The organism is Streptomyces sp. NPDC058008 (assembly GCF_042886395.1).
Lineage (GTDB): Bacteria > Actinomycetota > Actinomycetes > Streptomycetales > Streptomycetaceae > Streptomyces.
Genome location: NZ_JBHVQX010000023.1, coordinates 56556 through 112113 on the forward strand (window position 1 = coordinate 56556; position 55558 = coordinate 112113).

General features: G+C 72.4%; 53 protein-coding genes and 1 pseudogene (2 of these 54 only partly in view). 25 read left to right on the plus strand and 29 right to left on the minus strand.

From position 1 onward, the window contains the following. From ACFVS9_RS23165 to ACFVS9_RS23180, 4 genes are all read right to left on the minus strand, one after another. Positions 1-668: the 5' portion of an electron transfer flavoprotein subunit alpha/FixB family protein gene (locus ACFVS9_RS23165; protein WP_383115025.1), read on the minus strand. Its footprint begins 295 nt before the window's first position; the window shows 668 of its 963 coding nt (coding positions 1-668); its start codon is at positions 666-668; its stop codon lies off the left edge, out of view. Positions 669-726: 58 nt separating this feature from the next. Further along, the gene (locus ACFVS9_RS23170; RefSeq protein WP_383115024.1) at positions 727-1512 is read right to left on the minus strand and encodes an electron transfer flavoprotein subunit beta/FixA family protein; all 786 of its coding nucleotides are present in this window, start codon (positions 1510-1512) and stop codon (positions 727-729) included. A gap of 202 nt (positions 1513-1714) precedes the next feature. Then, positions 1715-2218: a flavin reductase family protein gene (locus ACFVS9_RS23175; protein WP_389935017.1), complete on the minus strand. Its 504-nt coding sequence runs from the start codon at positions 2216-2218 to the stop codon at positions 1715-1717. Positions 2219-2414: 196 nt separating this feature from the next. Then, positions 2415-2741 carry a TlpA family protein disulfide reductase gene (locus ACFVS9_RS23180; RefSeq protein ID WP_389935020.1) on the minus strand — a complete coding sequence of 109 codons (327 nt, stop codon included), beginning with the start codon at positions 2739-2741 and terminating at the stop codon, positions 2415-2417. 217 nt (positions 2742-2958) lie between these two features. Here ACFVS9_RS23180 and ACFVS9_RS23185 point away from each other — a divergent pair, with 217 nt between their 5' ends. Next, positions 2959-3681, plus strand: coding sequence for a lysophospholipid acyltransferase family protein (locus ACFVS9_RS23185; protein WP_383115021.1), 723 nt, complete (start codon positions 2959-2961; stop codon positions 3679-3681). A gap of 32 nt (positions 3682-3713) precedes the next feature. On the opposite strand, the gene ACFVS9_RS23190 is transcribed toward ACFVS9_RS23185, so the two are convergent. The 5 genes from ACFVS9_RS23190 to ACFVS9_RS23210 all read right to left on the minus strand — a co-directional run bounded on the left by ACFVS9_RS23190 (position 3714) and on the right by ACFVS9_RS23210 (position 8393). Further along, a complete protein-coding gene (locus tag ACFVS9_RS23190; RefSeq protein WP_389935023.1) occupies positions 3714-4406 on the minus strand; it encodes a B3/4 domain-containing protein in 693 nt (230 codons plus the stop codon). Between the two features lie 66 nt (positions 4407-4472). After that, complete coding sequence (locus tag ACFVS9_RS23195) at positions 4473-5075, minus strand: transglutaminase family protein (protein WP_383115019.1); 603 nt, start codon at positions 5073-5075, stop codon at positions 4473-4475. Positions 5076-5143: 68 nt separating this feature from the next. Next, complete coding sequence (locus ACFVS9_RS23200) at positions 5144-6226, minus strand: threonine aldolase family protein (protein WP_383115018.1); 1083 nt, start codon at positions 6224-6226, stop codon at positions 5144-5146. Next, positions 6205-6969, minus strand: a complete 765-nt coding sequence (locus ACFVS9_RS23205; protein WP_383115017.1) for an SDR family NAD(P)-dependent oxidoreductase — start codon at positions 6967-6969, stop codon at positions 6205-6207. Before ACFVS9_RS23205 ends, ACFVS9_RS23200 begins: the two co-directional genes overlap by 22 nt. Before the next feature lie 26 nt (positions 6970-6995). Further along, positions 6996-8393, minus strand: coding sequence for a DUF6421 family protein (locus ACFVS9_RS23210; protein WP_389935028.1), 1398 nt, complete (start codon positions 8391-8393; stop codon positions 6996-6998). Between the two features lie 279 nt (positions 8394-8672). Here ACFVS9_RS23210 and ACFVS9_RS23215 point away from each other — a divergent pair, with 279 nt between their 5' ends. Then, positions 8673-9323: a glycerophosphodiester phosphodiesterase gene (locus ACFVS9_RS23215; protein ID WP_383115026.1), complete on the plus strand. Its 651-nt coding sequence runs from the start codon at positions 8673-8675 to the stop codon at positions 9321-9323. A 40-nt stretch (positions 9324-9363) separates the two neighbouring features. Here the strand turns inward: ACFVS9_RS23215 and ACFVS9_RS23220 are convergent, their stop codons facing one another. Next, on the minus strand, positions 9364-9912 hold the full coding sequence (locus ACFVS9_RS23220) for a GNAT family N-acetyltransferase (RefSeq protein WP_389935031.1): 549 nt from the start codon (positions 9910-9912) through the stop codon (positions 9364-9366). Between the two features lie 177 nt (positions 9913-10089). Between ACFVS9_RS23220 and ACFVS9_RS23225 the strand changes: the two genes are divergently transcribed. From ACFVS9_RS23225 to ACFVS9_RS23245, 5 genes are all read left to right on the plus strand, one after another. Further along, positions 10090-10680: a DUF5134 domain-containing protein gene (locus ACFVS9_RS23225; protein WP_383114930.1), complete on the plus strand. Its 591-nt coding sequence runs from the start codon at positions 10090-10092 to the stop codon at positions 10678-10680. A gap of 87 nt (positions 10681-10767) precedes the next feature. Continuing rightward, positions 10768-11703 carry a M56 family metallopeptidase gene (locus ACFVS9_RS23230; RefSeq protein WP_383114929.1) on the plus strand — a complete coding sequence of 312 codons (936 nt, stop codon included), beginning with the start codon at positions 10768-10770 and terminating at the stop codon, positions 11701-11703. 34 nt (positions 11704-11737) lie between these two features. Beyond that, the gene (locus tag ACFVS9_RS23235) at positions 11738-12424 is read left to right on the plus strand and encodes a phosphatase PAP2 family protein (RefSeq protein ID WP_383114928.1); all 687 of its coding nucleotides are present in this window, start codon (positions 11738-11740) and stop codon (positions 12422-12424) included. A gap of 30 nt (positions 12425-12454) precedes the next feature. Continuing rightward, positions 12455-13180, plus strand: coding sequence for an HAD family hydrolase (locus ACFVS9_RS23240; RefSeq protein ID WP_389935034.1), 726 nt, complete (start codon positions 12455-12457; stop codon positions 13178-13180). Between the two features lie 80 nt (positions 13181-13260). Further along, a complete protein-coding gene (locus ACFVS9_RS23245; protein WP_383114926.1) occupies positions 13261-13443 on the plus strand; it encodes a hypothetical protein in 183 nt (60 codons plus the stop codon). A gap of 156 nt (positions 13444-13599) precedes the next feature. Here the strand turns inward: ACFVS9_RS23245 and ACFVS9_RS23250 are convergent, their stop codons facing one another. Continuing rightward, a complete protein-coding gene (locus ACFVS9_RS23250) occupies positions 13600-15090 on the minus strand; it encodes an LVIVD repeat-containing protein (protein WP_383118552.1) in 1491 nt (496 codons plus the stop codon). 181 nt (positions 15091-15271) lie between these two features. Between ACFVS9_RS23250 and ACFVS9_RS23255 the strand changes: the two genes are divergently transcribed. Next, positions 15272-15934, plus strand: coding sequence for a DUF305 domain-containing protein (locus tag ACFVS9_RS23255; RefSeq protein WP_389935037.1), 663 nt, complete (start codon positions 15272-15274; stop codon positions 15932-15934). Positions 15935-16028: 94 nt separating this feature from the next. Here ACFVS9_RS23255 and ACFVS9_RS23260 read toward each other — a convergent pair whose 3' ends face one another. The 8 genes from ACFVS9_RS23260 to ACFVS9_RS23295 all read right to left on the minus strand — a co-directional run bounded on the left by ACFVS9_RS23260 (position 16029) and on the right by ACFVS9_RS23295 (position 24721). Next, a complete protein-coding gene (locus ACFVS9_RS23260; RefSeq protein ID WP_389935040.1) occupies positions 16029-16460 on the minus strand; it encodes an ArsR/SmtB family transcription factor in 432 nt (143 codons plus the stop codon). A 21-nt stretch (positions 16461-16481) separates the two neighbouring features. Continuing rightward, positions 16482-17210 carry a class I SAM-dependent methyltransferase gene (locus ACFVS9_RS23265; RefSeq protein ID WP_389935043.1) on the minus strand — a complete coding sequence of 243 codons (729 nt, stop codon included), beginning with the start codon at positions 17208-17210 and terminating at the stop codon, positions 16482-16484. A gap of 29 nt (positions 17211-17239) precedes the next feature. Next, positions 17240-18340, minus strand: a complete 1101-nt coding sequence (locus ACFVS9_RS23270) for an NADH:flavin oxidoreductase/NADH oxidase (RefSeq protein WP_389935046.1) — start codon at positions 18338-18340, stop codon at positions 17240-17242. Positions 18341-18502: 162 nt separating this feature from the next. Continuing rightward, positions 18503-18907 (minus strand): hypothetical protein, encoded by a 405-nt coding sequence (locus tag ACFVS9_RS23275; protein ID WP_389935049.1) that lies wholly within the window; start codon positions 18905-18907, stop codon positions 18503-18505. A gap of 278 nt (positions 18908-19185) precedes the next feature. Beyond that, positions 19186-21588 (minus strand): glycoside hydrolase family 3 N-terminal domain-containing protein, encoded by a 2403-nt coding sequence (locus tag ACFVS9_RS23280; protein ID WP_383118546.1) that lies wholly within the window; start codon positions 21586-21588, stop codon positions 19186-19188. Positions 21589-21640: 52 nt separating this feature from the next. Next, positions 21641-22540 (minus strand): carbohydrate ABC transporter permease, encoded by a 900-nt coding sequence (locus ACFVS9_RS23285; protein WP_383118545.1) that lies wholly within the window; start codon positions 22538-22540, stop codon positions 21641-21643. Positions 22541-22544: 4 nt separating this feature from the next. Continuing rightward, the gene (locus tag ACFVS9_RS23290) at positions 22545-23474 is read right to left on the minus strand and encodes a carbohydrate ABC transporter permease (RefSeq protein WP_383118544.1); all 930 of its coding nucleotides are present in this window, start codon (positions 23472-23474) and stop codon (positions 22545-22547) included. A gap of 2 nt (positions 23475-23476) precedes the next feature. Next, entirely contained in the window at positions 23477-24721 is a 1245-nt protein-coding gene (locus ACFVS9_RS23295; RefSeq protein ID WP_383118554.1) for an extracellular solute-binding protein, read from the minus strand. Between the two features lie 337 nt (positions 24722-25058). On the opposite strand from ACFVS9_RS23295, the gene ACFVS9_RS23300 reads away from it, so the two are divergent. Further along, on the plus strand, positions 25059-25994 hold the full coding sequence (locus tag ACFVS9_RS23300) for a substrate-binding domain-containing protein (RefSeq protein WP_383118553.1): 936 nt from the start codon (positions 25059-25061) through the stop codon (positions 25992-25994). Positions 25995-26422: 428 nt separating this feature from the next. Here ACFVS9_RS23300 and ACFVS9_RS23305 read toward each other — a convergent pair whose 3' ends face one another. Next, positions 26423-27100, minus strand: a complete 678-nt coding sequence (locus ACFVS9_RS23305) for a uracil-DNA glycosylase (protein WP_383118543.1) — start codon at positions 27098-27100, stop codon at positions 26423-26425. 181 nt (positions 27101-27281) lie between these two features. Between ACFVS9_RS23305 and ACFVS9_RS23310 the strand changes: the two genes are divergently transcribed. Then, a complete protein-coding gene (locus tag ACFVS9_RS23310; RefSeq protein ID WP_383118542.1) occupies positions 27282-28274 on the plus strand; it encodes an N-acetylglucosamine kinase in 993 nt (330 codons plus the stop codon). Positions 28275-28412: 138 nt separating this feature from the next. Beyond that, a pseudogene (locus ACFVS9_RS23315) lies at positions 28413-29330 on the plus strand (sirohydrochlorin chelatase); the annotation flags it as partial. A 14-nt stretch (positions 29331-29344) separates the two neighbouring features. On the opposite strand, the gene ACFVS9_RS23320 reads toward ACFVS9_RS23315, so the two are convergent. From ACFVS9_RS23320 to ACFVS9_RS23335, 4 genes are all read right to left on the minus strand, one after another. Continuing rightward, the gene (locus ACFVS9_RS23320) at positions 29345-30415 is read right to left on the minus strand and encodes a lactonase family protein (RefSeq protein WP_389935101.1); all 1071 of its coding nucleotides are present in this window, start codon (positions 30413-30415) and stop codon (positions 29345-29347) included. A 90-nt stretch (positions 30416-30505) separates the two neighbouring features. Then, positions 30506-32011 carry an FUSC family protein gene (locus ACFVS9_RS23325; protein WP_389935054.1) on the minus strand — a complete coding sequence of 502 codons (1506 nt, stop codon included), beginning with the start codon at positions 32009-32011 and terminating at the stop codon, positions 30506-30508. A gap of 240 nt (positions 32012-32251) precedes the next feature. Further along, positions 32252-32674, minus strand: a complete 423-nt coding sequence (locus ACFVS9_RS23330; protein ID WP_389935057.1) for a hypothetical protein — start codon at positions 32672-32674, stop codon at positions 32252-32254. Positions 32675-32822: 148 nt separating this feature from the next. Then, the gene (locus ACFVS9_RS23335) at positions 32823-33500 is read right to left on the minus strand and encodes a TetR family transcriptional regulator (protein WP_389935060.1); all 678 of its coding nucleotides are present in this window, start codon (positions 33498-33500) and stop codon (positions 32823-32825) included. 148 nt (positions 33501-33648) lie between these two features. Here ACFVS9_RS23335 and ACFVS9_RS23340 point away from each other — a divergent pair, with 148 nt between their 5' ends. The 5 genes from ACFVS9_RS23340 to ACFVS9_RS23360 all read left to right on the plus strand — a co-directional run bounded on the left by ACFVS9_RS23340 (position 33649) and on the right by ACFVS9_RS23360 (position 38346). Next, on the plus strand, positions 33649-34416 hold the full coding sequence (locus tag ACFVS9_RS23340) for an SDR family NAD(P)-dependent oxidoreductase (protein WP_383118963.1): 768 nt from the start codon (positions 33649-33651) through the stop codon (positions 34414-34416). A 555-nt stretch (positions 34417-34971) separates the two neighbouring features. Next, positions 34972-35574, plus strand: coding sequence for a GNAT family N-acetyltransferase (locus tag ACFVS9_RS23345; protein WP_383117152.1), 603 nt, complete (start codon positions 34972-34974; stop codon positions 35572-35574). A gap of 156 nt (positions 35575-35730) precedes the next feature. Further along, on the plus strand, positions 35731-36210 hold the full coding sequence (locus ACFVS9_RS23350; RefSeq protein WP_383117151.1) for an Lrp/AsnC family transcriptional regulator: 480 nt from the start codon (positions 35731-35733) through the stop codon (positions 36208-36210). A 24-nt stretch (positions 36211-36234) separates the two neighbouring features. Continuing rightward, on the plus strand, positions 36235-36924 hold the full coding sequence (locus tag ACFVS9_RS23355) for an HAD family hydrolase (RefSeq protein WP_383117150.1): 690 nt from the start codon (positions 36235-36237) through the stop codon (positions 36922-36924). Between the two features lie 243 nt (positions 36925-37167). After that, positions 37168-38346, plus strand: a complete 1179-nt coding sequence (locus tag ACFVS9_RS23360; protein WP_383117154.1) for a serine/threonine-protein kinase — start codon at positions 37168-37170, stop codon at positions 38344-38346. Positions 38347-38355: 9 nt separating this feature from the next. Here the strand turns inward: ACFVS9_RS23360 and ACFVS9_RS23365 are convergent, their stop codons facing one another. Together ACFVS9_RS23365 and ACFVS9_RS23370 are read right to left on the minus strand one after the other, a co-directional pair. Further along, entirely contained in the window at positions 38356-39348 is a 993-nt protein-coding gene (locus tag ACFVS9_RS23365) for an aldo/keto reductase (RefSeq protein WP_383117149.1), read from the minus strand. A gap of 53 nt (positions 39349-39401) precedes the next feature. Continuing rightward, on the minus strand, positions 39402-40322 hold the full coding sequence (locus tag ACFVS9_RS23370; protein WP_383117148.1) for a family 16 glycosylhydrolase: 921 nt from the start codon (positions 40320-40322) through the stop codon (positions 39402-39404). A gap of 398 nt (positions 40323-40720) precedes the next feature. On the opposite strand from ACFVS9_RS23370, the gene ACFVS9_RS23375 reads away from it, so the two are divergent. Then, complete coding sequence (locus ACFVS9_RS23375; RefSeq protein ID WP_389935105.1) at positions 40721-41326, plus strand: DNA polymerase ligase N-terminal domain-containing protein; 606 nt, start codon at positions 40721-40723, stop codon at positions 41324-41326. Positions 41327-41609: 283 nt separating this feature from the next. On the opposite strand, the gene ACFVS9_RS23380 is transcribed toward ACFVS9_RS23375, so the two are convergent. Continuing rightward, on the minus strand, positions 41610-42293 hold the full coding sequence (locus tag ACFVS9_RS23380) for a class F sortase (protein ID WP_389935067.1): 684 nt from the start codon (positions 42291-42293) through the stop codon (positions 41610-41612). A gap of 123 nt (positions 42294-42416) precedes the next feature. Then, positions 42417-43130, minus strand: coding sequence for a hypothetical protein (locus ACFVS9_RS23385; RefSeq protein ID WP_383117146.1), 714 nt, complete (start codon positions 43128-43130; stop codon positions 42417-42419). Positions 43131-43387: 257 nt separating this feature from the next. Here ACFVS9_RS23385 and ACFVS9_RS23390 point away from each other — a divergent pair, with 257 nt between their 5' ends. From ACFVS9_RS23390 to ACFVS9_RS23425, 8 genes are all read left to right on the plus strand, one after another. Beyond that, complete coding sequence (locus ACFVS9_RS23390) at positions 43388-44362, plus strand: formylglycine-generating enzyme family protein (RefSeq protein ID WP_383117145.1); 975 nt, start codon at positions 43388-43390, stop codon at positions 44360-44362. A gap of 66 nt (positions 44363-44428) precedes the next feature. Continuing rightward, on the plus strand, positions 44429-45643 hold the full coding sequence (locus tag ACFVS9_RS23395) for an ROK family protein (RefSeq protein WP_389935070.1): 1215 nt from the start codon (positions 44429-44431) through the stop codon (positions 45641-45643). Next, the gene (locus ACFVS9_RS23400) at positions 45640-46470 is read left to right on the plus strand and encodes an ABC transporter permease (protein WP_383117143.1); all 831 of its coding nucleotides are present in this window, start codon (positions 45640-45642) and stop codon (positions 46468-46470) included. Before ACFVS9_RS23395 ends, ACFVS9_RS23400 begins: the two co-directional genes overlap by 4 nt. Further along, a complete protein-coding gene (locus ACFVS9_RS23405) occupies positions 46467-47246 on the plus strand; it encodes an ABC transporter ATP-binding protein (RefSeq protein WP_383117142.1) in 780 nt (259 codons plus the stop codon). The genes ACFVS9_RS23400 and ACFVS9_RS23405 overlap by 4 nt, the downstream gene beginning before the upstream one ends. 46 nt (positions 47247-47292) lie before the next feature. Beyond that, a complete protein-coding gene (locus tag ACFVS9_RS23410) occupies positions 47293-48276 on the plus strand; it encodes an aliphatic sulfonate ABC transporter substrate-binding protein (protein ID WP_383117141.1) in 984 nt (327 codons plus the stop codon). Continuing rightward, entirely contained in the window at positions 48273-49784 is a 1512-nt protein-coding gene (locus tag ACFVS9_RS23415; protein ID WP_383117140.1) for a sulfatase-like hydrolase/transferase, read from the plus strand. The genes ACFVS9_RS23410 and ACFVS9_RS23415 overlap by 4 nt, the downstream gene beginning before the upstream one ends. Then, positions 49781-52180, plus strand: coding sequence for a family 43 glycosylhydrolase (locus ACFVS9_RS23420; RefSeq protein WP_389935075.1), 2400 nt, complete (start codon positions 49781-49783; stop codon positions 52178-52180). The genes ACFVS9_RS23415 and ACFVS9_RS23420 overlap by 4 nt, the downstream gene beginning before the upstream one ends. Positions 52181-52422: 242 nt before the next feature. Continuing rightward, entirely contained in the window at positions 52423-54603 is a 2181-nt protein-coding gene (locus tag ACFVS9_RS23425; protein ID WP_389935078.1) for a discoidin domain-containing protein, read from the plus strand. A gap of 90 nt (positions 54604-54693) precedes the next feature. Here ACFVS9_RS23425 and ACFVS9_RS23430 read toward each other — a convergent pair whose 3' ends face one another. Beyond that, positions 54694-55558, minus strand: the end of a protein-coding gene (locus ACFVS9_RS23430) for a cellulose binding domain-containing protein (protein WP_389935081.1). The gene runs 1832 nt beyond the window's last position; the window shows 865 of its 2697 coding nt (coding positions 1833-2697); its start codon lies off the right edge, out of view; the stop codon is at positions 54694-54696.

A 55558-nucleotide genomic window follows, 5' to 3' on the forward strand; every position in this document is an offset into this window, starting at 1 on the left:
GCGAGCGCCTCGATGACCGCGAAGTTCTCCGCGCCGTTGACTCCGCGTCCGCCGGAGACGACGATCGCGGCCTCGGTCAGCTCCGGACGCCCGGTCGACTCGCGCGGGGTGCGCGAGAGGACCTTGGTACCGGTGGCCGTGGCGGAGAAGGAGACCGTGAGGGCCTCGACGGCACCCGCGGCGGGGGCGGCCTCGACGGCGGCCGAGTTCGGCTTGACCGTGATGACCGGAGTGCCCTTGGAGACACGGGACTTGGTGGTGTACGAGGCGGCGAACGCGGACTGCGTGGCGACCGGGCCCTGGTCACCGGCCTCCAGGTCGACGGCGTCGGTGATGATGCCGGAACCGATGCGGAGCGCGAGACGGGCCGCGATCTCCTTGGCCTCGGCCGAGGAGGGCAGCAGCACGGCCGCCGGGGACACGGCGTCGTAGGCGGCCTGCAGGGCGTCCACCTTCGGCACGACGAGGTAGTCGGCGAACTCCGGGGCGTCGGCGGTCAGTACCTTGACCGCGCCGTGCTCGGCGAGCGCGGCGGCGGTGTCCGCGGCCCCGCCGCCGAGGGCGACGGCGACCGGCTCGCCGATGCGGCGGGCGAGCGTCAGCAGCTCCAGGGTGGGCTTGCGGACGGCACCGTCCACGTGGTCGACATAGACGAGAACTTCAGCCATGGGACTTCAATCTCCTGCGTGCGAGGGAGTGCGGGGCGGTGGGAGGGGTGGCCGGGGCTCAGATGAACTTCTGGCCCGCAAGGAACTCGGCCAGCTGCTTGCCGCCCTCGCCCTCGTCCTTGACGATCGTGCCCGCCGTGCGGGCGGGACGCTCGGCCGCGGAGTCGACGGCGGTCCAGGAGCCGCCCAGGCCGACCTCGTCCGCCTCGATCTCCAGGTCCTCGAGGTCCAGGGACTCGACCGGCTTCTTCTTGGCCGCCATGATGCCCTTGAACGACGGGTAGCGGGCCTCGCCCGACTGGTCGGTCACGGAGACCACCGCGGGCAGGGACGCCTCGAGCTGCTCGCTGGCGGTGTCGCCGTCGCGGCGGCCCTTGACGGTGCCGCCCTCGACCGAGACGTCGGAGAGCAGCGTGACCTGCGGGACGCCGAGGCGCTCCGCGAGCAGCGCGGGGAGCACGCCCATGGTGCCGTCCGTCGACGCCATGCCGCAGATGACCAGGTCGTAACCGGTCTTCTCCACGGCCTTGGCCAGAACCAGGGAGGTGCCGATGACGTCGGTGCCGTGGAGGTCGTCGTCCTCGACGTGGACGGCCTTGTCCGCACCCATCGACAGCGCCTTGCGCAGCGCGTCCTTGGCGTCCTCGGGGCCCACCGTGAGAACGGTGATCTCCGCGTCGTCCGCCTCGTCGGCGATCTGCAGCGCCTGCTCGACCGCGTACTCGTCGAGCTCCGACAGCAGACCGTCGACGTCGTCACGGTCCAGGGTCAGGTCATCGGCGAAGTGCCGGTCGCCGGTGGCGTCGGGCACGTACTTCACACAGACAACGATCCTCAAGCTCACGCCGGCTCTCCTACTGCATCGTCATTTCCGGGCTGCCTTGTTGCACGCAGCATAGGCGCCTTATCGGGCGGTTTCCGGTCCGGGGGGACCGGGCTCCCGGGCCGATATTACTCGCCAGTACACCCATTACGTTACCCATGAGCAAGCGCTTGGAACTGTGACGTAGCCAACGGGTCCCGTTCCGTCGCCGCCCTGCTCACCCTCAGTCTCGCAGAGCGGTGAAAGCGCCCTGGTGGTAGACCAGCGGCCGGCCGCCCCGCGTGGGGTCCCCGGCCACGACCTCGGCGATCACGATGCGGTGGTCCCCGGCGGGGATCCGGGCGACCACCCGGCACACCAGCCAGGCCACCACTCCCCCGAGCAGTGGCACCCCCTCGGGCCCGCTGTGCCAGTCGGTGGACGGGCCGAACCGGTCGGCACCGCTGCGGGCGAACGTCGCGGCGAGCTCCTGCTGGTCCTCGCCGAGTATGTGCACGCCGACGTGCTCCGCCTCCGCGACCACGGGCCAGCTGGAGGACGAGGTGCCCACGCCGAAGGAGACGAGGGGCGGCTCGGCGGCGACGGAGTTGAGCGAGGTGGCGGTGAACCCGGCCGGCTGTGCGCCCGCGGCGGTGATCACGGCGACGCCCGCGGCGTGCTGCCGGAAGACGGAGCGCAGGAGTGCGGGGGCTGTCCGTGCCGTGCGGAGATCTGGCGAGGCCGTCATGGGGAGATCCTTCTGCGAGGAGGTGTACGGGGCCGTGGGTTCTTCAGGCACCCGGACAGCGCGCACTCGCGTGGCGCACGAGGTCGACATGGACCCGGCCGAAGAGAAGGAGTTCTGGCGGCATAGCGTCAGACTGACGATGCGTGGCGTACACAGTCAAGTGCGTCCCGTCATGTGGGAGATGTGTCACGGCCCGTCACATCGCCTGCCCCAGGGCGGCGACGACATCCACCGTGCGCGGCTGACCCACCCCCCGCCGCACGATGCGGCCCCGCGCGTCGAGCACGAGGACGGTGGGGGTCCGGCTGATGCCGAGGCCGCGTACGAGCGTGAGATGCGCCTCGGCGTCGATCTCGACGTGCGCGACCCCCTCGACCATCCCGGCCACCTCCGCCAGGGTGCGCCTGGTGGCGCGGCACGGCTGGCAGAAGGCACTCGAGAACTGCACGAGAGTCGCCCGATCCCCCAGTTCCGCGCCGAGTTGGGCCGCGTCCAGTACACCGGCCCGTGTCGGTCCGTCCATCCCCGCCTCCCTCTCAGAGCTCTGCGCAAAGGGTCAGCGTCCGGCGGCCGCATTACATTCCCCGGCGATTCACGTGACGAGAATCTCTCGCCCCGGGCCCTTTGGGGCTGGCCACGGCGTCGCGCATGGGGCACGATCGCCCCAATGCCGAAAACCTACGGCTGCGTAACTTCCGCCGGGAGAACCCCCCAGGCATTGAAGAAGGGTCTTCATCCAGATGGCAGAACTCGTCTATCGGCCGGTCATCGGCGCCGCTCGCACGCTGTTCAAGGCGCTCGACCTGAAGATCGACACCCAGGGTTCGGAGCACATCCCGAAGACCGGTGGCGCGGTTCTGGTCAGCAACCACATCAGCTATCTCGACTTCATCTTCACCGGACTCGGCGCCCTGCCGCAGAAGCGGCTCGTGCGCTTCATGGCGAAGGAGTCGGTGTTCCGGCACAAGGTGTCCGGACCGCTGATGCGCGGAATGAAGCACATTCCCGTCGACCGCAACCAGGGTGAGGACGCCTACGCGCACGCGCTCGCGTCCTTGCGCGCCGGAGAGATCGTCGGTGTCTTCCCCGAAGCGACGATCTCGCAGTCCTTCACCCTGAAGAGCTTCAAGTCGGGCGCCGCCCGGCTGGCCCAGGAAGCCGGTGTCCCGCTGATCCCGATGGCGCTGTGGGGCACCCAGCGGCTGTGGACCAAGGGACGTCCGCGCAACTTCCGGCGCAGCCACACCCCGATCACGATCCGGGTCGGCGAGGCCGTGGAGGCCCCCGCCGACCAGTACGCGGGAGCGATCACCCGCCGCCTGCGTGAGCGCGTGCAGGAACTCCTCGAAGCCGCGCAGCGGGCCTACCCCGTGCGCCCCAAGGACGCGGCCGACACCTGGTGGGTCCCCGCGCACCTCGGGGGTACGGCTCCGACGCCCGCGGAGGTGCGCGAGCGCGGCTGACCCGCCGCGCCGCGCACGAGCGGGGTGAAACGTCACGCCGGTGCGTGGAGGGTGGTCCGCACCCCGGGGCTGAGCTTCTCGAGGGACTCGACGAGCTCGGCGGCCGCCGCGCCGAGCTCCGTGGACGTCAGGGGGGCCAGGCCCTCCAGGAGGAAGACGGCGTTCACCGAGTCCTCGGTGAGCCGGGTGCGCACACCCTGGCGCCAGTTCCAGCGCCGGCAGGTGACGGCCTCGTCGTCGCACCAGACGACCTCACCGGCCGCGGGGTGCTCCACGACGTCCTCGCCGCCCGCGGCGGTGGGGAACGGCTCCCGGCCGGTCGCGCGCACGAGCCGCATCGCGCCCCTGATCCGGTCGGCGTCCTCACCGCCGACCGGGATCAGGTGGGCGACGCTCACGGCGTTGTAGGCGTCGACCAGGCGGTTGACGCGGGGCAGCCCCGCGTCGGTGAGCGCGCGCCTGGCGAGGGCCTCCGCGGAGTTGCGGGTGCGGGAGGGCTTGGCGCCGAAGGCGGCGTACGCCTCACGCCAGGCGGCGACATGCGGGTCCTCGTGCGGAGCCCGTCCGTCGAGCCGCTCCGCCAGCCTGCGGCCGGCGTCGTCCAGCAGGGCCGAACTGGCCTCGTCGCTGGGCCCGTTGACCAGGCCGCGCGCCTCGACCGCCAGGTAGGTGAAGCCGGGCGCCAGGTCGCGGACCTCGTCGGAGATGGTGAGGGTCAGGGTCATCGTCTGCCTTACGTCGGGGTGGTGTCCGCCGCACGGCGGGCCGCCGGCCCGCGAGGAGCCGGGGCGTCAGAGCGCGGTGGGAAGCCGGAGGGAGAGTTCGTCCCGGTCGCCGGAACTCCGGAGGGCATCGAGCACCGCCGCATGCGGTACTTCATACACTACCGGATAGTCCATTTCATTGAACTGCGGTCGCGGCACCCAGGCGAGCCGCTCCCTCCCCGCCGAGAACCGGGCGTCGATGCCGCCCGTGTTGCCGCGCGGATCCTGCCGCACCCAGCGGCCCGACCCGGGAAGCCGCACCGCGACCAGACCGTGGACGATCAGGTTCACGTCACCGTCACTCCCGGTCAGCCGCTGGTAGCAGAGCCCGGCGGGGATGCCGGCGGCCCGCAGCAGGGCGGTCAGCGCGTGCGCCTTGGCATGGCAGATGCCCGTACGGGCGGCGAGGACGTCCGAGGCGCGCCAGGTGACCCGCGGGTCTCCCGCGTCCGCCGAGTGAGGGATGGTGTCGCGCACGAAGGCGAAGGCGGCAGACGCGTATGTATATGCGTCGACGGTCCTGACGCCAAGACGCTCGGAGGTCTCCCTGACGAGCCGGTGCCGATGGTCGATGACCTCATCGGCCCTGAGATAGGCGGAGAGGTCAGGGGTGCGCTGGATCAGCTTCATACCCCTGGAGCGTAAGGATGCGGCCGACCGGAAGCAATACATTTCCGTTCGGCCGCATAGGTATGCCGCTACTGTCGTGCCATCTCCTCCTTGAGCGCCAGCACGAAGGAGTCGACGTCGTCCTCACGGGTGTCGAAGGCGCACATCCAGCGGACGTCGCCGGCCTTCTCGTCCCAGAAGTAGAACCGGAACCGCTCCTGGAGGCGCACGGCCACCTCGTGCGGCAGGCGCGCGAAGACGCCGTTGGCCTGGACGGGGTAAAGGATCTCCACCCCGTCCACCGTCCTGACCCCGTCCGCGAGCCGCTGGGCCATGGCGTTGGCGTGCTGTGCGTTGCGCAGCCAGAGGTCGCCCGCGAGCAGCGCCTCGAGCTGGACGGAGACGAAGCGCATCTTCGACGCGAGCTGCATGGACAGCTTGCGCAGGTGCTTCATCGCCCGGACGGAGTCCGGGTTCAGCACGACGACGGCCTCACCGAAGAGGGCACCGTTCTTGGTGCCGCCGAAGGAGAGGACGTCGACACCGGCCTCGCTGGTGAACGCGCGCATCGGCACGTCCAGCGACGCCGCGGCGTTGGCTATCCGCGCGCCGTCGAGGTGCACCTTCATGCCCCGCTCGTGGGCGTGGTCGCAGATGGCGCGGATCTCGTCCGGCGTGTACAGGGTGCCGAGCTCGGTGTTCTGGGTGATCGAGACGACCTGCGGCATCGCCCGGTGCTCGTCGTCCCAGCCGTACGCCTCACGGTCGATGAGCTCCGGTGTGAGCTTGCCGTCCGGGGTCGGGACGGTGAGCAGCTTCAGGCCGCCCACCCGCTCCGGCGCGCCGCCCTCGTCCACGTTGATGTGGGCGGACTCGGCACAGATCACCGCACCCCAGCGCTCGGTCAGGGCCTGGAGGGCGACCACGTTGGCCCCGGTGCCGTTGAAGACCGGGAAGGCCTCCGCCGTGGGGCCGAAGTGGCCGCGCATGATCTCCTGGAGGTGCCCGGTGTACGCGTCACCGCCGTAGGAGACCTGGTGGCCCCCGTTGGCGAGGGCGAGGGCCGCGAGAACCTCCGGGTGCACACCCGCGTAGTTGTCGCTGGCGAAACCGCGTACCTGCGGGTCGTGATGACGTCGCGCGTCGGTCGTTACGGTTGCGGGGTCAGCCACAGACGTTGTCCGTTCACTTCTCCGGCGGACCTGTCCCAGACTCCGGCGATGGCCTCGGCCAGCTCCGTGACGTCGGTGAAGCCCGCGAACTTCGCATTCGGTCGCTCGGCGCGCATCGCGTCGTGCACCAGTGCCTTGACGACAAGGATCGCAGCAGCGGTTGTCGGCCCCGCGTCGCCCCCCGCCTTGCGGAAGGCGTCGGCCATGGCGAGCGTCCACGCCTCGGCGGCCGCCTTGGAGGCCGCGTAGGCCGCGTTGCCGGCGGTGGGGTTGCTGGCCCCCGCCGCGCTGATCAGCACGTACCGGCCGCGGTCGCTGCGCTGGAGGACCTCGTGGAAGGCGAGCGAGGTGGACTGGACGGTACGGATCAGCAGCTTCTCGAGGAAGTCCCAGTCGGCGAGGCTGGTGTCCGCGAAGCCTGAGCTGCCGCGCCAGCCTCCGACGAGGTGCACCAGACCGTCGACGCGGCCGAACTCCTTCTCCGTCTTCAGGGCCCATTCCCGCGCGGCCGCCGGGTCGAGGAGGTCCACCGTGTCGCCGGTGACCGTCGCGCCGCCGTGCGCGTACCGCGCGGCGTCGACCGCTTCGACCAGCCGCTCGGGGTTGGCGTCGGAGGCGACCACGGTCGCCCCCGCCTCCGCGAGCCTCAGCAGCGTGGCGCGGCCCGCCGGCCCCGCCGCTCCCGCTACCGCGATCACGGCGCCCTCGAGCACGCCGCTGTCGGTCCTGCCTGTTCCGTTCATCGCCACCGCCTCCTCAGAACCCGCGCTCACGCGGCTGCCCGCCCGGCGTCCACCGCTGTGATCCCCTTGGTGGAGGCGATCACATGCTTCAGCTTCTTCGAGAGCGCCTCATAGAACATGCTCAGGGGAAACTCGTCCGGAAGCACGTCGTCGACGAGCCTGCGCGGCGGCTTGTCGAGGTCCAGGGCGTCCGGGCCCTTGGCCCAGCGGGATCCCGGGTGGGGCGCGAGATAGGTCGCGACCAGGTCGTACGCCGCGAACCAGTGCACCAGCTTGGGGCGGTCGATGCCGTCGCGGTAGAGCTTCTCGATCTCTCCGCAGAGCTGGTTGGTGACCTGCGGGGCGCGGGCCCAGTCGATCTTGAGCGTGTTGTCGGTCCAGCGGACCACGTCGTGCTTGTGGAGGTAGGCGAAGAGCAGCTGGCCGCCGAGGCCGTCGTAGTTGCGGACGCGCTCGCCGGTCACGGGGAAGCGGAACATCCGGTCGAAGAGCACGGCGAACTGGACGTCACGGCCCTGGCCGAAGCCGTCGGCCTCCAGCTTCACGGCCTCCTTGAAGGCGGTGAGGTCGCAGCGCAGCTCCTCGAGCCCGTACATCCAGAACGGCTGGCGCTGCTTGATCATGAAGGGGTCGAACGGGAGGTCGCCGTGGCTGTGGGTGCGGTCGTGGACCATGTCCCAGAGCACGAAGGCCTGCTCGCAGCGCTTCTGGTCGCCGATCATCTCCCGGATGTCGTCGGGCAGCTCGACGCCCAGCAGCTCGACGGACGCCTCGGTGACGCGGCGGAACCGGGCGGCCTCCCGGTCGCAGAAGATGCCGCCCCAGCTGAAGCGCTCGGGCGCCTCGCGCACGGCGATGGTCTCGGGGAAGAGCACCGCGGAGTTGGTGTCGTAGCCCGAGGTGAAGTCCTCGAAGGTGATCCCGCAGAACAGCGGGTTGTCGTAGCGCGTGGCCTCCAGGTCGGCGAGCCACTCGGGCCAGACCATGCGCAGCACGACGGCTTCCAGGTTGCGGTCCGGGTTGCCGTTCTGCGTGTACATCGCGAACACGACGAGGTGCTGGAGTCCGTCCGCGCGGTTCCTGGCGGGCTGGAAGGCGAGGAGGGAGTCGAGGAAGTCCGGGACGCCGAAGCCGTCGGCGGCCCAGCGGCGCAGGTCGGCGACGAGCGCGCGGTGGTAGGCGTCGTCGTGCGGGAGCAGCGGGGAGAGCTGCTCGACCGCGGTGACCACGCGTGCGACGACGGACGCGGCGTCGGCGGCGGTGGGGGCGCCTTCGGCCTCGAAGTCGATGGAGCCGTCCTTGGACTGCCAGGGGCGGAGCTCTTCCACGGCACTCTTGAGCGCGGGCCAGCCAGGGTGCTCCACGACCCGCTGGGCAGCAGTTATCGCGCCGGTGGCGTTGGCGTGCTCAAGAATTTCCGTCATGACACTTCCTTCACGGGAGAACCTCGCGTCAAGCAACCGTATCCATGCCCGGTTCCCCGAGACAAGTGGAGGACAGAAAATTATCCTGCCACCCCTCCTCATCACCGTTATTTTTCCTGTCATACATCGGGGGGACAAGTTCTTCCGCCGACCGGCCGGGCGGGGGCCGTCCTGCGGGCGAGAACTGGTTCCCTGGGGGTAGGAGCCGCACGCGGGGCGAACACCACGGACGGAAGCGGGAGTGTCTTGACTTTTCTCACCATCGGGCATCGCGGGGTCATGGGCGTCGAGCCGGAGAACACGCTGCGCTCGTTCGCGCGCGCCGAGCAGGCCGGCATGGACGCGGTCGAACTGGATCTGCATCTGAGCAAGGACGGCGCACTGGCCGTGATGCACGACGCCGCCGTGGACCGCACGACGGACGGGCAGGGGCTGATCGCCGAGAAGACGCTGGCGGAGCTCCGTGAGCTCGACGCGGGGCAGGGTGAGCGGGTGCCCGTCTTCGAGGAGGTGCTGGACGCGATCGGTTCGCCCGTCCAGGCCGAGATCAAGGACGTGGCTGCGGCCCGGGCGCTGGCCGAGGTGATGCTGCGGCGCGATCTCGCCGGCCGCGTCGAGGTGTCCTCGTTCCACGACGAGGCGGTCGCCGAGATCGCACAACTGGTCCCGGGCGTACGGACGGTGCTCATCGCCAGCCGCTGGGAGGGCGATGTGGTCGACCGTGCGAAGGCGGTGGGCGCGGCCACGCTCGCCCTCAACATCCGACGCCTCACTCTGGAGGTGGTGGAGCAGGCGCACGCGGAGGGCCTGAAGGTGATCGGCTGGGTGGTCAACACCCCCGACCACCTGCGGCTCGCGCGGGCACTGGATCTGGACGGCGCGACGACCGACCATCCGGAGATCCGGCGCGCGGGCCGCTTCACCGCCTGAGCGCGGCGCGGTTCCGGGCGGGTGGCCCGCCCGGCGCCGTCTACAGCTCCTTGACCAGCAGCTCGAACGCGAGGTCGGCGCGCTGCGGGATGCCGAAGCGCTCGTCGCCGTACGGGAAGGGCGTGAGCTCTCCCGTACGGCGGTAGCCCCGGCGCTCGTACCAGGCGATGAGCTCCTCGCGGACCGAGATCACCGTCATGTGCATCTCGCTCGCACCCCAGTCCTCGCGGGCCGTGCGCTCGGCCTCGGCGATGATCACCTTGCCCAGGCCCGCGCCCTGCTGGTCCGGGCGGACGGCGAACATGCCGAAGTACGCGGCCTCGCCCCGGTGTTCGAGCTGGCAGCAGGCGACCGGCGCGCCGTCCCGTTCGGCGACGAGGATCCGGCCCGAGGGGGTCGCGAGCACCTCGCGGACCCCGTCGGCGTCGGTGCGCTGCCCCTGGAGGATGTCCGCCTCGGTGGTCCATCCGGCCCGGCTGGCGTCGCCCCGGTAGGCGGACTCGACCAGGCGCACGAGGGCCGGCACGTCGTCCTGCGTCGCGTCGCGGAAGGTCAGCTCGGGCCGTGCCGCGGCCGGTGCGATGTCCATGGGGTCTTCTCCGGTGGTGTGCTGCCGACTGTGCCGTCCCGAGCCTAACCCGCCCCCCGACCGCCCCCGCGGGAGCGGGCGCGCTCCCCCAGTACTCCCATGCGCCCCGGTAGGAGCGACCGCGCCGGGGCATCGATGGGGGGACACCGGCGTGATCCGCCGCAGGGGAGGTGCACCGTGCACGGACCGGCACTGTCCGGCTGGCTGCTCATGGCGTTGTGCGGGGCCGCGGGCGCGTACTGCCTGCTGCGCGCCGGCGACGGCACGGGGCGGGACCGCGCCTCGGCGCGCTCCGAGGCACTGATGGGGTTCGGGATGGCCGCGATGGCGGTGCCCCCGGCCCTGCTCACGCCCCCGGAGTGGCTGTGGGCGGTGTACGCGGTGGTGTTCGGCGCCGCGTCGCTGCACGCGGTCGCGTACGCCAGGGGCGGTGGCCACCACCTGCACCACCTGGTCGGTTCGCTGGCCATGGTCTACATGGCCGTCGCCATGGCGCCGGGGGGCACCCACGCCGCGGCCGGGCACGCGGGCCACGGAGCGGGCGCGGCCGGATCCGCCGGGGGGATCCCCGCGCTGACCGGTGTGCTCCTCCTCTACTACGCGCTGTACGTCCTGCGCGCGGCCGGGCGGCTGATACCGGCGCCCGGGCCCCTCGCCGTGACGGCCGGCGGCGGGACCGGCCCGGCCTGGGGCGCCAGGCCGGAGATCGCCCTGGCGTGCAGGCTGACCATGGGGATGGCCATGTTCGCGATGCTGCTCACATTGTGAGACAGGCGGCCCCGCGCCCCGTGGCGTACGTCACTTGGCGCGCACGGCCGTACCCGTGGATACCGCCGCGCTCATAGGCTGACGCCCATGTTGGTCTCCCTCGCGCTGCTGCTGCTCGGCGCACTGGCCGCCGTCGTGGCCCCGGGTCTGATGGCGAGGGCCCGTTGGCCCGAGCGTGAGCCGGTCGTGGCCCTGTGGGTGTGGCAGTGCGTGGTCGCCGGTGTGCTGCTGTCGTTCGCGCTCTCGATGACCTTCAGCGCGGCTGCCGCCTGGCAGGCCGTGCGCGGCCACGTCTTCGCGCCCGCCCCGCACGGCGTGGTCGAGGCGTACGCCCTCGGGGCGTACGGGCCGTGGTCGGCGGTCATCGCGGTCCTGCTGGCGCTGGGCGGCGTGTGGACGGCCGCCATGCTCGTGCGGGAGATCCACCGGGCCCGGGCCCGCCGCCGGCGGCGGCGTGCCGAACTGCTGGTCCGCGCACCGCTGCTGCCCGGCGAGGAGCCGGGCGGCGGACGCCTCGTGGTGCTGGAGGGCGAGCGGCCCGACGCCTGGTGGCTTCCGGGGTCGGCTCCCCGACTCGTCGTCACCACGGCGGCGCTGGGCAGGCTGAAAGGACGTCAGCTGGACGCCGTGCTGGCCCACGAGCAGGGACACGCGCGGGCCCGGCACGACTGGCTCCTGAACTGTTCCGGCGCGCTCGCGACCGGATTCCCGCAGGTGCCCGTCTTCGCCGCGTTCCGCGACGAGATGCACCGGCTGGTCGAACTGGCCGCCGACGACGTGGCGTCACGCCGCTTCGGACGCCTCACGATCGCCCTCGCCCTGGTCGAACTCAACGAGGACCGCGGCGTGTTCGGTCCGGCGCCCGCCTCCGGCGCTCACATGCCGCTGAGGGTGAACCGCCTGCTGGCGCCGGTGGAACGGCTCACCGCGGGTCGCCGGCTGCGGCTGACCGCCGCCGCGGCGCTGGTGCCCGTCGTCCCGCTGCTGGTGGCCTTCGTGCCGGGACTCAGCGCCCTGGGATAGCCTCACGCCCGGCCGGTGGACGAGGATCATGACCATGCACTCCCCTCCGCCTCCGCGCACCGCCTTCCCGCTCACCGGTCTCGTCTGCGCCGCGCTGTCCCTCGTCCTGCTCGTGCTGGTCGTGGTGCGCTGGTCGCCCCTGATGTCGCTGGACACCACGGTGGCCGAGGACCTGCACCGCGACGCGGTGACCCGACCGGGACCGGTCCACGTCAACCGGGTGTTGACGGACTGGGTCTGGGACCCGTGGACGATGCGCCTGCTGATCGCCGTCGTCGTGATCGCCCTGTGGTGGCGGGGATCACGGCTGCTCGCCGGATGGGTCGCCGCGACCAGTCTGTCCGGGACCCTCGTGCAACAGGGGCTGAAGGCCGCGGTGGGCCGTGAACGCCCGCGGTGGGCCGACCCGGTGGACACGGCGCACTACGCGGCCTTCCCCTCCGGCCACGTCATGACCGCGATGGTGACGTGCGGGCTCCTCGTATGGCTGCTGCGCCTCCACGGCGTGCGGCCGGCCCTGAGGCGGGGGGCGGTGGTGCTCGCCGCGGTCTCGGTGGCCGGCGTCTCCTTCACGCGCGTCTACCTCGGTGTGCACTGGCTGAGCGACGTGGTGGGCGGGGTGCTGCTGGGTGGGACCCTGGTCGCCTTCTCCGTGGCCGGGTACACGGCGTACACCCGGCGCTCTCGGCGGACGGCCGGCGGCGGGGACACGGTCTTGTAGGCGCCCGCCGGGAGCGGCGAGGATCGGCTCATGCGTACCAGGGGTGTACTTTTCGACTTCTCCGGGACCCTCTTCAGGATCGAGCCCGTCGAGGCGTGGCTGCGTGCCGCGCTCGACGCGCGGGGCACGGCCATGGAGCAGGACGACTTCGAGCGCTGCGCACGTGGCCTGACGGCCGCCGGAGCGCTGCCCGGAGGGCCACGGCCCGGGCGGATCCCGCCGGCGCTGGCCACCGCGTGGGCGGGCCGCGACAGCAGCGCGCGGCTGCACCGGGAGGCGTTCACCGGCCTGGCCCGCGAGGTGGCCCTTCCGGACCCGGGCCTGTACGACGCGCTGTACGAGCGCCACATGAGCCCCGACGCCTGGCAGCCGTACCCGGACGCGGCGGAGGTGCTGCGCGGGCTCCGCCGCGACGGCACCGCCGTCGGTGTCGTCAGCAACATCGGCTGGGACCCGCGTCCCGTCTTCCGCGCGCACGGCCTGGACGGCCTGATCGACGTGTACGTCCTGTCCTACCGGCACGGGATCCAGAAGCCCGACCCCCGGCTGTTCCGCGAGGCGTGCGCGCTGCTGGGACGCGATCCCGAGGACGTCGTCATGGTCGGCGACGACCGCCACGCCGACGCGGGCGCGTCCGCCGTGGGGTGCGGGGTCCGGTTCGTGGACCACCTGCCGGTGGACGAGCGGCCGGACGGGCTCCGCTCCCTCGGGCTGCTGGAACCCGCGGGGGAAGGACCGGACGGACACCGCTCGTGAAGGATTCCTGGAGAAGGTGTGAGGGATATCCCTGTCCCTGAAGGGGTCCGACGGGGCGGCGGGGGTTTAGCTTGGTGAACATGTCCCCCTACCCGAACCCGTCGACCGCCGCCGTACGTCCTGCCTCCGTGATCAACGAAGAGATCCGCGCCCTGTGGCAGCGCTCGGGCGGGACGCTGTCGCCGGACGACGAGACGGAGTACCAGCGGCTGCTCGTGGAGTGGGCCGCGGCGGCGGGCACGGGCGCGCGTCCGGCCGCCTGAGCGGTCGGCGGCCACGCGTCCGGTTCCGGCCCCCGCGTCGCCGCCGGGACACAGGCACCTCCCCCGAACGGCCGGGGACCGTGCGACGGAAGTGCCCCGCCGGGCGGAGACCGCCCGGCGGGGCACTCGTTCGTACGGTGCGCCGGTACCGGTGGATCAGTGGTCGAAGTAGTCCGGCTGCGTCTGGACGTTGAGCTCCTTCAGCCGCACCTTCTTCGCCGGGTCGGTGCGCCGGTCGTTGAGCTTCAGGACGTCGAAGCCCTTGGCGATGTCGTTGGAGTAGATGTAGCCGTTGTAGTAGTACGCCGACCAGGGGCCGGCCGTGGTGACCGCGTCCGTGGAGACCGGGCCGCGCTCGAAGTACGCGATCTCCTTCGGCTTCGAGGAGTTGGTGAAGTCCCACACGGAGACCCCGCCCTGGTACCAGGCCTGGACCATCAGGTCCTTGCCCTTGACCGGGATGATCGAGCCGTTGTGCGCGACACAGACCTCGGTGTCCGCCTGCGGGCGGTCGATCTTGAAGTAGCTGCGGAAGACCAGCTTGCGGTGGTCGCCCCGGCCCGTGATGTCGTAGATCCCGTCGGCACCGCGCTTCGGACCGATCTCTTCGTTGCAGGTGGCCGCGCCGCCGCCGCCGAGCTCGTCGGTGAACACCACCTTGTCGGCGTCCTGGTTGAAGGTCGCGGAGTGCCAGAACGCGAAGTTCACGTTGTCCTGGACCCGGTCGATGATCTTCGGGTGCTCCGGGTCCTTGATGGAGAACAGCAGCCCGTCACCCATGCACGCCCCGGCCGCCAGGTCCTTCGACGGCAGCACGGTGATGTCGTGGCATCCGGAGGTCTTCGAGACGCCGGGGTTGGTCGGCGCACCCGGGTTGCCGCCGTCCGGGAAGAGGACGGGGAAGTTCACGACCCGGGAGTCCTCGGGGGCGTTGCGCGGCACCTTGATGACGGAGATCCCGTCGTGCGGCGGCTGGCAGTCCGGGAACGCCTCGCTGGGCGAGTACGAGGAGACGTAGATGTACACGTTCTTGCGCTCGGGGATGATCGTGTGGGTGTGGGAACCGCACGCGGTCTCGACGGCGGCGACGTACTTCGGGTTGCGCTTGTCGCTGATGTCGAAGACCTTCATGCCCTCCCAGGAGGACTTCTCGGTCGCCGGCTGGGTGGTGCTGGAGCACGAGTTGTCGCTGCGCGAGGAGTCGGTCGACAGGAAGAGGAGGTTCCCGGAGACCGAGATGTCGTTCTGCGAGCCGGGGCACAGGACCTGCGCGACGGTCTTCGGCTTCTTGGGGTTGCTGATGTCGAAGATCCGGAAGCCGTCGTAGTTGCCGGCGTACGCGTAGGTGCCCTGGAAGGCCAGGTCGGTGTTGAGCCCCTGGAGCGCGTCCTTGGGGACGTTCGTGAGGTGCTCGATGTTCGCGCTGTGGACGATCTCGTCCACGCCGGGTATCTCGCCGCTCTCGATCGCGGCCCTGGCCTCGGCCTGCTCGCTCACGGAGACACCGCTGCGGGTGGCGGCGGTGTCGCCCGGGTCGGGTGTCGCGGCCGCGGGTCCGGCCGTGAGCAGCGTGGCGATGAGCCCGGCCGCGGCTGCCGCCACGCCCAGACGTCTCCGCCGCACGCTGGTGGTGTGCAACGAGGTCACTGCGTCCTCCCTTGTATCCGTCCTTCGAAGAACGGTTCATGGACCCCGGCAGTATCGTCCCTCTCATGTACACACCAACAGATGGCAACAGAGACGTAATAAAAGTTTTTGATCTTTGGCCTGTGGTAGGTGCTAGGACGGTCTGCAACACATTCATGTGCCAGTGGAGGTAGCCGTGTTGATGCCCCGTCGGACCACGCGCGTACGCACGGCCGCCCTCGCGGCGGCGCTCGCGGCCGCCGTCCTCACCCTGGGCGGCTGCGACGGGGACGGCGACGGCGGCGGGGCGAAGTCCGCGGCGGACCAGGGCCCTTCGGTCGTGGCGCCCGGAAAACCGGGCGAGCCGGCGAGGACCCTGTCGGCCGAGGAGGCGGTGAAGGCCGCCGGGAACGACACTCCCAACTCCGCGGACTTCCGCTACGCGCGCATGATGATCGAGCACCACCGGCAGGCCCTGGTGCTCACCGCCCTCGTTCCCGGCCGGGGGGACTCCTCATCCGTCGAACGGCTCGCGGAGCGCATATCGGCGTCCCAGAAGCCCGAGATCGGGGCCATGGAGGGCTGGCTGAAGAACAACGGCGGGGACGACCGCGAGGAGACGCACGACCACGCCGCGATGCCCGGCATGGCCACGGAGGAGCAGATCGGGCAGTTGCGGGCCGCTCGGGGCAAGGCCTTCGACCGGCTGTTCCTGGAGCTGATGATCACCCACCACCAGGGCGCGGTCACCATGGCGGCCGAGGCGCTCGCCGACGGCAACAACGTGCTGGTGGAGGAGATGGCCAACGACGTCGTCGCCCAGCAGAGCGTGGAGATCGACAGGATGCGCAACCTGATGACCTGACCTGACCTGACCGGCCCCGGCCCTCCGCGGCCGCGCACCTGCTCCGGGCCGCCCGCGTCGGCTCCGGCACGCCCCGGTGACGGGCTCCGGACGGTCAGGTCCGCTCGGCGCCGCCCGGGGCGGCGCCCGACAGCGCGGGCGGGGGCGTCCCGGCTGCGCCGAGGCGTCCGGCCTGGAGACCGGCCCCGCGCAGAACGCTGTCCAGCAGGCCGGGGAAGAGGGCGTCCAGGTCCTCCTTCCGCACGCAGCTCAGCTTGGCCGTGCCCCGGTAGAACTGGGTGATGACGCCGTTCTCGCGGAGCACCCTGAAGTGGTGCGTGGTGGTGGACTTGGACACCGGGAGATCGAAGTGGGAGCAGGCCTGTTCGTCGGCGGCGCCGGCCAGCTGGCACACGATGCGCAGCCTGACGGGGTCGGACAGCGCGTGGAGCACTCCCTCGACGCGGATCTCCTCGCGCGAGGGGTGGGCGAGCACACGAGCGGCGTTCGTCGTCACGGTGGCTCCACTTCGTACAGGGGCCTTCATTGTACGAGAGTCGTCGTAGTTTTATCCACGGGCGGCCGCCACGAGCCGGACCCGCGGGCTGCCGTCCGGCCTGCGGCCGAACTCCTCCAGGGGCAGCAGCCGCACCGTGAAGCCGGTCCGCACGAGGTCGTCCACCACACCGGCGAGCGGGAAGGTGCGGTAGTACATGACGAAGGGCGGGCGCCACAGGGCGTTGCGCGCCCGCATGGCCAGATCGAAGCCGAGCAGGGACCAGTGGGCCGCCGAGCCCACCGCCGGCGGCGCGCCCACCGGGAAGGCGAACAGACCACCGGGCCGCAGCGCCGCGTACACCTGGCCGAACAGTCCGGGGCGTTCCTCCGGCAGGAAGTGCCCGAACGCCCCGAAGCTGAGGGCCAGGTCGAAGGCGTCCGCGAACGGCAGGGCCCTGGCGTCCGCCCGGACCCAGTCCACCGCCGGGCCGCCGGGCCCCCCGGGGTGCGCGGTGCGGGCGACGTCGAGCATGCCGGCGCTGAAGTCGACGCCGGTGACCCGCTCCGTGCACAGTCCGCGCAGCACGCCGGTGCCCGCGCCGGTGCCGCAGCAGACGTCCAGGCCCCGGCCGAACGGCCCCAGGGGCCGCACGGCGTCGGCGACGGCCCCGAGCACCCGGTCCGGGGTCCGGTAGGGCGTCCGGTCGAACTTCGGCGCGAGCAGGTCGTAGCCGCGCATCGTCGAGGAGAGCGCCTGGACGGCCAGTTCGCGGAGCGTGGGTCCCTCAGGAGTGAACATCGCCGCTCAGCGTACCCACGGACGCTGCGTCAGACCGCGTAGCCGTACTGCTCGGGTGCCCTGACGTCACCGCCGAGCGTACGTGCGGCGTTGCGGGCGAAGTAGGGGTCGCGCAGCAGTTCGCGGCCGAGGAGGACGGCGTCGGCGCTGCCGTCGGCGAGGATCTTCTCCGCCTGCACGGGGTCGGTGATCAGCCCCACGGCGGCCACCGGAAGGCCGGTCTCCTTGCGCACCCGCTCGGCGAACGGCACCTGGTAGCCGGGCTCCACGGGGATCCGGGCCCTCGGCGCGAGTCCGCCGGTCGAGACGTCCAGCAGGTCGACACCGTGCGCGAGCAGCTCCCGTGCGAAGCGGACGGTGTCGTCGGCGGTCCAGCCTTCGCGCGGGTCGTCCGCGTTCTCGGTCAGCCAGTCGGTGGCGGAGATGCGGAAGAACAGCGGGAGTTCCTCGGGCCACACGGCGCGCACGGCGTCCACGACCTCCAGCGCGAAGCGCGCGCGGTTCTCGAAGGAGCCGCCGTAGGCGTCGGTGCGGTGGTTGCTGTGCGGGGACAGGAACTCGCCGATCAGATAGCCGTGCGCCCCGTGGATCTCGGCGACCCGGAAGCCCGCGTCGAGTGCCCGGCGGGCGGCCTCGGCGAACTGGCGCACGACCTCCTGGATGTCCTCGACACCGAGCTCGTCGGGCACCGTGTGGGGCTCGTCGTACGCGAGGGGGCTCGGCCCGACCGGCTGCCAGCCCTCGGGGGCGTCCACGCCGACGGGGCCACCGCCGAGCCAGGGGCGGCCGGTCGACGCCTTGCGTCCGGCGTGGGCGAGCTGGATGCCGGGAACGGTGCCCTGGCCGGAGAGGAAGGCGGTGATCGGGCGGAACGCCGCCACCTGGCGGTCGTTCCAGATGCCGAGGTCCGCGGCGCTGATCCGGCCCTCCGGGCTGACGGCGGTGGCCTCGACGAGCACGAGGCCCGTTCCGCCGACCGCGCGGGCGCCGTAGTGGGCGAAGTGCCAGTCGTTGGCCGTACCGGCGTCGGGGCCGGTCGCCTCCGCGCTGTACTGGCACATCGGCGCCATCCAGACGCGGTTGGGAACGGTCACCGAACGCAGGGCGTAGGGCTCGAACAGTGCACTCACAGGGGGCTCCGATTCCTCGGGACGCGACGGGCGGCGCGACGGCCCGGGCGCACCGGGCCGTCACTTCGTACGAGCTTCACCGTACTACGAGATTCACCGTACTACGGCGATCGTCGAAATATGAAGCCCGCCCCGGATCCGGCTCCCCCGCCCTCCGGTTCCTCAGCCGCCCGGCCGCAGCCGGCGCCGGAGCCGGATGTCCGTCCCGGCCCCGTACGTCTGGCTCCAGCTGCGTCCGCCTCCCGATGTCCAGGTCACCTGGACGTTCGCACCGTCGGTCCTGACGGCCTCCACCGTCATCGGCCGGTCCGCGTCCCTCACGTCGCCCCGCAGCAGCTCACACGCCTTGACGGTGACGGGCTCCCCCGTCCGGGCGTCCTCCGCCTCTCCGGCCGCCGCGACGAGGGCCGCGGCCAGTTCCCTGGCGGCGGCCGGGGTGCAGGACCAGGAGGCGTGCGACGCGGGACCCGTGATCCGGATCCCCACCTGGAGGGGTCCCTCCAGGGGCCCCGGGACCACGTCCAGCGCCGCTCCGTGCCCCTCGGTGTCCCGGATCTCGATGCTCATCCCCGCCGCCTCCTCGTCCCGCTCCGGCCGTTGGGCCGGAGGCTCTCCGGCGGTCCCGGCCTCGGGCCGCCGGTGTCCGCCACGAGGTTCCGGAGTACCACGGCCGGGCCCGCCACCCGCAATCCAGGGTCCCGGCACGTCGGCGCCGGGCCGGCCCGGCGCGCCTCGCCCGGTGACGGCACGCGGCCACGGCGCCGCCGGCGGGGCGCGCCGGAGGCCCCCGAAAGTTTCGGCCCCTGCCCGGCGCGCCTCCGGTGCGCACGCCGGGCCCCCGCGCGTCAGTTCCGGGTGACCGGCGGGTCCACCGTGGTGGCGCAGACCAGGTTCCGCCGGTGGTCGACGGTGCGCTCGGGGCCGGTGAGGCGGAGCCGTACGGTGTGCTTCACATCGGCCGCGTCGCTGGAGGTGGCGAGGCGCAGCTCCAGGTCGCCCGGTTCGACGATCCGGTGGCCGCCCGCCCCGGTGAAGGAGACCAGGTCCGGGTGGAAGCGGAAGCTGACCCTGCGGGACTCCCCCGCCGCGAGCGGCACGCGGGCGTAGCCGATCAGCCGGGCGTCGGGGCGCGTGGTCTGCGCGACCGGGTCGTGGACGTAGAGCTGCACCACCTCGGCCCCGTCCCGGTCGCCGGTGTTGCGGACCGTGACCGCGAGGTCGGTCTCCCCGTCGGTGGGCAGCTCGGCCGGCACGCCGGTGGCGGCCTCCCAGGCGAACGAGGTGTACGAGAGCCCGTGGCCGAAGGGGTAGAGCGGTGTCGGGTCCAGGTTGCTGACGCCGTTGGCCCGGCCGAGCGGAGGTTGCAGATACGTCCACGGCTGACCGCCGGGGCCCTTGGGCACGCCCAGGGGCAGGCGCCCGGAGGGGTTGACCCGCCCCGAGAGCACACCCGCGAGCGCCGGTCCGCCCTCCTCGCCGGGGAAGAACGCCTGCACACAGCCGGCCAGCCGCTCCGCCCGCCCGCCGAGCGCGTACGTACGTCCGGTCAGCAGCATCAGGACGACCGGGGTGCCGGTCGCGAGCAACGCGTCCAGGAGCTCCGCCTGGAGGCCGGGCAGCGCCAGGTCGGCCGCGTCGCAGCCCTCGCCCGAGGTGCCGCGGCCGAACAGCCCGGCCCGGTCGCCGAGGACGGCCACACAGATGTCCGCACCGGCGGCGAGGGCGGCCGCGCCCTCGATCCCCGCGGCGTCCGTGCCGTCGACGTCGCAGCCCTCGGCGTGGTCGACGACGGCCCCGGGGAACTCCTCGCGGAGCGCCTCCAGCACCGTCGGCACGGCGATGCCCATCGGCGCCTCGGGGTGCTGGACCCCGACGTGGCTCGGGAAGGAGTAGCAGCCGAGCATGGCCAGCGGGTCGTCGGCGCGGGGTCCCACGACCGCGATCCGTCCGGTGCCGCTCAGCGGGAGCGCGCCCTCCGGGTTGGCCAGCAGGACGCAGGAGCGTTCGGCGAGCAGGCGGGCCAGGGCCCTGTTCCGGGGCGGGTCCAGGTCCACGGTCCCGCGCGCCTGCTCCGGGTCCACCCCGGTCAGAGCGGTGGGCAGGGCGCGCCTCTCCGGATCGAGCAGGCCGAGCTCGCACTTCTGGAGGAGGACCCTGCGGACGGCGCGGTCCACCAGCGCCTCGGGCACGAGTCCGTCGCGGACGGCGGCGACCAGTTCGTCCCCGTAACTGCGTACGGTGGGCAGCTCGACGTCCACGCCGGCCGTCAGGGCGAGGCGGGCGGCGTCGGCGCGGTCAGCCGCGACCCTGTGCAGGGTCTCCAGGAAGCCGATGCCGAAGTAGTCGGCGACGACCGTGCCGGTGAAACCCCAGGTGTCCCTGAGGAGTTGGGTGAGCAGGGCCGGGTCGGCGGCGGCCGGCACCCCGTCGATCTCGGCGTACGAGTGCATCACCGAGCGGGGGCGGCCGTCACGGACCGCCATCTCGAAGGGCGGGAGGATCACGTCGGCCATCTCCCGGGCGCCGGCCCGGACCGGGGAGAGGTTGCGGGCGCCGGCCGATGCCGAGTATCCGGCGAAGTGCTTGAGCGTGGCGACGATCCCGGCGGACTCCAGGCCGCGGACGTACGCCGTGCCGATGGTCGCGACCAGGTAGGGGTCCTCGCCGATGGTCTCCTCGACCCGGCCCCAGCGCAGGTCCCGCACCACGTCCAGGACGGGGGCGAGTCCCTGGTGGACGCCGACGGACCGCATGTCGGCGCCGATCCGGTGCGCCATCTCGGCGACCAGCTCCGGGTCCCAGGCCGCGCCCCAGGCGAGCGGCACCGGGTAGGCGGTCGCCCCCCAGGCGGTGAAGCCGGCCAGGCACTCCTCGTGGGCGAGCGCCGGGATTCCGAAGCGGCCTGCCTCGGCGATCCTGGCCTGCGCCCTGGCCAGCGCCACCGCGCCGACCCCCGGGTCCACCGGGGCCGTGCCGAACGGCCTGGTGAGCTGGCCGAGTCCGCGGGTGGTGATGTCCTCGAAGTCGACGGGGTCGACCATGTCGTTCTGGTGCGGGGCGACTCCGTCGCCCTCGGCGTCGGCGCCCACCCAGATTCCGTACAGCTGGGCGGCCTTCTCCTGGAGGGTCATCCGGGCCGCCAGGTCGGCCACCCTGACCTCGGGGTCGAGCGAGGGGTCGCGCCACGGGCCGTCGGCGGCGGGGGGCTGATCGGTCTGAAGGGCCTGCGGGGCGGGGTGGATAGCCATGGCGGCAGGGGTTCCTCTCATGGGTGCGGTGGTGCGGGGCGGCGTCGGTGTGCTACTTGCCGCCCACCCCCATCAGGCCGTTGACCAGCGCCCGCCGGGCCACGAGGTACACGGCGAAGATGGGGATGACGGAGAGGACGATCGCGGCCAGTACCGCGGGGATGTTCACTCCGAACTGGCTCATGAAGTTGAACAGTCCGAGCGTCAGGACGCGCCGCTCCTCCGACTGCGTCAGGATCAGCGGGAACAGGAAGCCGTTCCACGCCTGCAGGGCCGAGAAGATCGCGACGGTGCTGATCCCGGCCTTGGACAGCGGGACCGCCAGCTGCCACAGCATGCGCACGGGTGAGGCTCCGTCGAGGGCCATCGCCTCGTACATCTCCTCGGAGACGTCGCGCATCGTGCCGCTGAGCACGAGGACCGCGACGGGCATCGCGAACGCGGCGGTGGGCAGGATGATCGCCCAGAGGGTGTCGTACAGCCCCAGCTTCCCGATCATCAGGTAGAGGGGGACGATCACCGCCTGCGCCGGGATCGCCACGCCGAGCAGGAAGGTCCGGAAGGCGAGTGACGAGAGGCGGCTGCGGGTGCGCACCGCCACGTACGCCACCGGGACGGAGAGCACCAGTACCAGGGCGACGGTGGCCACGGCCACGATCGCGGTGTTGCCGATCAGCGTGAGGAACCCGCTGTCCAGCACGGTGCGGTAGTTCTCCAGCGTCGGGTCCGTGGGGATCGCCAGCGGGTCGCCGTTCAGGGCCTCGTCCTGGCGCATCAGCGACGCCGACACCAGCGTGTAGAGCGGTACCAGGACGATCAGGAGCCAGATCAGCGAGCCCAGGCCGGCCACCGGGTTGCCCGGGGACCTGCGCCGGCGGACGGGGCGGGCGCGGCCCGAGGGGCTCGGCGCCGTGCGACGGCGCGGCGCGGCGGGGCGGGTGTCGATCGACATCGCGTCACATACCTTCCCGGGTCGACCGCATGGACCCGAAGCCGCTGAGGCGGACCATGACCAGCGAGATACTGGTGGCCACGACCACGAGTGCGGTGGCGATGGCCGCCGCGTAACCGAGGTCGTAGGTCTGGAAGCCGGTCCGGTACATCAGGTAGGGCAGGATCGTCGTGTCCGTGCCGGGACCGCCCTTGGTCATGATGAGCACGGTGTCGAAGTACGTCAGCGAGCCGACGATCATGAGGACCGACGAGGTCGTCATCGTGTGGCGCAGCTGCGGCAGGGTGATGTGGAAGAACTGCCGCACCATGCCCGCTCCGTCGATGGAGGCAGCCTGGTAGAGGACCTCCGGGATCTGCCGGGCGCCGCCCTGGTAGATGAGGGTGTGGAAGGGCATGAACTGCCAGCCGCCGACGAAGGCCACCACGAGCAGTGCGCCGGTGGACGACCCCATGACGTTGGGGTCGATGCCGAGCCAGGGGCCGATCGTCCGGATGACGCCGAAGTTCGGGTCCAGCAGGGCGTGGAACAGCATGGCGATGGCGGTGGTGGAGAGCAGCAGCGGGATGAAGAAGACCGCGGACAGGAACGCGCGGCTGCGCTGGCGGCCCGCCGCCCAGACACCGAGCAGCAGGGCCACCGGGGTCTGGAAGGCCCAGCTGATCGTGGTGAGCAGGAGGCTCAGCCAGGCGGCCTGGCCGAATTCGGAGTCCTTGAACAGCCGGGTCCAGTTGTCCAGGCCGGTCAGGGTCGGGGAGTCGAGCCCGTCCCACGTGCAGAAGGAGAGGTAGACGGCGATGGCCAGGGGGACGATCGCGAAGACGGCGAAGAAGAGGATGCCGGGCACGGCCCAGGCGACCGGCGGGCGGCCGACGTTGCCGGCGGCCGCCTTCCCGTCTCCGCGCCCCTTGGCGACCGGAGTGTGGTGGGACATGGTTACTTGGCGGCCTTCATCGCTGCGACGAACTGCTCGGGGGTGGTCTTGCCGGCGAACAGCTTGCTGATCTCCGTGAGCAGGGGTGTGGCGTACTGGGCCTCGAGTGCCTGGTCCCACGAGAGGGTGAAGCTCGGGGCCTTCTGCACCAGCTCGTACTGGTCGGTGGCGAACTGCGGGTTGGGCGAACCGCTCAGCATCGAGGCCGCGTTGGACGTGGTGGGAACGTCCCCGTTGTCGACGAGGGCCTGAGCGTAGGTCTTCGACGCCATGGTCTTCAGGAACGCCACGGCGGTGTCCTTGTGCTTGGTGCGGGCGTTGACCGACCAGTAGTTGGTCGGGTTGCCCACCACGTTCGCCGGGTCGCCGACGCCACCGGCCACGGTCGGGAAGGCGGTCCAGCCGAGGTCCTTCTTCGCGAACTCGGGGGCCTTGCCCAGCTGGGTCGAGTACTCCCACGAGCCCATGAGGTGCATGGCGGCCTTGCCCTTGTTGAGCAGGGTCGGGGCTCCGCCGTTGCCGTAGTCGACGGAGTTGAAGTTCTTGCCGAACGCGCCGTCGTCGATCAGCTCCTTGACGGTCTGCGCCGTCCTGAGCACCGCCGGGTCGCCCCAGCCCTCGGTGTCGCCGTCCTGGATCCGCTGGAAGACCTCGGGACCGCCGATCCGGTCCAGCAGGTACTCCAGCCACATCAGTTCGGGCCACTTGTCGGAGCCCCCGAGCGCGAACGGGGTGATGCCGGCGTCCTTGAAGGTCTTGATCGCCGTCTGGAGCTCCTCCCAGGTCTTGGGCGGCTGGAGCTTGTGCTCGGCGAAGAGGGACTTGTTGTAGAAGAGCATCACGGGCTGCATGCCGCGCATGGGCACCCCGTAGACCTTCCCCCCGAGGCCGCCGGCCGTCATGATCGACGGGAGGAAGCCGTCCTTGAGCGTGGCGTCGTTCTCGACCGTCGAGGTGAGGTCGACCAGGTCGTCGGAGTCGACGTACGGCTTGATGGAGCCGCCGCCCCAGTTGAAGAAGACGTCCGGGGCGCTGGGCGACCCCATGGCGCTGCGGAGCTTGTTCACGTAGTCGGAGCCGGGGACCGAGACCAGTTTCACCTTGACGTCGGAGGTCTTGTTGAAGGTGTCGACCGCGGCCTGCTGAACCTTGACGGCGTCGTCGCCGTAGACGTAGGCGGTGATGGTTCCGCTGCCGCTCCCGCCGCCGCCCGAGCCGCAGCCGGCCAGCACTCCGGCCATCACCATCGCCGCACCCGCGGCGGCCCATCTCGTCGTACGTGTGCCCTGAGTGAATATCCCCGACCGCATGACCGCACCTCTGTCGAATGTTTCGGCGTGCCTTTCGAATGTTGCCGGAACCGTACGGTCGCGTTTCGGGCCAGTCAAGAGGGCGGGAGCAAGGATGTACGAACCTTGCCCGGACGCCTGTCAGGGGCGGCGGGGAAGCTACGATTCATGCATGAGCCCCGCAAAGGTCCAGCCCCCACACGAGAAGGCGTCGTCCGGCGAGTCGTCGGAGAGCACCGCCACGCTGGCGGAGATCGCCCGAGCGGCCGGAGTCTCGGCTCCGACAGTTTCGAAAGTGCTGAACGGCCGGGCCGACGTCGCCCCTGGAACACGCACGAGGGTGGAGGAGCTGTTGCTGCGGCACGGCTACCGCCGCAGGCGCGGCGCCTCCCAGCAGTCCCAGCTCATCGACCTGGTCTTCCACGAGCTGGACAGCGCGTGGGCGATGGAGGTCGTCCGGGGTGTGGAGAACGTCGCCAGGGAGGAGGGCCTGAGCCTGGTCCTCTCGGAGAGCGCCGGCCGGCTCACCCCCGGGCAGACCTGGGTGGACGGTGTCCTGGCCCGGCGGCCGGCCGGAGTGATCCTGGTGCTCTCGGATCTCGACGCGGCGCAGCGCGCCCAGCTGACCAGCCGTTCCATCCCCTTCGTCGTCGTCGATCCGGCGGGTGACCCCGGGGACGACATCCCGTCGGTGGGCGCGGCCAACTGGCAGGGCGGCCTTGCCGCCACCCGCCATCTGACGGGGCTGGGCCACCGGCGGATCGGCATCATCGGCGGACCGGCCCGCATGATGTGCAGCCGCGCCCGGCTGGACGGCTACCGCGCCGCGCTGGAGACCTCGGGCCTCCCGATGGACCCCGAGCTCGTACGGGAGGGCGAGTTCAACCACGAGGACGGCTACACGGCGGCCCTGGAACTGCTGCGGCTGCCGGAACCTCCCACGGCCGTCTTCGCGGGCAACGACCTTCAGGCGCTGGGCGTCTACGAGGCCGCCCGCGAGCTGGGGCTGCGGATCCCGGAGGACCTCAGCGTGGTCGGCTTCGACGACCTGCCGCTCACCCGCTGGATCGGCCCGCCGCTCACCACGGTGCGCCAGCCGCTCATCGAGATGGCCGAGACCGCCGCACGCCTGGTCCTCGACCTGGGCCGGGGCAGGCAGCCCGCGACGACCCGCGTCGACCTGGCGACGAGCCTGGTGGTCCGCAGCAGTACGGCGCCGCCCGCGCGCTGACCGGGCGGAGGGCGGCCCGGGACCCGCCCTTCCGGCGGAGAGCCCGGAGGGCCGCCCCCGGAACGCCGCTCCTCCCCCGCTGCGGGCAAACCGCCCTTCCGTCGGGGCCGGAACGCCGGCGGACGGCCCGGCCCGAGGCGCGTCGGGCCTACCGGGCCGACCGCGCGTGCCCTGTCCGTGCGGCCCCTGGCCCGGCGCACCGCCCGGACGGCTCACGGCGCCACGACGCGCGTTCCGCGGGGACGCCGGTATCCGGCCAGGAAAGGGTGCGGCCCCACCGGCGGGGGGATGCCGATGGGGCCGGGTGCTCACGGGGACGCGGGGGGGTGCGTCGACCGGGAGCTCGGGTCAACAGGTCTCGTGCCCCGGAATCGGGAACGTATGCGCGGGGCCGGCCCCGGGCAACCGGGCGCGCCGCCCCGCAGCGCTCACGGCAGGCGCCAGTCCACCGGCTGTTCGCCCGCGCGCACCAGGAACTCGTTCGTGCGGCTGAAGGGGCGGGAGCCGAAGAAACCGCGGTCCGCCGACATCGGGGAGGGATGGGCCGACTCGACCGCGGGCAGGTCGCCGAGGAGCGGCCGCACGTTGCGGGCGTCCCTTCCCCAGAGCACGGACACCATGGGCCTGCCCCGTGCGACCAGGGCGCGGATCGCCTGCTCGGTCACTTCTTCCCAGCCCTTGCCGCGGTGGGCGGCGGGTTTGCCGGGCGCCGTGGTCAGGGCCTTGTTGAGCAGCAGGACGCCCTGCCGCGTCCAGGGCGTCAGGTCCCCGTTGGAGGGCCGGGGTAGACCGAGGTCGGAGTGCAGCTCCCGGAAGATGTTCTCCAGGCTGCCCGGCAGGCGCCGCACGTCGGGCGCCACCGCGAAGCTGAGGCCGATGGCCATGCCGGGCGTCGGGTAGGGGTCCTGACCCACGATCAGGACGCGTACGTCCTCGAAGGGCTGCTGGAAGGCGCGCAGGACGTTCTTGCCGGCCGGCAGATACGTGCGGCCGGCCGCGACCTCCGCGCGGAGGAAGTCCCCCATCGCGGCGACGCGGCCCGCCACGGGGCCCAACGCCTCGGCCCAGCCGGGGTCCACGAGTTCACTCAACGGTCGCGCTGCCACACCGTCACTCTACCGGCCTACCGGACCCCGATCGATCATGCGGTCCCCCACGGGAGGGGGTTGGGCGATAGGGTGCCGCTCGTCGTCAGTCCCCCACCCTCCCGGAGCCCCCCATGAGGTCGCACAGGCATCGGTGCGCGGGCAGCGGTGCCCGTCGCGCCCGGTGACCGGGCAGGCCGCCGTGACCGCCGGCGCGTTCGTCCTCGGCGTCGACTCCGGCGGCTCGGGGCTGCGCGTGGCACTCGGGCCGGCGGACGCGCGGCGCCCGCCGTTCACCGCCGTCTGCGCCGAACCCGTGCGCACCGGGGCGGACGGCATCGACGCCGGGCATCTGCTGGAGCAGGTACTCCCCGCCGCCCGCCGGCTGCTGGAGCGGGCGGGCCCCGGGGCGGCCGTCACCGCGGCGGCGGTCGGGGCAGCGGGCATGGCGACGCTCGGCGACCAGCTGCGCGCCCGGCTTCCGGACGCTCTCGCCGAGGCGCTCGGTGTACGGCGGCTGGCTCTGGCCGCCGACGCGGTGACCGCGTACGCCGGGGCACTGGGCCAGCGGCCGGGGGCGGTCGTCGCGGGCGGCACCGGCATGATCGCGCTCGGCACCGACCTCCTGGCATGGCGCAGGGCCGACGGCTGGGGGCACCTGCTGGGCGACAGCGGCGGCGGTGCGTGGATCGGCCGGGCGGGTCTCGACGCGGCGATGCGGGCCCACGACGGCCGGCGCGGTGGTTCACCGGCGCTGCTGGCGCGGCTCGAGGCGGTCCTCGGACCGGCCGAAGGCCTTCCGGGCCTGCTCTATCCGCGTACGGACCGGCCCGCGCTGCTGGCCTCCTTCGCCCCCGAGGTGGGGGCCTGCGCACCCGTCGACGCGGTAGCCGCGGGGATCCTGCGGGAGGCGGCGGCACATATCGCCGAAGCGGCGGCCGCGGTGTGTCCCGGCCCGGACCGCTCCCGCCCGGAGGGCTGCGAAGTCGCCCTGACCGGTGGGCTGTTCCGCATCGGCGAGCCCCTCATGGGGCCGTTGCGCCGCGAGCTGGCGGGGCAGCTGCCGCAGGCCCGTGCGGTCCCGGCGGCAGGTGATCCACTGCACGGGGCGCTGGAGATCGCCCGCGCCCTCGCCGGCCCGGGGCTGCGGCTGCCGACCCACCCGGCCCTCATGTCCGTACCGGGAGTAACGTAGACGATTCGAGCGCTCCTCTGTCCGTACGGAGCAGGTCAGTCGCCTCCTACGCCGCTCAACAGACATATACGGACAGATAACGCCTGACCACCCCCTCCCCGAACAGAGGGGGACCCAAAACCAGTAGCATGCGGCGCCATGAGCACCCCCACTGGGCCCGCTTCCGGCCTGCCTGTACGAATGCCGCGACCTCGCCAGTCCGGACGGCACCGCCGCCCGGAGCCCGTGGTCGCACCCGAGGGCGCTGCCGCGCTCGTCCTCGCCGTTCCCGGTACCCCTTCCCCGGCCTCGCGCGGCCTGGCCGAGGAAGTGATCAGCATCGCCCGCTCCGAGCTGCCCGGTCTGAACGCCCGGATCGGCTACCTCGACGGCGATGACGCCGAATATCCCGCACTCGCCTCCGCGCTCACCCACGCCGCCGTCGAGCGCACCGCGCGCTACGAGCAGGCCACCGCCGCGGGCCGTGAGGTCGCCGAGCCCTCCGGCCCGTCGGCCGTCGTGGTCCCGCTGCTCGCGGGGCCGGACAGCGCCCTGATCCGGCGCATACGGCAGGCGGTCATGGACAGCGGCACGCAGGCCGAGCTGACCGACGTGCTGGGTCCGCACCCGCTGCTCGCCGAAGCGCTGCACGTACGCCTTTCCGAGGCCGGCCTGGCGCGCGCCGACCGCGCGAGGCTGTTCACCGTGGCGACCGCCGCCGACGGCATCGTGCTGGCCACGGTGGGCGGCGAGGAGGCCGTGCAGGCCGCCGGGATCACCGGAATGCTGCTGGCCGCCCGGCTCGCCGTGCCGGTGATGGCCGCGGCCCTGGACGTGGAGGGTTCGGTCGCCTCGATCGCGGCCCAGCTGCAGAACTCGGGTTCCGCGCAGCTCGCGCTCGCGCCGTACCTGGTGGGCCCGGAGATCGACGCCGGGCTGCTGGACGCCGCGGCGAAGGAGGCGGGCTGCGCGACGGCCGAGCCGCTCGGCGCGTACCCGGCCATCGGCAAGCTCGTGCTCTCGCTGTACGCGACGGCTCTGGGGATCACCCCGGCGACGCCTCAGGGAGCCCCGGCCGGTCTCCGGTGGCGTCAGGCGAAGACCACGCAGGAGGCGGCCGGGACCTCGACGGAGCCCGCGTGCGCCGGGATCCCTGTCTCGGCGTCGACGGCGAACCAGCTGACGTTGCCGGAGCGCTCGTTGGAGGCGTACAGCCACTGCCCCGTGGGATCCAGGGTGAGGTCGCGCGGCCAGCGTCCGCCGCAGCCCACGGCGGCGGCCAGGACGGGCTTCTCGCCCGGACCGTCCAGCGTGAGGACGGAGATGCTGTCGTGCCCGCGGTTGGCGGTCCACAGGAACCGGCCGTCGTGCGAGACCACCAGTTCGGAGGGGTACGTACGCGTGTCCCCGCCCTCGTCGTGGTCGTACGGCAGCACCTGCGCCTCCCCCAGCGGTTCGAGGAGGCCTCCGGCCGCGTCCCAGGCGCACACCGTGACGGTCGGCTCCAGCTCGTTCAGGACGTAGGCGTATCCCCCGGACGGGTGAAAGGCGAGGTGGCGCGGACCGGTCCCGGGCCGCAGCGCCGTCTCGGCGTGCGGACGCAGGGCGCCCGTGACGGGGTCGAGGACACAGACCCGTACGGAATCCGTACCGAGGTCCACGCTCAGCACCCAGCGCCCGGAGGGGTCGGCGAGCACCTGGTGCGCGTGCGGGCCCGACTGGCGGTCCTCGTCGGGGCCGTGGCCCTCGTGCCGCAGCAGGCCGGTCAGCGGGCCGGGTGAGCCGTCGTCCAGCACGGGCAGCGCGGTGACGCTGCCGGAACCGTAGTTGGCCGTGAGCAGATGGCGCCCGGCGAGTGCCAGATGGGTGGGGCTGCTGCCGTCGACCGGCCGTACCTCGCCGATCAGCCGCGGTGTGCCGTCGTCGTCGGTCCCGAAGGCGGCGGCGGCTCCCTCGGAGGTCTCACTGACCGCGTACAGCACGGTGGCGCCGGTCGCGGGCGCCTGGCCCACCGCGAGGAAGGACGGGTCGGGCACGATGTCCGTGGCCGCGAGGAGGGACAGCGCCCCGGTGTCCCGGTCGACCGAGGCGACGCTGACGCCGTGACCGCCCGCCGAGGTGAACGACCCTATGAATGCCCGCTTTGCGTGGTCGGCGCCCATCGCGCTACCCCTCTTCACGTCGGTCACGATCTTCCCGGCCGACGGTAGCAGGCAGCCCTTTCAGGTCCGTACCGGAACGGACCGGCGAGGTCAGGCCACGAGGGGGGCGCGCGGGGAGCTGTGCAGGGGCGCGGCGAGTTCGGCGAGCGCCCTTTCCAGGCTGTGGAGATGGGCCAGGGCCGGTTCGGCGATGTGGACGGGCGGCGGAGCCGTGGCGGCCGACGCCGCGCGGTGTCGGCGGACACGCGTCGTCAGCGCTTCCACGGAGGCCTCCACGCGCCAGCAGGCGGCGGCCAGCCGGGCGTCGTGCGACGCCTCCGGGTCCGCCGCGACGGAGGCCAGGCCCCGCACCTCCCGTACGCAGAGGTCGAGCAGCGCGAGCACCTGCCCGGCCCGTGCCTTGCGGGCGCGGAAGGGGCTCAGGGGGTGTACGAGCGGGCCGAGGGAGACCCGCACCCGGCCGAGGAGCGCCTCCAGTTCGGCGACGCGGGGAGCGGGGTCGGCGGTGGCCGAGCCGGCCAGCCGTGCGGCGGCCTCGGCGGTGCAGGCGTGCACGCAGCGCAGCGCGCGCTGGATCCAGGCGTCCGTCGTGGCGTGGGTGGTGACCGGCAGGACGAGGAGGACCGCCACCATCGCGCCGAGCGCGCCGACGCCGGTCTCCGCGAGGCGCAGCGCGAGCAGCGCGGGGTCGAGGACGCCGAGCAGCCCGTAGAGCGTGCCCGCCACCACGGTCACCGAGAACATCATCCAGGTGTACGAGACGGCCGCCGTGTAGAAGATCCCGAAGACTCCGAGCGCGACCAGGACCGCGGAGGGCAGGGCCGCACCGTGCAGCGGCGCGATGACGAGCAGTCCGACGGGGATGCCCGCCAGGGTGCCCAGCACCCGGCGGAATCCCCGGACCAGGGTCTCGCCGCGTGACGTCGTGTTCACGAAGACCCACCAGGTGGCGCCCACGGCCCAGTACCAGCGCTCCCCGGAGAGGAACTGGCCCGCGAGCAGCGCGAGGGCTCCGCCCGCGGTCGCCTGGACCGCCTGGCGGGTGGTCGCACGGGCCAGCCCCCGCGCGGCGGCGGGCGCGGGGACGGGGGTGAGGGGGAGGCGCCTCTCGTAGCACCAGAGGCCGAAGCGCACGCAGGACGCGACGAGCAGCGAGAGCAGGACGGCGGAGTACAGCTCGGGCAGCTGCTCCGGCAGGGTGTGGAGGAACTGGGTGACGAAGAACGCCATGAAGGCGAACACCCCGAGCGCGTGGCCGCGCGGACCCCACCGCCGGGCGTAGACCCCCGCGCCCATGACCGCGAGGAAGGCCAGGTCGCGCGCGACGGGCAGGTCGTGCAGCACGGCGGCGAGGGCGAGTACGGGAAGTCCGGCCAGGGGCAGCAGCGCCGTCGTGACGGCCTGCCCCCGTACGGTCGGATCGGTCACCGTGAAGAGGGCGAGCAGCGCCGCGAGCCCGCCGGTGACGGCACCGACGAGGGAGTGCCCGGCCAGGCCGCACACGAGGACGGCCAGCCCGATGCCGAGGACGGCCCGGGTCGCGTGGCGCAGCCGCAGCCGCCCCGGATCCTGAGCCACGAACGCCCTCTTCAGCACAGCTTCCCGCCCGTCCCCATGAAAAAGGGCGCCACGGAATCCGCAGCGCCATCGACGGGTCCATCACACCACGCTCACGACTGCTGGCTCAACAGACGGCGATGACACTGGGCCATTGGCACAGCTGATGACCGTTCTCGTGTACCACGGTCCGGCCAATGGCCGGAGGGGTGCCTGAGGGCGGGAACGAGGCATCCGACGACCCGCCGCACCCGGGCCGCGCTCCGCCCCGACGCGACGTCAGCGGCCGTACGTGGAGCGGCAGAGATCGACGAGTTCGGCGGAGGCGATCCCTTGGCCCGTGGCGCAGACGGCGCGCATGTCGTACGTGCGCTTCGGCGGAAGGCGGTGGGGAACGCCCGGCCGGCGGGGCGCTCGGGGGTGTACGGGAACCGAGCGCGGCGGCAGGTCCGGAGCCTGTGCGCGGGACGGCGCCGCCGCGTCCGCCCTCTTCCTCCGCCTCTCCTCCCGCGCGCGTTCCGACCCCTCCTCGGTCCTCGCCAGGCTGTCGTGGACCGCCGCGGGCGCGGTGGCGGCAGGGGACGCGTGCGGGGTGGGGGAGTTACCGGAACGCGCGGAGACGGCGGGTGCGGGCCTGGACGCGTCGGCCTGGACGGAGACACAGCCGACCGTGCTCAGCAGGGCGACGAACGCGAGGGACATGGACCGCAGGTTCATACCCTGGTCAACGACGGCCGACGCGACCGGACACGTCGCAACCCTCAGGCCCCGGGGCGGGTTCCGTCACTCAGCCGGACAGCCCGGGACGGGTTCGTCGCTCAGCCGGACAGCCCGGGACGGGTTCCGTCGCTCAGTCGGACAGTCCCGACCGGGCGATCCCGAGCGCCCGGTGGAGGGTGCGGGACAGCGGGGCGGGCCGCGGGTCCGGGCTCCACGCCCACTGCTCGACGGCGATGCGGAGCGCGCCGTTGAGGACGGTCGCCTGCACCCGTGGCTCCAGGTCGTCCGGTCCGTGGCCCGTCCGCAGGGCGATGACCTCGGCGAAGGCCGCCTCCGCGTCGTGGTGGACCTGGAGCCACACGGCACGCAGCCCGGGCTCGGTCCGGGTGAGGACGACCAGATCGCGCAGCGCCTGTGTGTCGGCGTCCGCCGGTGTGTCCGCACCGGCGGACGAGGGCCCGGCGACGACCTCCCACAGGGGCCGGTCGTGCGGCCACGAACGCATCAGCGCGGTGACGAAGTCGAGCGCGTAGGTCAGCAGGGGACGGACGCACAGTTCCTTCGAGGGGGTGTAGCGCCACAGGGTGCGCTGCGAGATCCCCGCGGCGGCGGCGATGTCGTCGGCGGTCGTCGCGGCGACGCCCCGGTCGGCGAAGAGGCGTACGGCCTCGCGGGCGATCTCCAGCCTGGTCGCGGCCTTCCGGCGTTCCGTCAGCGGTGGACGGCCGAGGCGCGCTCCCTCGCCGGGCGGGGTGACGGCGGCGGTCGCGGCGGGGTCCCGCTTTTCTCCGACGTGCGCGGTCTCCACGGTTTTCGGCCACCTTTCCTTCCCGGTGGGCCCATCGTAGCCAGTTTCCCCGGGGCGGTCCTCCTTTCGTGGCGGCATCGGACACTTTGGCAGCGACCGCCATTAAAGGTAGCGTTGCAGGTCCCCCATCGAACGCGAGGAGCATCACGTGAGCGTCACCGCCAGCGGCCCGGGCCGCAGTGTCATCGTCACCGGCGCCGGATCGGGCATCGGCCGGGCCACCGCCCTGCTGTTCGCGAAGGAGGGGGCCCGCGTGGTGATCGCCGACGTCGACGACGCGGCGGCCCGTGCCGTCGCCGAGGAGGCGGAGCGGGCCGGCGGAACCGCGGTGACCGTGATCGGCGACCTGAGGGACCAGACCGTGGTCGACCGGGTCGCACGGACGGCGGTGGAGGAGTTCGGCGGGATCGACGTCCTGGTGAACAACGCCGGGATCATGGACAGCATGTCCGCGGCGGCCGACACCTCCGACGACGAGTGGGAGCGGGTCGTCGGCATCAACCTGACCGCTCCGTTCCGCCTCACCCGCGCGGTGCTGCCGCACATGCTCGCCGCCGGAAAGGGCGCGGTCGTCTTCACCGCGTCGGAGGCGTCGCTGAGGGGCAGCGCGGCGGGTGCCGCGTACACCGCGTCCAAGCACGGCATCGCGGGCCTGACCAAGTCGCTGGCCGTCATGTACCGCGACAAGGGCATCCGCTCCAACGCCATCGCCCCCGGCGGCACCATCACCAACATCCGCGTCGAGGCGGACCGGGGCGCCCACGGCCCGGCCGCCCTCGCCCCCTACATGGGCAACGTCGGCTCGCCCGCACAGGCGGAGGAGCAGGCGGCGGCGATCGTGTTCCTCGCCTCCGAAGCGGCGAGCAACATCAACGGGGCGATCCTCCCCGTCGACAACGGCTGGTCCGCGGTCTGACGCACCCCGCGCCCGCGCGGTTTCCGACGCACCCGGCCGCCGCGCGGGCGAACGTGCCCGCGCGGGCGGCCGGGTGCGATCCGGCGGACGGCCGACGCCGTACCGGCGCCCCTGACCGGGGCGAGCCGCTGCCTTGGCCTCGACGCCCGCGCGGCCGTGCGCGATGGCGCTCCGGCTTCCCCCTCACTCACCCTGGGGGGCGGGGCGCGCCCGACGAAGCCCCCACCCCGAACTGGCGGCCCGTCGGCGCGTCGAGCCCCTGCCGGCCACGGGGCGAGAGGTGGGCGTCCCCGCTCCGTCCCACGGCGGCCGAGCCTCCACACGCTCCGGTCGGCGTGCGCCCCGGGTGCCACGACAACGAGGGCAGGCCGCGGGCGCCGGCGAACCGTCCGGTGAGGAGCGGGGCACTTCCCCCGGACTGCCCGGAACGCGGCGCGAGGGCAGCGGCGTGAACGATGCCCCGGCCGTGGGCGGTGTGACCGCGCCCGATCAGAAGGGCGGGGTCAAGCAGGAAATCCGGTGGTTCCGGTTCAGACCTCCTTCTACCATCCGTCCATGACCGAGGACATGGGCGACGCCGACGGAACCGACGACGAGGCGGCTGACCGACACGTCGCCTGGCGGGCCGGGTCCGTCGGCCTCGCCGCGGTCGACGTGGAGGACGCCGGGCTCCTGCTCAGCTGGCGGTCCGACCCCGTCGCCGCGTACGAGACCGGTGTCTGGCCGCGCTCCCTCACCGCGATGCGCGAGCGCGTCGAGCGTGACGCGGAGGACGACGCCCGTGACGACTTCCTCGTCCTGCTCCCCGACCGCACCCCCGTCGGCCACATCGCGCTGAGCGCCCAGGACATCGTCGACGGCACGGCACGGGTCGAGCTCACGCTGGCGCCCGAGCACCGTGGGCGCGGCCTCGGCTCCGACGCCCTCGACGCTCTCGTGGACCTGGCGTTCGGCGAACTACCGCTGTACCGCCTCACGGCGGAGACCCACACGGGGAACGCCCCGGCCCGCGCGGTCCTCACCAGGTCCGGGTTCGTGCACGAAGGGGTCAGCCGCTCGGCCTGCCTCCACCGCGGCCGGCGCCTGGACCTCGCGGTGTTCTCGCTCCTGCGCCCCGAGTGGGAAGGGATGAGCCGGCCACGGGCCTGGGACGCCTGACCGGGCGGAGAGCGTGAGGCGGTACCACGGCCGAGTCGGCCGGGGCGGCCCCCTGGTGAACGGCCCGGCGCGGGGACCGGCCGTCGGGGGATCCCTCCGCGCCCCTGAGTAGAGTCGGGGCGACCGATCACCGAGCCGGGAGGAGCACAGCCGGACATGGCGGTGGACGCCCTCGACACCCGCATCCTCCGGCTGCTCATCGAGCAGCCGCGTACCAGCGTGCGCGAGTACGCACGCGTCCTCGGCGTCGCCCGCGGCACCCTTCAGGCCCGGCTCGACCGTCTGGAGCGGGACGGGGTGATCACGGGCACGGGCCCCGCGCTCTCCCCCGCGGCCCTCGGTCACCCGGTGCTGGCCTTCGTCCACCTGGAGGTCACCCAGGGGCATCTGGACGAGGTGGGTGACGCGCTCGCGGCGGTCCCGGAGATCATCGAGGCGTTCTCGACCACCGGGGGCGGCGATCTCCTGACCCGTGTCGTGGCCCGCGACAACGGGCATCTGGAGGACGTGATCCAGCGCTTGATCCAGCTCCCCGGTGTGGTCAGGACCCGCACCGACGTGGCTCTGCGCGAGCGCGTGGCGCACCGGGTCCTGCCGCTGGTCGAGGCGGTGGGACGAGCAGCGGACCCCCGCTGAGCGCGGTCGGGCATGCTGGAGGCCATGAAGACCCCGCGCCTCCCGGCCCCGCCCGTCCTCTTCGACCTCGACGGCACGCTCGTCGACAGCGAGCCGAACTACTACGAGGCGGGGCGCAGGCTCCTGGCCCGTTACGGCGTACGGGACTTCAGCTGGGAGGACCACACCCGCTTCATCGGGATCGGCACGCGCGAGACCCTCACGGTGCTGCGCGAGGAGTACGGGATCGAGGCACCGGTCGACGAGCTGCTGGCGGGCAAGAACGCCCTGTACCTGGAGCTCGCCGGAGCGGCCACCCCCGTCTTCCCCGAGATGCGCGCCCTGGTCGAGCGGCTGCACGGGGACGGGGTGCCGATGGCGGTGGCGTCGGGGTCGTCCAGGGCCGCGATCGCGGCCGCGCTCGCCGTCACGGGGCTGGACGCCCGCCTGCCTCTGTTCGTGTCCGCGGAGGAGGTGGCGCGCGGCAAGCCGGAACCCGATGTGTTCCTGGAGGCGGCCCGCCGGCTCGGTGTGGCGCCGGAATCGTGTGTGGTCCTGGAGGACGCCGTCCCGGGTGTCCAGGCGGCCCACGCCGCGGGGATGCGCTGTGTGGCGATCCCCGGAACCGAAGCGGCGGCGGACGGGACGGCGTTCGGGAAGGCCGATCTGCTGTTCCCGGGCGGGCAGGCCGAATTCACCGCGGCGGCCGTCCTCGACTGGCTCTCCGCCGGGTGAGAACAGGCCGGTCGGGCAGCCCGATTGGCCTGATCCGGCGTCCTGGACGACGGCCGGGCGAACAGAGGTCCGGGGGACGGATATCCTGATCAGGCCGCGCACCCTGACGCTACCCACCGAGGCGAAATGAGCCCCAAGGGGTCGCCGCCGCGGCAGTAGGAGCGGGCCACAATTCGAGATTGGTGTGCACAGGTGCTGGTTGCTGGACGGTACCGGCTGATATCCCCCATCGGCCGTGGCGGTATGGGCGAGGTGTGGCGCGCCACGGACGAAGTGCTGGGGCGGGCCGTGGCCGTCAAGCTGCTGCTGGGCGACCAGGCCGACGCCTCGTCGACCGCGCGCTTCCGCCTGGAGGCCCAGACGGCCGCACGTCTGAGCCACCCCCATCTGGTGGCCGTGTTCGACTTCGGCTCCTGGGAGGACCGCTTCTACCTGGTCATGGAGCTGGTGGAGGGCCGGAGCCTCGGGGATCTGCTGGAGGCCCAGGAGTCGGTCCATCCCGAGCAGGTCGCCCTCATCGCGGGCCAGGCGGCCGCCGGTCTGGCCGCCGCGCACCGGCAGGGCATCGTCCACCGTGACATCAAGCCCGGCAACCTGATGCTGGACGCCGACGGCTCGGTGAAGATCGGGGACTTCGGCATCGCCCAGTTCGTCGACGACCCCTCGACGGCGCTGACCACGGCCGGCCACATCGTCGGGACGAGCCTGTACCTGGCTCCCGAGCGGGCTCTGGGGCGTACGGCCGACTCCGCGTCGGACATGTACTCCCTCGGCTGTGTCATCTACCAACTGCTCGCCGGGCAGCCGCCGTTCCGCTCGGACACCGCGACCGCGACGCTCTACCAGCACGTGGACACGCCTCCCGTGCCGGTCAGGCAGCGCGGGGTGGACATCTCCCCCGCCTTCGACTCGTACCTGATGGGCCTACTGGCGAAGAAGCCCGAGGACCGGCCCACCGCGCAGCAGGTCTCCGACTGGTTCCGTACGGATGCCTGGCGCGGGCGGCCCGAGCCGATGCCGCAGCACGCGCCCGCCGCCGCGCGGCCCGCGGGGCCGGCCCCCGCGGCGCCCGCCCCGGGTGCCCCGGCCGGCGGCGGCCCGTCGACGTACCGGCTGCCGCAGGCCACCGGCCGCAGACGGGCGGCTCCGGCGCCCCGGACGTCCAGATCCGCGCCCCGTTCGGCCAGCACGCGCCGGATGAGCACGGGTGAGGCGATCCGGCGCCGCCCCCGTGTGGCGAGCGCCGTGGCGGGGACGGTCGCCTTCCTGGCGGCGGTCTATCTGGGCACGATCCTCTTCGCACCGGACACCGGGGCGGCCGACACCCCGGATCCCGGGACCAGCCCGACGGCCGGCGTCGAATCGCCCGCGCCGGGGCAGCCGGGGGCCGATCCCGCCCAGGGCGACGACGAGGACGACTGAGCCCCCGGCTCACCAGCGCGGGTGGACCTCCGCGCGGATCCGGCGGTCGTACAGGTCGCGCACCGCGTCCAGGGTGCCGCGCGGGAGCGGCGGGAGTCCGGCCGCCGCCGCGTTGGCACGGGCCTGCTCCACCGAACGCGCACCGGGGATGACGCTGGTGACACCGGGCTGCTGGATGACCCAGCGCAGGGCGGCCCCGGCCGGCGTGGTGCCTTCGGGAACGATCCCGGCGAACTCGGCGGCGGCCGCCACACCGGTCGCGTAGTCGATGCCGGAGAACGTCTCGCCCTGGTCGAAGGCCTCGCCGTGGCGGTTGTACGTACGGTGGTCATCGGGGGCGAAGACCGTGTCGGCGGTGTACTTGCCGGACAGCAGCCCCGAGGCGAGCGGAACCCGCGCGATGATGCCCACGCCTGCCTCGACGGCGGCCGGGAGGACCTCTTCGAGGGGCTTCAGGCGGAACGGGTTGAGGATGATCTGGACGGCGGCGACCCCGGGCCTGGCGATGGCCGTGAGCGCCTCGGCGCAGGTCTCGACGCTCACCGCGTAGGCGGCGGTCCGCTGTTCGGCGACGAGCGTGTCGAGGGCGTCGTACACGGCGTCCGAGGAGTAGACGGCCGTGGGCGGGCAGTGCAGCTGCACCAGGTCCAGGGTGTCGACGCCCAGGTTGGCGCGCGAACGGTCGTTCCAGGTGCGGAAGTTGTCCAGGACGTAGTTCTCCGGCAGCTGTTCGGCCCGCCGGCCCATCTTGGTCGCGACGTAGACGTCCGCGTCGGGCCGTTCCTTCAGGTAGCGGCCGATGAGCTGTTCGCTGCGGCCGTCGCCGTAGACGTCGGCGGTGTCGAAGAAGGTGACGCCCGAGTCCACGGCGGCGTCGAGGACGCCGAAGGCGTCCGCCTCCCGCACCTCGCCCCAGTCCCCGCCGAGCTGCCAGGTGCCCTGTCCTACGACCGATACGTCACGGCCGGTCCTGCCGAGTGTGCGCTGCTCCATACGGATCATGCTACGTGGGTGCGCGGGACCGGCGGCGGACACCGCCGGTCCCGCTCCGGTGCTCAGTCGCTGGTGGTCACGCGGACGTAGTCGACGACGAGCTGCTGCGGGAAGGTGGTGCTGCCGTCCGGGTCGCCGGGCCAGTACCCGCCGACGGCCAGGTTGAGGATCAGGAAGAACGGCTTGTCGAACACCCAGGCGTTGCCGTTGAGGTCGGCGGGGGTGCGCCGCTGGTAGACGGTGCCGTCGACGGACCAGGTGATGGAGTCGGGGGCCCAGTCCACGGCGAAGGTGTGGAAGTCGTCGGCGAAGGCGGCCCCGCCGGGCAGGGTGTACCCGGCGCCGATGCCGCCCGATCCGGAGTAGCCGGGGCCGTGCAGGGTGCCGTGGACGGTACCCGGCTCGAAGCCGACGTTCTCCATGATGTCGATCTCACCGCTGTTGGGCCAGCCGACGCTTCCGATGTCCGCTCCGAGCATCCAGAAGGCGGGCCAGATGCCCTGCCCGCGCGGGATCTTCATCCTGCTCTCGACGTGTCCGTACGTCGCGGTGAACTTGCCGGAGGTGTTGAGGCGGGACGAGGTGTACTCGCAGGTCCCGTACCAGCACTGGTAGTTGCCGGGGTTCTCCTTGCGCGCGGTGATGACGAGGTTGCCCTGGCCGTCGAGTGCGGCGTTGCTGTTGCCCGCGGTGTAGTACTGCCGTTCGTGGTTGTTGACGTTGTCGCCGGTCTCGGTCAGCCACTTGCTCCCGTCGACGGCGGACCCCGCGGGCCCGTCGAACTCGTCGGCGAAGGCCACGGCCTGCGTGGAGGAGGCGGTCGTGGAGGACGCGGCCGGGTGGGGTCCGGGCGCGGCCGAGGCGCCGGCGGGAAGCGCGGTCATGGCCAGGGAGCAGCAGAGCAGGGACAGCGCGGAGTACAGGGCCGCTCGGCGCCTCCGCGAAGGACGGCGCACGGCGTGGTGGGGGGAAGGCACGGTCATCACATCGTTTCGGGGTGGGGGGGATGACAGCTCTTTTTTTCTGGGGGGACCGTCGGAACCGCGACGGAATCGCACATACAGTCATGCGCATGACAGATGTGCGCCGAGAGATGAACGCTTGGCGCGGCCGCCCCAGGCGCATCTTTCAACACTTGATTTAAAGCAGTGGTCCGAGGCCCGTCAAGGATCTGGTCCAGACCGGGTGGGTACGGACGCGAGTCGGCACGGCAGGGTCCGGACAAGCCAGGACAAGTGGCGCGCTTCCCTGTCGAAGCGCCCCTCGCCGCCGCCTTCTGCCTGCCCCCGCCCCTCCCCTGTCCGCTCCGGGTCCGTCGCCGTGCGGCCCGCGGCCGTCGGCGGCACAGTGGAGTCAGGGACTGTGTGCGGGGCCGCGCGGCCTGGGCCGGGCGGGCGCGCGCCGTCCGGCCGCACCGGCGGAAGGACCAGCCGTGGACAACGAGAGCACACGGCGTTTCGTGGTGCAGATCCACGACGCCCGGCGCATGCATTTCGACTTCCGGCTCGAGGTGGACGGCGTGCTGAAGTCGTGGGCCGTGCCACGTGGCCCGTCGGACAACCCGAGCGACAAGCGGCTGGCCGTGCCGACGGACGACCATCCGCTCGCATACCGGGAGTTCGAGGGGGTCATCCCGCACGACGAGCAGGGCAGCGGCACCGTGATCGTCTGGGACCAGGGGACCTACCGCCCGACCAGCCACGACCTGGCGGGCTCCCCCGTCCCGTTCGCCGATTCCCTGGAGGACGGGCACGCCACGTTCTGGCTCGACGGGGCCAAGCTGCACGGCGAGTTCGCGCTGACCCGCTTCCGCATCGACGACGAGGACGGAACCCGGGGGCCGGAGGCCTGGCTGCTGATCAAGGCGAACGACCCCCAGGCCGTCCACGACCGGCCGGGCACCCCCGATCCGTACCACGCGCGCTCGGCCCGTACCGGCCGCACGCTGCATCAGGTCGCCGTCGCGGAGCGGGAAAGCCCGGGCTGAGGCCGCACCGGCCCTTCACCGCGCGCGGTGAGCCGGTCGAGGAGACGGTGCGGCGGCCCCTTGCCCGGGCGGACCTGCCCTCCGGCGCGCCGGAGGGCGTGGACCGCGTGCCCTCCCGTGAGCAGCGGGCCCTCGGCCGCCTCCCTCCGGACCATGCCTCCCGCGAGGTGCGGGGCGGGGCCGGGAGCGCGGTCCCGGCGTACTCCTCACGCGCGCCCCGGGAACGGCCCGCCCCCGGGGCGTCAGGCCCTCACCCGTGCGTCGGGGGCGGGGGCCGCCGGCCTCAGGCCTTCGTGGCGGAGGCGAGGTGGGCGAAGACCACGACGTTGTCCTCGTAGTCCTTCTTCTGCTTGTCGTAGACGCCGCCGCAGGTGATCAGGCGCAGTTGGGGCGTGCCGTTGTCGGCGTACACCCGGTCGTCCGGGAAGTCCGCCTTGCTGAACGTCTCGACCGAGTCGACCTTGAAGGTGGCGACGGTGCCGTCGTCACGGGTGATGTCGACCGTGTTGCCCGCCTTCAGCGTGCTGAGCAGCAGGAACACGGCGGGGCCGGTCTTGGTGTCGACGTGTCCCGCCACTACCGAGGTGCCGCGCTCGCCGGGAGTGGCGCCGTCCTTGAACCAGCCGGCGAGGTTCGCGTCGTCCGCGGGCGGCGCGTCCAGCTGCCCGGAGGGACCGATCGCCAGGGAGGTGAAGGGGGCGTCGACCGCGATGGACCTGATCGAGATCCGCTTGGGGTAGGACGGGGGCAGCGCGGGGACCGCCGCGGACGCCGACGGGCCGGGCGAGGCGGGGGCGGAGGCCGTGGGCAGGGAGGCGACGGAGGGGGCCGGCGGGACGCCCGCCGACGCGTCGAAGGAGTTGTAGACGAGGAGGAATCCCAGCCCCACCGCCACGACGGGCCACAGCAGGGACCGGCCGAGAGCAGGGGAGGCGGAATCTTCGTCGGACGGCTGCGGGGCGGCCATGCGCATGCTGCCTTTCGCGTGCGGGGCGGATGAACGGAGGCGGTACGGGGAAATCGGCGCGGCCACCGCCCCGGGGAGGGGCGGCGGCCACGACAGGATTCACTCAGCGGTACGTGGCACCGGTCAGACGGCCGCGGTACCCGAGGCGTTGCGGCGACGGAGCTTGTACGCGGCGGCACCGAGGCCGCCGAGCATCAGCACCGAACCCGCGGCCAGGCCGCTGCCGGAGAGCGCCATCGCGCCACCGCCGGTGTGGACGCCGCCCTCGGGCTTCTCGTGCTTCCAGCTCTTCTCGCCGTCCTCGTCCCGGCCGGAGCCGGACTCCTCGTCCCTGTCCTTGTCCTTCTGCCAGTCGTCGGCCGTCACTCCGGCCAGCGCGCCGCCACCGGCGTGCACACCGCCCTCGGGCTTCTCGTGCCTGCGCGAGTCCGCGTCCTCACGGTCCTCGTCCTTGTCCTTCTTCCAGTCGTCCGACGACAGCCCGGCCAGCGCACCGCCACCGGCGTGCACGCCACCCTCGGGCTTCTCGTGCTTCCGCGAGTCCGCGTCCTCACGGTCCTCGTCCCGGCCGGAACGGGACCCCTCGTCCTCGTCCTTGTCCTTCTTCCAGTCGTCGGACGACAGCCCGGCCAGCGCACCGCCACCGGCGTGCACACCGCCCTCGGGCTTCTCGTGCTTCCGCGAGTCCGAGTGCTCACGGTCGTCGTGGCTGCTGGCGGAGGAACCGCTGTCCTTGTCCCAGTCGTCCGCCGAGGTCACGGCGTATGCGGCGGGAACGGAGACCGCGAGGACCGCCGTGACGGCGGCCGATGCGAACAGGGTGCGGGCAGAGCGCATGGGTACACAATCCTTTCGCCACTCCCGCGCTGGCCGGCTGGTCGTCGGCTCATCGGTTCACGGGGGCGACGTGATCAACCGTCAGCCGAAACCCGGGGGCGCACCACTCGGGAAGGCCGCATTCGAGCGACGCGGTGGGCCCATCGTGTGACAGGGAACCCGAAGTCACCCGTTGGACGGCACGCCACGCCGGGAGGAGGTTTGGGAAAAGATGATCATCGGTGTAGTGGGGTTCCCGGTGCTCGTAGGATCGCCGCATGGACGACATCGCACCCGAAGGCTGCTGCTCCCCCTCACGCGGGGGGTCTGACGGGCCGTCCGGGGCCGTCCCCCTCACCCCCGCGGCGAGGGTGGAACAGCCGGTGCGGGCGGACGCGCCGGCCGGTGACGGCATGGTGCTGGTGCCGGGCGGTTCGTTCCTGATGGGGACGGAGGACCCGGAGGGGTTCCGGGCGGACGGCGAGGGTCCGGTACGCCAGGTGCGGGTCTCCGCCTTCCGCATGGACGCGCACGCGGTGAGCAACCGGCGCTTCGCGGAGTTCGTGTCGGCCACCGGTCACGTCACGGAGGCCGAGCGTTTCGGATGGTCGTACGTGTTCGCCGGTTTCCTGCCGGCCGCGCTCCGGCGCGGCGCGGGCAGGCCGGACGGCACCCCGTGGTGGTGCGGGGTGAACGGCGCCCGGTGGGACACGCCCGAAGGTCCCGGCAGCGGGATCGAGGACCGCTGGGACCATCCCGTGGTGCACGTCTCGTGGAACGACGCCCGCGCGTACAGCCGTTGGGCGGGTGCGCGGCTGCCGACCGAGGCGGAGTGGGAGTACGCCGCCCGGGGCGGGCTCGAGCAGGCACGCTATCCGTGGGGCGACGAGCTGACCCCCGGCGGGGAGCACCGCTGCAACATCTGGCAGGGGCGTTTCCCCACCAGGAACACCGCGGAGGACGGCTACGCGGGCACGGCTCCGGTCGACGCGTACCAGCCGAACGGCTTCGGCCTCCACAACATGGCCGGCAATGTCTGGGAGTGGTGCCAGGACTGGTGGGGCACCGCCCACCCGGCGGCGCGCCGGAGTGATCCGCGGGGGCCGGGGACGGGGGACGCCAGGGTGATGCGGGGCGGTTCCTACCTGTGCCACCGGTCGTACTGCAACCGCTACCGGGTGGCCGCCCGGACCCGCAACACACCGGACAGCACCACGGGGAACCTCGGCTTCCGCTGCGTGCGCACGGCCTGAACCCGCCGTCATTGCGGCAACATGAATATTTTTCCGGGTCATTGACTTAAAAATCGCGCGGTCATCATGCTGGGCGCCATGCACTCACACGGTGGACCTCTCTCGCGGCTCAGGCGCGGGCACGAGGAACGCGTACTCGGTCTGCTGCGCCGGCACGGACCGCAGAGCCGGGCCGAGCTCGGCCGCCAGGCCGGGCTGTCGCGTACCACGCTGTACGACATAGTCGGGACCCTGGTCGCGAGCGGTGCCGTCGTGGCGGCCGCCGCGGAACCGGGCCCCCGACGGCGCGGCCGCCCGGTCGAGCACCTCACGCTCAACCCCGCGGCCGGCCAGGCGGTCGGCATCGACTTCGCCCGCAGGGCCGTCCACGTGGCCGCCGCCAACGTGGCGCACGAGGTCATCGGTTCGGCGAGCCGGGCCCATCCGCCGGGGCTCTCGTGGGAACGCCGGGTGGAGCTGGCCGAGCGGCTGGTCGCCTCGCTGGCCGGCGGTACGCTCCGGCTGTCCTCCCTCGGCACGACCGGCGCGGTCGGGGTCGGCGTGGTCGGCCCGGTGCGGACGGCCGGGGGCGCGCCGCAGGAGCCGCTGGCGACGCTGGCCGGGCTGCTGGGCAAGCGGTTCGGGGCGCCGGTCCTGCTGGACAACAACACACGGCTGGCGGCCCTCGCGGAGTCCACCTGGGGGGCGGCTTCGGCCAGCCAGGACGTGCTGTACCTGCGGCTGTCGCACGGGGTGGGCGGCGGGCTCGTCGTGAACGGTTCGCTGCACCGGGGCGTGGACGGCCTGGCGGGCGAGCTCGGGCACATCACCGCCGACCCCGGCGGAGCGCCGTGCGAGTGCGGCGGCCGGGGGTGCCTGGAGACGATCGCGTCGATCGGGCCCGTCCTGGCCGCCTACCGCGCGCTCGGCGGACGCGCCGACGACGTACCGACGCTCCTGAGGGCGGTCGGCAACGGCGATCCGGCGGCGCACGAGGTACTGCGGGCCGCGGGCGCCCGGACCGGCGCGGTGCTCGCGGGGGTCGTCAACGCGGTCGGTCCGGGCGTGATCGTGCTGGGCGGGGAACTGGCCAGGGCCAAGGAGGCGCTGCTCGCCCCCGTGCAGGAGGCACTCGACGCGCACGTCCTGCCGCTGGCCCGCGGGCGCGTGACGCTGCTGCCCGCCGGACTCGGCGAGGCGGGCGGCGCGCTCGGCGGGGTCGCCCTGGCCCTCCACGAATCGCCCCTGCTCGCGCGCTACCCGGAACCGGGCAGCGAAGACCTTCCCGAGGACGCCACATGAGTTCCACGGAGACACCCGTCAAGCGGGCCGCTCCCCTCCCGGAGGGCGCGGGACGGAGCGGCGAGCCCCGGCGGAGGGGCGTCCGTGTCCCCGCGGTCGCCCTGAACCTGATCGCCCTGCTGGCCGGCGTCGGCCTGTGGGCGTGGCTGGCCTCGCTCGGGGTGCAGGCGCTCCCGGGCCCGGCCGCCGTGGCGGGCAGGGCGGGCGAGCTGATCGCGGACGGCACGCTCGCCGACGACGCGCTGGCCAGCCTGCGCCGCGTCCTGACCGGCTTCGCGCTGGGCACCCTGCTGGCCGTGCCGGTGGGCTTCCTGATGGGCTGGTACCCGGTGGCGCGGGGGCTGCTGGAGCCGTACGTGCAGTTCTTCCGTACGGTGCCGCCGCTGGCCATGATCCCGCTGGCCATCGTGCTGCTGGGCATCGGCGAGGTGCCCAAGGTGTTCGTCATCTTCCTGGCGGCGTTCCTGTCGAGCGTCGTGGCGGCCTTCCAGGGCGTCGTGGGCGTCGAGCGGACGCTGATCGACGCGGCGCGGGTGCTGGGCGCCCGGGACGGGACCATCTTCCTCAAGGTGGTCGTCCCCGCCTCCGCGCCGTTCATCCTCGTCGGGATGCGGATCGGACTGGGTTCCGCCTGGGGGACCCTCGTCGCCGCGGAACTGATCGCCGCGCAGGAGGGGCTCGGCTTCCGCATGCAGACGGCCCAGCTCTACTACGACCTCCCCACCATCTTCGTCGGTCTGATCACCATCGGCCTGCTCGGCCTTTTGATGGACCGGCTGCTGCTGCTCGCCGAACGACGCCTCACCCGTTGGCAGGAGACCCGATGAACGCCAAGATCTCCTTCCGGAACGTCTCCCGGACCTTTCCGCTGAAGAAGTCCGTCTTCACCGCCCTCGACCAGGTGTCGCTGGACATCGGTGACGAGGAGTTCGTCACCGTGGTCGGCCCGTCCGGGTGCGGCAAGAGCACTCTGCTCAATCTGGCCGCCGGGCTCGCCGCCCCCACCTCGGGCGAGGTCCTCGTCGACGGCCGGCCGGTCACCGGGCCCGGACCGGACCGCGGGGTGATCTTCCAGCAGTACGCCCTCTTCCCCTGGCTGACGGTGCGCGGCAACGTCGAGTTCGGGCTGAAGCTGGCGTCCGTACCCGCCGCCGAACGCAGGCTGCGGGCGGAGCGCGCCATCGGCCTGGTCGGGCTCGGTGATTTCGCCGACGCCCTGCCCAGGACGCTGTCGGGCGGGATGAAGCAGCGCTGCGCGATCGCCCGCGCGTACGCCGTCGATCCGCAGGTGCTGCTGATGGACGAGCCCTTCGGCGCCCTGGACGCGCTGACCCGGGTGCAGATGCAGGACCAGCTCCTGGACACCTGGAGCCGCGACCGGCGCACCGTCCTGTTCATCACGCACGACGTGGACGAGGCCGTGTACCTGGCCAGGCGCGTCGTCGTGATGGCCGCGCGGCCCGGCCGGATCCAGTCGGTCATCGACGTGGACCTGCCCTATCCGCGCACCGAGGCCATCCGTCTCTCGCCGGAGTTCGCACGGATCCGCAACGCGGTCTGGACCTCCGTGTACCACCAGACCCGGGCCGCCCCGGCCGCCTGACCCACCCGTCACCCGCTCCCCCGAACTCCCGTAAGGAACCTGCGTCATGCGTCTACCTCAGCGCGCCCTGACGGCGGCCGTCGCCGTGTCCGCCCTGGCACTCTCCGTCACCGGGTGCTCCGGCGGCCCGTCCGCCGGGGGCGGCTCCACCGTCCGCTTCGGCTACATCAGCGACTACAACGGCGCGAGCCTGCTGGCCATCGCGGACCAGCAGGGGCTGTGGAAGGAGGAGGGGCTGAAGCCCGAGTACAAGACGTTCACCAACGGACCGCTCCAGATCCAGGCACTCGGGTCGGACAACCTGGACTTCGGCTACATCGGTCCCGGTGCCATGTGGCTGCCGGCCTCGGGCAAGGCGAAGGTCGTCGCGATCAACACGCTCGCCCGCGCCGACCGGGTCATAGCCCAGCCCGGCATCACCTCCGTCAAGGACCTCAAGGGCAAGAAGGTCGGGGTGCCCGAGGGGACCTCCGGCGCGATGGCGCTCAATCTCGCCCTGCGGAAGGCCGGGATGTCGGAGAAGGACATCGAGAAGGTCCCGATGGACCCCTCCACGGTCGTCTCGGCGTTCGTCTCCGGGCAGATCGACGCGGCCGGGCTCTGGTATCCGCTGATCGACACCATCAAGGCGAAGAAGCCGGGGCTCAACGAGGTCGCGAGTACGGCGGACTTCAAGGACCGGGCGTTCCCCACGGCCTTCGTGGCACCCGCGAAGAGCGACCCGAAGCTGAACGCCAAGGTCGTCACGGTCCTCCAGAAGGCCAACGACTGGCGCGCCGCACACCCGGACGAGGCCATCGACGCGGCCGCCTCCCTGCTGAAGCTCGACCGCGCCAAGGTGGCGGCCGACGCGGCCAACGTGGAGACGCTCTCCACGGCCGATCTGGTGGCCAGGACCGAGGACGGCACCGTGGACGGCTGGCTGGACGGGCTCGGCGAGTTCTTCGTGGACACCGGCCAGCTCGAGAAGGCCCCGGCGGCCGGCACGTACTACGAGGGCGACCTCTACACGAAGGCGTACAAGAAGTGAACCTCCTCTTCCTGATGACCGATCAGCACCGGGTGGACACCCTGGGCTGTTACGGCAATCCGCACGTCGCCACGCCCCACCTGGACCGGCTGGCCGCCACGGGCACGCGCTTCGACCGGTTCTACACACCCACCGCCATCTGCACCCCCGCGCGGGCGAGCCTGCTCACCGGGCAGGCGCCGTTCCGTCACCGGCTGCTCGCCAACTACGAGCGCAACGTGGGCTATCTGGAGGACCTGCGCGAGGACGCGTTCACCTTCCCCGAGGCGCTGGCCGCCCGTGACTACCGGCTGGGCCTCATCGGCAAGTGGCACGGCGGGACCCGCCGCAACGCGGCCTCGTACGGCTTCGAGGGCCCCGACCTGCCGGGCTGGCACAACCCCGTCGACCATCCGGACTACCTGGCGTACCTGGAGGAGCGCGGGCTGCCCCCGTACCGCATCTCCGAACCGGTCCGGGGCACCGCCCCCGGCGGGAACCGGAGCAACCTCCTGGCCGCCCGGCTGCACCAGCCGGTGGAGGCGACGTTCGAGCACTACCTCGCCACCCGCGCCATCGAACACCTGGAACGGTACGCGGCCGGTGAGGAACCCTTCTTCCTGGCCACGCACTTCTTCGGTCCGCACCTGCCCTACCTGCTGCCGGACGCCTACTTCGACCTCTACGATCCGGAGCTCGTCGAACTGCCGCCGTCCATCGCGGAGACCTTCGAGGGCAAACCGCCGGTACAGCGCAACTACAGCGCGCACTGGGCGTTCGACACCATCCCGATCGAGACGACCCGCAAACTGATCGCCGTCTACTGGGGCTACGTCACCCTGATCGACGAGCAGATCGGCCGCATCCTCACCCGCCTCGACGAGCTGGGTCTCAGCGAGGACACCTCGGTGTTCTTCACGGCGGACCACGGCGAGTTCACCGGCGCCCACCGGCTGCACGACAAGGGCCCGGCGATGTACGAGGACATCTACCGCATCCCCGGCATCGTCCGGATCCCCGGCGCCGCCCCGCAGGTCAGGGACGAGCTGGTCAGTCTCACCGACTGCACCGCGACGATCCTCGAACTCGCGGGCTGCGACCCCTCCCCCGCGGTGGACAGCCGCAGCCTGGTGCCGCTGGTGGAGGGCGGCGAACCGGAGTGGCCGGGTGAGCTGGTCGCGGAGTTCCACGGCCACCACTTCCCCTACCCGCAGCGGATGATCCGCGACGACCGCTACAAACTCGTCGTCAACCCGGAGTCGGTCAACGAGCTGTACGACCTGCGCGCGGACCCGCACGAGCTCAGCAACCGTTACACGCACCCGGAGTTCACGCGGGTGCGGGCCCGGCTGATGCGGCGGCTGTACGAACTGCTGCGGGACCGGGGCGACAACTTCTACCACTGGATGACGTCGATGTACGACATCGGCGCCTCCGACTACGACCCGAGCCTCAGCGCCTTCGAGAACGACGACACGACCTGGACCGCGACCGCGGATCCGGGCGCGACACTCACGGAGACCCCATGAGACGCACGCGGAGGACCGCCCGGCGCCGCCTTCCCCGGTGGGCGGCCGGGGCGGCCGCCCTGGTCTGGCTGCTCACCCTCGCCTCGGCCCCGGCGCACGGCACCCAGAGCCGTCCCGCCACCCCGGCGCACGGCACCCAGGACCGCCCCGCCACCCCGGCGACGTACACCAACCCGGTGTCCACCGGGGCCGTCGACACCTTTCCCGATCCGGCGATGATCCGCGGCAAGGACGGCCTCTGGTACGCCTACGGCACCCAGAACCCGGTCATGCAGAGCAAGGGCGAGGACGGGGAGCGGATACTGCCGATCCTGCGCTCGGCCGACATGGTGACCTGGGAGTACGCGGGCGAGGTCTTCACCCCCGCCGACAGGCCGGCCTGGCACGGCGGTTCGCGGCTGTGGGCGCCCGAGGTGCGTTACGCGCTCGGGCTGTACCACCTCTACTACTCCGTCCCCGGCCGCAACACCGTCGGCCTGGCCACCTCCGTGTCCCCGACGGGCCCGTGGACCGACCGCGGTGCCGTACTGCCCTCACCGAGCGGCTGCCCGTCGGGCAACATCGACCAGGCGCAGTTCACCGACACCGACGGCACGCCCTATCTGTACTGGGGCAGTTACGACACGATCTGCGTCGCGAGGCTGAACCCCTCCCTGACCCGGACCGAGGGCGAGGTCACCCAGGTGGCCCGCGGACGCCGGGCCGAGGGCGGCTTCGTCGTACGGCGCGACGACTTCTACTACCTGTTCTACTCCGACGCCGGCTGCTGCGACGGGGCCTACAGCGGCTACCAGGTGAAGGTGGGCCGCTCGACCAGCCCCACCGGTCCCTTCACCGACGACGAGGGCACCGACCTGATGGCCCTCACCAGCAAGGCGGGCGTGGTCGTCGGGGCGAACGGCAACCGGTGGATCGGCCCCGGCCACAACTCGCTCCAGACCGACCTCGCGGGCCAGGACTGGCTGGTCTACCACGGCATCCCCGCCGAGGCGCCCGACCTGGCACCCGCGTCGGGCGGCACCCTGAAGCTGACCAGACGCCCGATGCTCATCGACCGGCTCGACTGGATCGACGGCTGGCCCGTCGTGCGGGCGGGCGCGGGGCCCTCGGACGGGCCGGCCGCCGCACCGGTCACCTCCTGGGCGGCCGGCGGAACCTTCAACGAGGGCGGCCTGTCGGGCTGGCGCGCCGAGGGCGCCGCCCCCGCCGGGTGGTCCACCGCGAGCGACCCGGCCGCGCGCGGCCACGCGGTCCACACTCCGGGCCCGTCCGCGAAGGACACCGCCTATCTCCTCGCCGGCGGGCGCGCCCCCGCGGGCCTGCGGGCCGAGGCCGATCTGAAGGTGACCGGGCCGGGCGGTGCGGCGGGCCTCACCCTCGCCTACCGGGACCCCGGCAACCGGATCGTGGCCTGGCTGGACCGCTCCCGCGGCGCCCTCGTCACCGACGTACGCGTGGGTGGCAGGAGTCGAGGTGAACAGGTCACGGCGCTGCCGTCCGGATTCTCCTGGGACACCTGGAACAACGTGTCCGTGGAGGTGCGCGGCAGGAGGCTGACCGCCGAGGTGACCGGTGACCGGCTGCGGGATCCGGTGGCCGTGCAGTCGCGTGACCTGCCGGCCGCGGCCGTGCGCGAGGGCGCGGTCGGTGCCGCGGCACGGGGCGCGGGCGCGGCGGCGGACAACGTGGGCGCGGCCGCCCTGTACCGGCCGGTGACGAAGCGGGTGGCCGTCGCTCCGCCCGGGCGCCTCCTCCCCGGGTACGGCGACGAGTTCGACACGGCCACGGTCCCGGGCACCCGCGCCGGCTCCCCCTGGCAGTGGGTGCGCGGGCCCGCCGCGGGGGTCACCATGTCCGGCGGCGCTCTCTCCTGGCCGACCCAGGACGCGGAGCTCCATCTGGGGGACAACACGGCCTCCGTGCTGCTGCGGGACGCGCCCGAGGGGGACTTCACGGTGGAGACGAAGCTGCGGTTCGCCCCCGGCCGGGCCGCCCAGCAGGCCGGACTCATCCTGTACGAGAACGACGACCGGTGGTTCAAGCTCGTCCACTCCGTGCTGCCGCTCACCAACGGCGACGGCGCCGTGCTCGACGTGAGCGAGTTCGGCAAGGAGGGCGAACGCCCCACCACGACCCCGCCGACGGCCGTGGCGAACGCGCCGATGTTCGGCGGGCCCACGGCCGACACCATGTGGCTGCGGATGACGTACCACCGTGACGCGGCGCACCGGGAGCACGAGGTACGCGCGTCCACCAGCCGTGACGGCGTCCACTGGTCCCCCGGCGGGACCTGGACCCTGCCGGTGCGGGGCGCGCTGAGGATCGGGCTGGTCTCCCACAACCGGTCCGGGGCGACGGCGGACTTCGACTACGTACGGACGTACGCCGCCCGGTGAGTCCGGCCGCCACTTCCTGAAGCCAGGACCGCCGGATCTCACGTTCCGTCACCGAGGAGGACGATCAGGAGGGGCACCTCCGGAGTGAGCCCGTCAGAACTTGGCGGCAACAGGCCCTGAAATACCTGCTGTTGCCCATGTCTTGACGTGTTCGTAACAAGGGTGGAGTATCTCGCACAGCCGGAGAGAGCGCTCTCCGGCTGTGCGCGTCGTGTACCCGCCCCACGACAGAGGAGACCTCCGTGAACGCACCTTCGAACCTCCACAGACCCCGCCCCGCACCGGCCGGACGACGCAGCGGTGTGCTGGCCGTCATCGCCGGCCTCGTCCTCTCGCTCCTGGCCTTCGTCCCCCAGACCTCCGCGAGCGCCGCGCCCACCCTGCTCTCCCAGGGGAAGACGGTCACCTCGTCCAGCCAGGAGAACGACGGCACCCCCGCCTCGGCCGCGGTCGACGGGAACAACGGGACGCGCTGGTCGAGCGCCTTCTCCGATCCGCAGTGGATCAAGGTCGACCTGGGGGCCGCGGCCTCCGTGAGCCAGATCGTGCTGCGCTGGGAGGCGGCCTACTCCACCGCCTACCGGGTCGAGTTCTCCACGGACAACACCAACTGGAGCACCGCGTACTCCACCACCACCGGCCCCGGCGGGAACGAGACGCTCACCGTGTCCGGCACCGCCCGCTACGTCCGGCTGACCGGTACCGCGCGGGCCACCGGATACGGGCACTCGCTCTGGGAGTTCCAGGTGTTCGGCACGGTGGGCGGCGGCGACCCGCAGATCCCGGGTGGCGGTGACCTCGGCCCCAACGTGCTGGTCTTCGACCCCTCGACCCCGAACATCCAGGCCAGGGTCGACGCGATCTTCAAGCAGCAGGAGTCCGCGCAGTTCGGCACGGGCCGCTACGCGCTGATGTTCAAGCCCGGCACGTACAACAACATCAACGCGCAGATCGGCTTCTACACCTCCATCGCGGGCCTCGGCCTCAAGCCCGACGACACGACGTTCAACGGCGACGTCACCGTCGACGCCGGCTGGTTCAACGGCAACGCCACGCAGAACTTCTGGCGCTCGGCGGAGAACCTGGCCCTGAACCCCGTCAACGGGACCAACCGCTGGGCCGTCTCCCAGGCCGCCCCCTTCCGCCGCATGCACGTCAAGGGCGGGCTCAACCTCGCACCGAACGGCTACGGCTGGGCGAGCGGCGGCTACATCGCCGACAGCAAGATCGACGGGCAGGTCGGGCCGTACTCCCAGCAGCAGTGGTACACCCGCGACAGCTCGATCGGCGGCTGGGGCAACGGCGTCTGGAACATGACCTTCTCCGGCGTCGAGGGCGCCCCCGCCCAGAGCTTCCCCGAACCCCCGTACACCACGCTGAACACCACCCCGGTCTCCCGCGAGAAGCCCTTCCTCTACCTCGACGGCAACGACTACAAGGTGTTCGTCCCCGCCAAGCGCACCAACGCACGCGGTGTCTCGTGGAACGGCACCCCGCAGGGTGAGTCCATCCCGCTGAGCCAGTTCTACGTGGTGAAGCCCGGCGCGACGGCGCAGACGATCAACGCCGCCGTCCGGCAGGGTCTGCACCTGCTGTTCACCCCGGGCGTCTACCACGTCACCGAGCCCATCGAGATCAACCGGGCGAACACCGTGGCGCTCGGCCTCGGCCTCGCCACGGTCATCCCGGACAACGGCGTGACCGCGATCAAGGTCGGCGACGTCGACGGCGTCAAGCTCGCCGGACTCCTCGTGGACGCCGGTACGCAGAACTCCCCGGTCCTCGTCCAGGTGGGACCGGAGGGAGCGGCGGCCGACCACGCGGCCAACCCGACCAGCCTCCAGGACGTCTTCGTCCGGGTCGGCGGGGCGGGTGCCGGGAAGGCGACCACGGGCATGGTGGTCAACAGCGACGACACGATCATCGACCACACCTGGCTCTGGCGCGCGGACCACGGCGACGGGGTCGGCTGGGAGACCAACCGGTCCGACTACGGGCTCCGGGTGAACGGTGACGACGTGCTGGCGACGGGCCTGTTCGTCGAGCACTTCAACAAGTACGACGTCCAGTGGTACGGCGAGAACGGCCGGACGATCTTCTTCCAGAACGAGAAGGCCTACGACGCCCCGAACCAGGCCGCCATCCAGAACGGCGCGATCAAGGGCTACGCCGCCTACAAGGTGGGTGACTCCGTCACCACCCACGAGGGCTGGGGCCTGGGCAGCTACTGCTACTTCAACGTCGACCCGACCATCCGTCAGCAGCACGGCTTCCAGGCTCCCGTGAAGCCCGGGGTCAAGTTCCACGACCTGCTCGTCGTGTCCCTGGGCGGCCAGGGCCAGTACGAACACGTCATCAACGACACCGGGTCCCCCACGTCCGGTACGTCGACCGTCCCGTCCCAGGTGGTGTCCTTCCCCTGAGCCGGGCGGGATGAGCGGAGGCCGCTCATCGCACGGCGCGGGGCCCGGCAGGAGGTGTCTGCCGGGCCCCGCGTCACGCAAGGGAACAGGTCACCGGACGGTGCAGGCCCCACCGCCCAGCGTGAACGCGGCCGGCGCGGCGGCGGTGCCCGTCGAACTGCCGGTGAAGCCGAAGCCCACCGAGGCCCCGGGGGCCACCTTGGCGTTCCAGCCGACGTTGGTGGCGGTCACCTTGGCCCCGGTCTGCTGGTGCGTGGCGTTCCAGATCTGGGTGACCTTCTGGTCGCCCGGGAAGGACCACCCCAGCTGCCAGCCGTCGTAGGCGGTGCCGCCGGTGTTGGTGACCGTCACCTCGGCCTGGAAGCCTCCGGACCACTGGTTGGTGACCTTGTACGCCACCGCGCAGCCGGCGTCCGCCGGCGGCTCCCCCGGGCCGGGACCCGGGTCCGTGCCTCCGCCGCCGGACGCGGAGGACTCCCCGACCTGGATGCCCCGGCCGTTGGTGGAGACGTAGACCCGGCCGTAGACCCGCGGGTCCCCGGTGATCGCCGCGCCGGTCCAGGCCCACTGGTGCGCGTCGTCGTTGATCCGTGTCCAGGTGGCGCCCTTGTCCGTGGAGCGGAAGATGCCGCGTACCCCGCCGATCTTCGCGCTGACGAAGACGGTCTGGTACGAGGCCCCGGAGGCCGCCTTGCCGAAGCCGACGCTGTCGGCCTGTTCCACCCCGGAGAGCTTGGTGAAGCTCGCGCCGGAGTCGGTGGAGCGCCAGAGCCCGTACGCTCCCGTCGGGGCGCCGCCCGCGAGCCAGATGTCGCCCTCCGCGCCGGGCAGCGCCTTGAAGCGGACGTTCCCCTCGGCCGGGAGCCCGGTCGCCTTCGCGGTGAACGTGGCCCCGCCGTCGGTCGACACGTAGAAGGTGCCGGCCTTGAACCCGTAGTACGTTCTCGGGTTCTTC

What these genes read in the sequence shown, in the direction of transcription:
- ACFVS9_RS23175 (WP_389935017.1), bottom strand. Translation starts at nt 2,218, where the DNA reads ATGACGGCCTCGCCAGATCTCCGCACGGCACGGACAGCCCCCGCACTC.
- ACFVS9_RS23180 (WP_389935020.1), bottom strand. Translation starts at nt 2,741, where the DNA reads ATGGACGGACCGACACGGGCCGGTGTACTGGACGCGGCCCAACTCGGC.
- ACFVS9_RS23185 (WP_383115021.1), top strand. Translation starts at nt 2,959, where the DNA reads ATGGCAGAACTCGTCTATCGGCCGGTCATCGGCGCCGCTCGCACGCTG.
- ACFVS9_RS23190 (WP_389935023.1), bottom strand. Translation starts at nt 4,406, where the DNA reads ATGACCCTGACCCTCACCATCTCCGACGAGGTCCGCGACCTGGCGCCC.
- ACFVS9_RS23195 (WP_383115019.1), bottom strand. Translation starts at nt 5,075, where the DNA reads ATGAAGCTGATCCAGCGCACCCCTGACCTCTCCGCCTATCTCAGGGCC.
- ACFVS9_RS23205 (WP_383115017.1), bottom strand. Translation starts at nt 6,969, where the DNA reads ATGAACGGAACAGGCAGGACCGACAGCGGCGTGCTCGAGGGCGCCGTG.
- ACFVS9_RS23210 (WP_389935028.1), bottom strand. Translation starts at nt 8,393, where the DNA reads ATGACGGAAATTCTTGAGCACGCCAACGCCACCGGCGCGATAACTGCT.
- ACFVS9_RS23215 (WP_383115026.1), top strand. Translation starts at nt 8,673, where the DNA reads ATGGGCGTCGAGCCGGAGAACACGCTGCGCTCGTTCGCGCGCGCCGAG.
- ACFVS9_RS23220 (WP_389935031.1), bottom strand. Translation starts at nt 9,912, where the DNA reads ATGGACATCGCACCGGCCGCGGCACGGCCCGAGCTGACCTTCCGCGAC.
- ACFVS9_RS23230 (WP_383114929.1), top strand. Translation starts at nt 10,768, where the DNA reads ATGTTGGTCTCCCTCGCGCTGCTGCTGCTCGGCGCACTGGCCGCCGTC.
- ACFVS9_RS23235 (WP_383114928.1), top strand. Translation starts at nt 11,738, where the DNA reads ATGCACTCCCCTCCGCCTCCGCGCACCGCCTTCCCGCTCACCGGTCTC.
- ACFVS9_RS23240 (WP_389935034.1), top strand. Translation starts at nt 12,455, where the DNA reads ATGCGTACCAGGGGTGTACTTTTCGACTTCTCCGGGACCCTCTTCAGG.
- ACFVS9_RS23245 (WP_383114926.1), top strand. Translation starts at nt 13,261, where the DNA reads ATGTCCCCCTACCCGAACCCGTCGACCGCCGCCGTACGTCCTGCCTCC.
- ACFVS9_RS23255 (WP_389935037.1), top strand. Translation starts at nt 15,272, where the DNA reads ATGCCCCGTCGGACCACGCGCGTACGCACGGCCGCCCTCGCGGCGGCG.
- ACFVS9_RS23260 (WP_389935040.1), bottom strand. Translation starts at nt 16,460, where the DNA reads ATGAAGGCCCCTGTACGAAGTGGAGCCACCGTGACGACGAACGCCGCT.
- ACFVS9_RS23265 (WP_389935043.1), bottom strand. Translation starts at nt 17,210, where the DNA reads ATGTTCACTCCTGAGGGACCCACGCTCCGCGAACTGGCCGTCCAGGCG.
- ACFVS9_RS23275 (WP_389935049.1), bottom strand. Translation starts at nt 18,907, where the DNA reads ATGAGCATCGAGATCCGGGACACCGAGGGGCACGGAGCGGCGCTGGAC.
- ACFVS9_RS23280 (WP_383118546.1), bottom strand. Translation starts at nt 21,588, where the DNA reads ATGGCTATCCACCCCGCCCCGCAGGCCCTTCAGACCGATCAGCCCCCC.
- ACFVS9_RS23285 (WP_383118545.1), bottom strand. Translation starts at nt 22,540, where the DNA reads ATGTCGATCGACACCCGCCCCGCCGCGCCGCGCCGTCGCACGGCGCCG.
- ACFVS9_RS23290 (WP_383118544.1), bottom strand. Translation starts at nt 23,474, where the DNA reads ATGTCCCACCACACTCCGGTCGCCAAGGGGCGCGGAGACGGGAAGGCG.
- ACFVS9_RS23295 (WP_383118554.1), bottom strand. Translation starts at nt 24,721, where the DNA reads ATGGTGATGGCCGGAGTGCTGGCCGGCTGCGGCTCGGGCGGCGGCGGG.
- ACFVS9_RS23320 (WP_389935101.1), bottom strand. Translation starts at nt 30,415, where the DNA reads ATGGGCGCCGACCACGCAAAGCGGGCATTCATAGGGTCGTTCACCTCG.
- ACFVS9_RS23330 (WP_389935057.1), bottom strand. Translation starts at nt 32,674, where the DNA reads ATGTCCCTCGCGTTCGTCGCCCTGCTGAGCACGGTCGGCTGTGTCTCC.
- ACFVS9_RS23345 (WP_383117152.1), top strand. Translation starts at nt 34,972, where the DNA reads ATGACCGAGGACATGGGCGACGCCGACGGAACCGACGACGAGGCGGCT.
- ACFVS9_RS23350 (WP_383117151.1), top strand. Translation starts at nt 35,731, where the DNA reads ATGGCGGTGGACGCCCTCGACACCCGCATCCTCCGGCTGCTCATCGAG.
- ACFVS9_RS23355 (WP_383117150.1), top strand. Translation starts at nt 36,235, where the DNA reads ATGAAGACCCCGCGCCTCCCGGCCCCGCCCGTCCTCTTCGACCTCGAC.
- ACFVS9_RS23360 (WP_383117154.1), top strand. Translation starts at nt 37,168, where the DNA reads ATGGGCGAGGTGTGGCGCGCCACGGACGAAGTGCTGGGGCGGGCCGTG.
- ACFVS9_RS23365 (WP_383117149.1), bottom strand. Translation starts at nt 39,348, where the DNA reads ATGATCCGTATGGAGCAGCGCACACTCGGCAGGACCGGCCGTGACGTA.
- ACFVS9_RS23370 (WP_383117148.1), bottom strand. Translation starts at nt 40,322, where the DNA reads ATGACCGTGCCTTCCCCCCACCACGCCGTGCGCCGTCCTTCGCGGAGG.
- ACFVS9_RS23380 (WP_389935067.1), bottom strand. Translation starts at nt 42,293, where the DNA reads ATGGCCGCCCCGCAGCCGTCCGACGAAGATTCCGCCTCCCCTGCTCTC.
- ACFVS9_RS23385 (WP_383117146.1), bottom strand. Translation starts at nt 43,130, where the DNA reads ATGCGCTCTGCCCGCACCCTGTTCGCATCGGCCGCCGTCACGGCGGTC.
- ACFVS9_RS23390 (WP_383117145.1), top strand. Translation starts at nt 43,388, where the DNA reads ATGGACGACATCGCACCCGAAGGCTGCTGCTCCCCCTCACGCGGGGGG.
- ACFVS9_RS23395 (WP_389935070.1), top strand. Translation starts at nt 44,429, where the DNA reads ATGCTGGGCGCCATGCACTCACACGGTGGACCTCTCTCGCGGCTCAGG.
- ACFVS9_RS23400 (WP_383117143.1), top strand. Translation starts at nt 45,640, where the DNA reads ATGAGTTCCACGGAGACACCCGTCAAGCGGGCCGCTCCCCTCCCGGAG.
- ACFVS9_RS23405 (WP_383117142.1), top strand. Translation starts at nt 46,467, where the DNA reads ATGAACGCCAAGATCTCCTTCCGGAACGTCTCCCGGACCTTTCCGCTG.
- ACFVS9_RS23410 (WP_383117141.1), top strand. Translation starts at nt 47,293, where the DNA reads ATGCGTCTACCTCAGCGCGCCCTGACGGCGGCCGTCGCCGTGTCCGCC.
- ACFVS9_RS23420 (WP_389935075.1), top strand. Translation starts at nt 49,781, where the DNA reads ATGAGACGCACGCGGAGGACCGCCCGGCGCCGCCTTCCCCGGTGGGCG.